Origin of the sequence: Mesorhizobium helmanticense (genome assembly GCF_003034915.1) — a bacterium.
Taxonomy (GTDB): domain Bacteria; phylum Pseudomonadota; class Alphaproteobacteria; order Rhizobiales; family Rhizobiaceae; genus Mesorhizobium; species Mesorhizobium helmanticense.
The window spans coordinates 1-56511 of sequence record NZ_PZJX01000030.1; the positions used below are offsets into that span (position 1 = coordinate 1).

Below are 56511 nucleotides of genomic sequence, written 5' to 3' on the forward strand. Positions count from 1 at the left end.
AGCCACCCCGCGCTCAAGCGGCATGTGTTCTACAGGCTTTCGCGCGACGACTGGAGCGCAAGAAAAAGGGCAGCTCGCTAGCTGCCCTTTTTCTTGCAAAGTCAATCGCTTGCAGGCTTCGCCGGACTCAATCCATTCGGATCGTTACGAACCGCAGCTCGCCGCTCTTCGACGCCAGCATCAGGAGCGCATTCTTGCGCCCCTGCTCCTTCAGCGCGCCGATCCGGTCCATCACGTCCTTGGGCGTGGCAACCGATTCCTGGGCGATCTCGGTGATCACCTCGCCGGCCTGGATGCCACGTTCGGCCGCGGCCGAATCCTTGGCAACGTCGGTGATGACGACGCCGGAGACATCGGCGGCGATGCCGAACTTCGTGCGCGTCTCGTCGTTGAGCTCGCCGACGGTCATGCCGAGCACGGAAGCCGTCGAAACGGCGGGCGCCTTTTCGCCATTGTCCTGGTCGGCGTTGCCGTCTTCACCGCTGGCCAGCTTTTCGCCGTCCTCGAGCCGGCCGAGCGTCACCTTGACGGTCTGCTCGACACCCTTGCGCACGATGATCACGTCGACCGCCTTGCCGACCGTGCTTTCCGCGACGACGCGCGGCAGGTCGCGCATTTCATGGATGTCCTTGCCGTCGAACTTGATGATGACGTCGCCCGCCAGGACGGTGCCGTTGTCGACCGGCCCGCCCTTGATGACGCCGGCGACCAGCGCGCCCTTGGCGGTCGCCATGCCGAGGCTTTCGGCGATGTCGTCCGTCACCGGCTGGATGCGCACGCCGAGCCAGCCGCGCCGTGTCTCGCCGAACTGGCGGAGCTGGTCGACGACGCCAGAGGCGAGCTGTGCGGGAATGGAGAAGCCGATACCGATCGAACCACCGGACGGCGAGATGATCGCCGTGTTGATGCCGATCACTTCGCCGACGCTGTTGAACAGCGGGCCGCCGGAATTGCCGCGATTGATCGCGGCATCGGTCTGGATGAAATCGTCATAGGGACCGGAATTGATATCGCGGTTGCGGGCCGAGACGATGCCGACCGTCACCGTGCCGCCGAGGCCGAACGGATTGCCGATCGCCATCACCCAGTCGCCGACCCGCATCTTGCTGGAATCGCCGAACTTGACCGCCGTCAGCTTGTGCCCCTTCGGATCGACCTTGAGCACCGCGACGTCGGTCTTGGTGTCGGTGCCGACCAGCGTCGCCTTCAGCGTCACGCCGTCGGAGAAATTCACCTCGATATCATCGGCATCGGCGATGACGTGGTTGTTGGTGACCACGATGCCCTGCTCCGCATCGACCACAAAACCGGAACCCAGCGACTGCACCTTCTGCGCATTGTTGTCCTTGTCGCCGCCACGGTTCTTGAAGAAATCGTCGAAGAAATCCTGGAACGGCGAGCCTTCGGGAAGCTGCGGCATCGGAACCGCGCCCGGACCTTCCGTGCCCTTGACCGTCTGCGAGGTCGAGATATTGACCACGGCGCCCAGCAGGCCCTGCGCGAGATCGGCGACCGAGGGCGGCCCATCCGCGGCTACCGAAGGCGTCACGAAAGACGGAACGGCCAAGGCTCCGACAATAAGTGCCGTCGTGCCGGCGATGAACGTCCGCCTCGCTGCGCGCAGAAGGGTGTTGGATGTCATCGAGAAGTCTCCCGGTGTTTTCTGAAAAGATAAGCGCTTCGGCAAAAAGCTGCGTCACGCCATGTTGGCAAAAAATACGGCACGTTTGCGGCCTTGACTATCGGCAGAGGATAAATCCTCCGTTACGCCGGCACCATGAAAGCGTTTGCCGTCATCAGCCTCGCACCAGCCAGACGATGCCGACGCCGATGACGATCGCCGCCAGCCCCGCGATCCGCAGCGCGTTCTCCGGCATCGCCAAAACCTCGCCGGCGAGTTTCCTGGCGAGGCCGGGAAAGCCGCCATAGACCAGGCCCTCGATCACGAGGACCAGGCCTATTGCCGCCAGGAAATCCTGCACCGGCCGTTACTGGCCGGCGCCTGGCTGCGTTGCCGGCGCGGCAGGTGCGGGCGGCGGTGTTGGCGTGTCCTTGCCGTCCGGATTGCGGAAGAAGCGGAAGAACTCCGAATTCGGCGACAGCACCATCGTCGTCCCGGTATTGTCCAGCGCCGTGCCATAGGCATTCATCGACCGGTAGAAATCGAAGAAGGCCGGATCGCGCTGGTAGGCCGCCGCGAAGGTGGCGCTGCGTTGGGCTTCGCCCTCGCCGCGCAGGATTTCCGATTCCTTCCGCGCTTCGGCGACGATTTCCACCACCTCGCGATCGGCGCGGGCGGTGATGCGCTGCGCGGCCTCTTTGCCGCGCGCCCTCAGCCGCTCGGCCTCGGCCAGGCGTTCGGCCTTCATGCGGTCGAAGGTCTGCTGTGAAACCTCGGCCGTCAGGTCCGTCCGGCGGATGCGCACATCCTCGATCTGCAGGCCGAGCGACGTGGCGTCGGGCCTGAGCTGATCGCGCACCTCGCGCATCATCACGGCCCGCTCTTCCGAGAGCGCCGCCTCGAAGTCGCGCAGGCCGTAGACACGGCGGAGCGCCGCATCGAGGCGCGTCCTCAGCCGAGCCTCGGCCAGTGCGATCTGGCCCGACACCGCGGAGCGGAACACGCGCGGATCCGAGATGCGGTAAGCGATGAAGGCGTCGACCTCGTAGAACTTGCCGCCCGAAACCTGGACGCGGATGTTGTCGAGATCGAAGCGCAGCACCCGGTTCTCGATCAACTGCACGCTGTCGGCATCGAAGAAGGCGAATGGCGCCTTGAAGTAGATGCCCGGCTGATTCTTGACGTCGACGATCTCGCCGAACCTGATCACCAGCGCCTGCTGGCGCGCATTGACCACGAAGACCGAGGAATAGATCAGGAACAGGATGACCGCGGCGACGACGGCGATGATGGGGAGACGGTTGGCCATTACTGGTTTCCTCCCGTCGTGCCGCCCAGGGGGGCCGGCGCCGGCGCTTTCTGCTGCAATGCCGGCAGCGGCAGATAGGGAACGACCCCTTGCCCACTGCCTTGCTCGACGATGACCTTGCCAGAATCCTTCAGGACCTTCTCCATCGTTTCCAGATAAAGCCGCTTGCGCGTCACGTCGGGCGCCTTGGCGTATTCGTCATAGACCGAGATGAAGCGCTGCGCCTCACCCTCTGCCTCCTGCACGACCCGGTTCTTGTAGGCTGCCGCGTCCTCGCGGACCTGTGCGGCCTCGCCGCGCGCCTGGCCGAGCTTCTGGTTGGAATACTGGTTGGCCTGCTCGACGAACTTGTCCTCGTCCTGTTCGGCGCGCTGCACCTCGTCGAAGGCGTCGGCCACTTCACGCGGCGGCGCGGCATCCTCGATCGAAACAGCGTTGACGTTCAGGCCGGCCTTGTAGCCGTCCAGTGTCGTCTGGATGATTTCACGCACCGACGCCGCGATACCCTGGCGGTCGTCGCGGAAGATGTCCTGCGCCGGCCTGCGGCCGACCGCTTCGCGCATGGCGCTTTCGGCAACCTGCTGCAGCATGCCTTCGGGATCGGACACGTCGAACAGATAGGCTTTCGGATCAGAGACTTGATAGGCCACCGAGAACTGGACATTGACGATATTCTGGTCGCCGGTAAGCATCAGCCCGGAAGTGTTGCCACTAGTCGCGCCGCCGCCGCCGATGTCGACGAGCTGCTCGGCGATGTTGGCCGTCTCGACCGTTTCGATGGGCCACCAATGGAAGTGCAGGCCGGGCTGCGAGAGCTCGGCCTTCGGCTTGCCGAACCTCAGTTCGACCGCAACCTCGTCGGGCTGCACCGTGTAGATCGCCTTGAACGCCCACAGCACGACAAGCGCTGCCACGATCAGCGCGAACACGGCGGGACTGGCGCCGCCGCCGCCCGGCAGCGCGCGCCGCAACCTGTCCTGGCCGCGCCGGATGATGTCTTCGAGATCGGGAGGCGAGCCCTGCGGGCCGCTTGGCCCCTTCGGTCCCTGCCCCCAGGGACCTTGATTGCCGCCGCCGCCCCACGGGCCGCCGCCACCGCCACTCTTGTCATTCCAGGGCATGAATGTCCTTTCGCTTGGAATTCCCTCAAGCGCCTGTTCTACGGCGCAAAATCCAATGTCGTTCTTCTATAGGGATGCGACGGCACGCTTTCAACGCGATCGGTTGCCGGCATCGTCCGATTTTGCAGCGGTCGCGGCCCTTATCGCCTCTCAATGCACGTCATGGCGTCGCTCGTAAACCGAATAGCGCGTCGCATGGCTATCCTTTTCGCCGGCCGGAACGTCCTCTGAGCGGACAATGTGCCAAAAATCCGGATCGATCGCCGGGAAATGCGCGTCGCCGTCGACCGCGGCCAGGACATGCGTGACATGCAGGCGGTCGGCCAGCGGCAGCGCCTGGGCATAGATCTCGCCGCCGCCGATGACACAGATTTCGTCGACGCCGGCCATGCAGCGCCCGCGAACATTCGCCAGCCTGATCGCGTCGTCGAGCGAATGCGCGATTTCGACGCCCTCGGCGCGCCATCCCGTGTCGCGGGTGACGACGATGTTGAGCCTGCCCGGCAGCGGCCGGCCGATGCCTTCATAGGTCTTGCGGCCCATGATGATGGGTTTGCCCATCGTGTCGGCCTTGAACCGCTTGAGATCGCTGGAAAGCCGCCACGGCAAGCCGCCATCGCGTCCGATCACGCCGTTCTCGGCGATGGCGACATAGATCGCAACGTCCATCAGCCGCCATTCCCGCTGTCCGACGGCTCGAGCAGCAATATGTCGATGTCGCGCTCGGGGTTGAAGTCATCGGCCGTCATCTCGAAGGTGGTCGGCCCGACCTTCCTGACATTGTCGCCGCAGAACGAGACCAGGTTCTTCGGATCGCCCTTGTCGATGGTCAGCTTGAACTTGCCGATTGTGCCCGATGCCCAGTTGCCGCCGGTGGTCAGGATATAGGCGATGCGGTTTTCGAAATATTTCGGGTTGCCGTCGGGATCGGCCTTTGCCGCCTTGCGGACCGCATTCTCGAACGTATCGTCCATGCAATAGCGGGTCTTGTAGGCGCCATATTGGCCCTGGAACTGGCCGTCATGGAAAAAGCTGAGTGAGGACGTGCCGCCGACGCTCGGCTTGTAGTGGTGGGCGACGTGGACCGCCTTGTTGGCGGGAAAGGTCGAGCGCCACCAATAGGTCGAGCGCAACTGCCAGAACGGCGCATGGACGGTCTTCATGCCCGAACCGTCGTCGGAAGTATCCTCGATGATGATGCCGCGGTTGACCCAGTCCGCGGCGACCGCCGGCGGCAGCTTTGCCAGCGCCGCCTCGGCGGCATCGCCGAACGGGTAGAACGGCACGTTTTGCGCCTTCAGGTCAGCACTGATGTCGATGCCGAGCGCGAACACCTTCTGCTCGAGCTGCGGCTTTGCCGCGACGCCGTCGATCGTCACCCCGAAGCCAAGGAAATTGTCGCTCTGGTCGTCGGGGATCGCCAGCATCTCGTAGGGATCACCTTCGATGTCAGGCATCGGAAAGGCAACGACAGCATCGACGTCCTTGTCGGTATTGTTGCGGAAGACATAGTCGACCGTCACCTTGTCCGCCGAGATGAAGAGGTCCTCGCTCTCCATCGCCACCGCGTCGCTGCGCGACAGGATCAGGCCACCGGTGCCGAGTTCAGCGATCGAATCATTGGCGAGCGCCGGCGCGGCGCAAATCGCCAGTGCTGCGGTCACAACATATCGAAACATGGAAGCTTCCCTTGCTGCGAGAATGTCGCCGACCCTAGCCGTTCGGTCTGGCGTTTCAAAGCCCTTCCGCTCGTCAGAGACGCCTGCGCTCATGCCATGGTTATCTGGACACAAACGCTCCGATCGGGCAGGAGTTCGCCCATGCGCAAGCTTCTCGTCATCGGCATCGGCGCCGGCAATCCCGACCATTTGACCGTGCAGGCCATCGACGGCTTGAATCGGGCCGACGTGCTGTTCATTCCCGACAAGGGCGCGGCAAAGAACGATCTCGCCGAATTGCGCCGCCAGATCTGCGACCGCTTCGTCACCAATCCGAAGTCACGCCGCGTAGAATTCTACGTGCCGGTGCGCGCCGAGCCGACGTCCTCCTACCGCTCGACCGTCGATGACTGGCATGAGGCGATCGCCGCGATCTATGAAGGCCTGATCCGTGACGAGCTTTCGCAAGACGGCTGCGGCGCCTTCCTGATCTGGGGCGATCCCTCGCTCTATGACAGCGCGCTGCGCATCCTGGAGCGCGTGCGTCTCAGGGGCAATGTCGAATTCGCTTTGGAGGTCATTCCCGGCATCACCGCTGTCCAGGCGCTCGCCGCCAGCCACAAAATGGCGCTGAACCGCATCGGCGATGCGGTTCAGCTCACCACTGGCCGCCGGCTCACCGAGGAAGGTTTGCCCGAGAATGCCGGCAGCACCGTCGTCATGCTGGACGGCAAATGCGCCTTCAACACGCTTGAAGACAAGAACACCCTGATCCATTGGGGCGCTTATCTCGGCACGCCGGATGAGATCATTATCTCCGGCCGTCTCGGCGATGTCGGCGACGAGATCGAGCGCGTCCGCGAAGAAGCCCGCCGGAAAAAAGGGTGGATCATGGACACCTATCTGCTGCGCAAGCCGGATGTAGGGCAGTAGGGCAGTAGGGCAGTAGGAAATAATATTTTCAGAGGTGATAGGGCAAGATCTCACACGAAAACTCTGATTAGTCGCGAATTCTCATATCCCTACTGCCTTACTCCCCTACTCCTTCCTCTCACCCCGCATCTATCTCCGCCTGCAGTGCTTCCATATGCGCCGCCGCCGCCGAACTGGCCGCCCGTTCGATGGCGCGAAAACGGCTGACCACGGCAAGCCCGACCGCCGTCAGCTGCGCGCCACCGCCCTTCCTGCCGCCCGTCTGCGCCGCGACCAGCGGCTTGCCGAACACCCGGTTCATGTCCTCGACCAGGTCCCAGGCATGCTTGTAGGACATTTCCATGCCGCGCGCCGCGGCCGAGATCGAGCCGAAGGCGGCGATCTGCTCCAGAAGCTCGATCTTGCCCGGCCCGATGCGCCCATCGGGATCGAGATTTATCCGCAAGCTCAGCGACGGCATTTTTCCTCCTCCCCAGTCACGCCCGCACCGGACTCACGCCCGCACCCAGACTGATGTCTCCTCGGCGACATCGCTATTCCAAAGCAATATAGCGAAAATCATGAACCGGTCACCCATCCGCCTCCGACGGCAGGCCGGCGCCGGTATTCGCCCGGTCGAAACTCACCGTCTTGATCACCGCGAACACCTTTCGGCCGAGCCGCAGCTTCAGCGCCTGCCGCGACTGCTCGGTGATACGGGCAAGTATGGTTGCGCCATTGCAGTCGATGCCGACCTCGACCGCAGGCCCCTCGCCCGGCGCAATCGCGACGATCGTGCCCGGCAGGATGTTGAGCGCGCTGAGGCCTGTCGGCTGTTCGGTCGCGATCATGACGTCACGGGCGCGGATGCGGATGCGAACCGGCGCCCCGACCGTCATCGCCAGAAGCGGCACACGGATCTCTCCTGCCGCCGAGCCGAGCACGCTCATGCCGAAGGTTTTATCATGGCGCAGCACCGCCGTATCCAGCACGGCGCCGCCCTCGCCGCGCTCTTCCGCCGGCAACAGATCGAGCCGCTGCATGATCGCCGCGGTCGGTCCGGCAGCCGCGACCTTGCCTTGCGCCAGCACCACCACGTCGCTCGCCAGCCGCGCCACTTCGGCGATGGAATGGCTGACATAGACGATCGGGAGTTTCGTCTCGTCGCGCAGCCGCTCGATATAGGGCAGGATCTCGGCCTTGCGGGCGTCGTCAAGCGAGGCCAGCGGTTCGTCCATCAGCAGCAGTTTCGGGCTGGCAAGCAGTGCCCGGCCGATCGCCACGCGCTGCTTCTCGCCGCCGGAAAGCTTTGCCGGCCGCCGCTCCAGCAGCGGACCGATGCCGAGCAGGTCGACCACGGCATTGAAATCCGCATAGCGTTCCGCCGTGGGCGTGAACCAGCGGCCATAACGAAGATTGCTCGCCACGCTCATATGCGGGAACAGCCGCGCATCCTGAAACACCATGCCGATCCGGCGTCTGTGCTTCGGCACGAAGATGCCCGACGCCGTATCGACCAGCACGCGGCCGTCGATCGCGATCCGCCCCTTGTCGGGGCGGATCAGTCCGGCAATCAGGTTGATCAATGTCGTCTTGCCGGAGCCCGAGGGACCGAACAGTGCGGTCAAATGCCCTGCGCTCTCGAAACGGGCATCGATCCCGAAATCGCCAAGCCGATGGCTGATGTCGACAACAACGCTCATTCGATGTCAATCCGTCGGCCGACGCGCCGCGCCAGCACTTCCGAGGCGACAAGGGCCGCCATCGAAATGACGATCGAGATCAGCGTCAGCCTGAGCGCGCCTTCATCGCCGCCAGGCACCTGGGTAAAAGTGTAGATCGCCGAGGGCAGCGTCTGCGTTTCGTTTGGGATGTTGGAAACGAAGGTGATCGTCGCGCCGAACTCGCCCATCGCCTTGGCGAAGGACAGGATTGCACCGGCAATCAGGCCGGGCAGGATCAGCGGCAGCGTGATGGTGGCGAACACGAGCAGCGGATTGGCGCCAAGCGTCCCGGCCGCCGCTTCGATTCTGCGGTCGACCGCCTCGATCGACAGCCGGATCGCTCGCACCATCAGGGGAAAGCCCATGATACCGCAAGCCAGAGCCGCGCCCGTCCAGCGAAACGAAAAGACGATGCCGAAATGCTCGGCGAGGAACGCGCCGGCCGGCCCGCGCCTGCCGAACGTCAGAAGCAGCAAATAGCCGGTCACCACCGGCGGCAGGATCAGCGGCAGATGCACCAGCCCGTTGAGCAGCGTCTTGCCCCAGAATTTTCCACGGGCAAGAACGAGCGCGATCAATATGCCCGGTGGCAGGCTGAAAAGCATCGCCACGGTCGCCACCTTGATCGACAGCCGGACCGCATTCCATTCGTCGGCAGTGAGATCCAGCAGCCAGTTCATGCTTCGGTTTCGTGCCTCAGTTGCTCGGCGTCAGGACGGTGAAACCCTGCTCTTTGAAGAGCGCGCCGGCCGTGGCGGACTGCAGGCATTTCAGGAAGGCCGGTGTATCCTTGTCCTTCGAGTCGGCTGTCTGGGCAACGGGGTAGATGATGGGCGGGTGCGAATCCTCCGGGAAGGTGCCGATCACCTTGACGCCCTTTTCGGCATGGGCGTCGGTGGCATAGACGATGCCGAGGGGCGCTTCGCCGGTCGAGACCAGCTTTAGCGCCGCGCGCACATTCTCGGCCTGCGCCACCTTGCTCTCGACCGAAGACCAGATCCCAAGCGATTCAAGTGCGGCCTTGCCGTATTTTCCGGCCGGCACCGCCTTGAAATCGCCCATGGCGAGCTTGCCGTCGCCGATGAGCTTGGCCAGATCAAAACCCTTCTCGATCTTGGTTTCGACAGTGGAATCCTTCGGCGCCACCAGCACGATCTCATTGCCGAGCAGCTTCACCTCGGTGTCCGGCTTGGTCAGCTTCTGGTCGGAGAGATATTTCATCCAGTCGAGATCGGCCGAGATGAAGATATCGGCCGGCGCGCCGCCCTCGATCTGCCTGGCCAGCGCCGAACTCGCCGCATAGGAAATGGTCGCCGCTTCGCCGACATCGGCCTCGCAGGCCTTGTTGACGGCATCGAGCCCATCCTTGAGGCTGGCCGCGGCGAACACCACCACCTTGTCCTCGGCATGCGCCGCCGGCATTACAGCCGTCAGCGCCGCTGCAAAACCAGCGATCGCAATCGCCCTCAATCCAAGACCTTTGCGCGCTACCATGAAAAACTCTCCCAGGTTTTGAAATCCGCTCGGCTCGAAGCCTGCCACCGATATATCTGGATGAACATAACAAGGGAAGGCTTTTGGCTCAGCGCAGCCATTGTATCTTGGTGCCGTCGCGGCCTGCGATGAATTGGATTGGATACAGCGAGACCAGGTCGAAGGAGACGTCGCATGAAATTTGCAGCGTCCTTTGCGCGTCCGAAAGGACGCGCGGCGCTGTAACGAGACGGCCGCCGATCTCAAGCCCGAAAAAGGGCAAGCAGGCCTATGCCGTAGTCGAGGCATCGGACGTGATGGTCGGCACCGCTTAGGACGAGCAGACCTCAGGTAATGCCGTACTTCCTTAAAAGCGCTTGCTCATCGCCTGATACCCAGCCGAAAACCTTCGGCTCCCCGTCCAACTCCTGGACGAAGTAGTGAACATCGAAATCTATTACGACATCCGATCGATCCTTGCGGACATAGGTTGCCGTCCAGGCAACATGGGCGACGCAATGATGTTCATCTACGGGGGAGATACGGACATTGCGTATCCGCATCTCCTTCGTCCCTATCGCCCGATAGTGCGCATAACCTTGCGCCATGACTTGCTTGAGTTGATCGTCGTTCTTTCCAGTCATCACCCCCGCAGGCGAGGCCGCTATGAAGTCCGAAGCATATAGCGACGCGACCTCATCCATGTCCATGTCGCCGCCGAGGGACTTTTTGAAAGACCTTTCGTATCGCTCGAAGAGCTTCCTTACGCTGGCCTCCATGATTTCCTCCCCGGGTGCAGCTATGCTGCGTTACCGAAAAGATAATCTCTGAAACAGGGGGCGGCGTCACGCAATTTGGCGTTGGCAATGGCTTGGAGTGTAGCCCTCTCCAGCGTCACACGGCGATCGGCGCCTTGATCGTCGCGTCGGCGAAATAGTTCTCGAGCCGGAAATCCTCGAAACGGAAGGCAAAGAGATCCTTCACGTCCGGGTTGATCCACATGGTCGGCAGCGCCCTGGGCGTGCGCCGCAACTGTTCGCGCGCCTGCTCGAAATGGTTCGAGTAAAGATGCGCGTCGCCCAGCGTGTGAACGAAATCGCCGGGCTTCAGCCCGGTCACCTGCGCCACCATCAGCGTCAGCAACGCATAGGAGGCGATGTTGAAGGGAATACCGAGAAAGATGTCGGCGGAACGCTGGTAGAGCTGGCAGGAGAGCCTGCCTTCCGAGACATAGAACTGGAACAGGCAGTGGCAGGGCGGCAGCGCCATGGCCTCGACTTCGGCCGGGTTCCATGCAGAAACGATCAGCCGGCGGGAATTAGGATTCTTGCGTATCTCTTTCAAAAGATTCGCAATCTGGTCGATGGCGCCGCCATGGCCGTCCGGCCAGGAGCGCCATTGCTTGCCATAGACCGGGCCGAGATCGCCATTCTCGTCGGCCCATTCGTCCCAGATGGAGACGCCGTGGTCTTTGAGATACTTAATGTTGGTGTCGCCGGCCAGGAACCACAAGAGTTCGTAAATGATCGACTTCAGATGCAGCTTCTTGGTGGTGGTGACCGGAAAGCCGCGCGCCAGGTCGAAGCGCATCTGATAGCCGAACACCGAGCGTGTCCCGGTGCCGGTGCGGTCGCCGCGGTCGGCACCGTTTTCCAGCACATGATTCAAGAGGTCGAGATATTGGCGCATTGGCTTCGGCTCGATTCGGGTTGTCACCCATAATAGCCGACTGGCTGTCGGCCGAACATATCAAAGCGCAGGGTTTCGGCAGTACATTCGCCAATAGCATTACGAGCTGGCGCGGCAAATCGCGCCAGCTTCCGCTTCGATGCAGGTCAGAGAGAGCCGAGCTTGCCCAGATCCTTGGCGACGAGGTAGTAGAAGGTCACGCGGCTCTTGGTGTTGTCGGCCGCCATTGCCTTGCAGGTCTTTTCGATGGCGGCATCCGCCTTGCCAGCGTCGGTGACGCCAAGCTTCTTGGCAGCCCAGTTGTTCCGGACGCGCTCGAGTTCCTTGGGATCCGTGCAGGACACCAGCGAGGAATCGCGGTTCCTGAGCGCAATGCCCAGATGCTTCACGATCTTTTCGACCGCATCGGCACTTGCCGCGGCGTCGTATTTCTTCACGTCTGCAAGATAATCGGACATCAAAATTCCCCTCGTCGGCGCTACGGGATCCAGTCGATGAGGGCTGTAGCGCGCTGCCGCGAACTCTGCGCTAGGTCGATTACTCCTCACCGCGGCAAAGCTTCGGTTGAGTGCGCGCGCAAGTCAACCCTCCGCAATCCACTTTGAGACGGATATGAAACGGCTTTCCGGCCTTTCATTTCTTGCGATGGCCCCCTATATTCGTTTTGTCGGCTTGACCGACTATGGCGATAAATGGGCGATGAAATAAGCCGTTCGGACCCGGGGGCGGTACCCGGCGCCTCCACCAAAAACCGCTCTTCATGAGGAGCGGCTTTTGCTGGGGGCGAAATAGGATCGACGAAGGTGTAAAGATCGTACTTTTGCCCGGCATTGTACCACCGTCATCGGGCTAAACTTATAGTTGCCAACGACAACTATGCGGAAGCTCGTCTCGCTGCTTAATGCAGTGCGAACGCTTCAAATCAAGCCCTAGGGGTTCGCACTTCTAGGCGGGGTTCGGAGGTACCTGGCAACAGAAACCTCCACTTCTCTCCCCTTCAATCTTATCGCGGCGGCAGGCTTGCCGGTCGATTCCTTGCGTTGCGCACCAAGTGCCCATCGCAAAGCCGTCTGCCAGCAGCACGGCTGCCACATCCCAATAGATGGCCAAAAGAATGCAAAACGATTCCGATCGATTCTTCGTGCTGACCGGCGGGCCGGGCTCCGGCAAGACCACATTGATCGAAGCCTTGCGAAAAGCGGACTTTGCCACCTTGCCCGAGGCCGGGCGCGGCATCATTCGCGACCAGATGGCCATCGGCGGGCCCGCCCTGCCCTGGAACGATCCGGCGCTGTTCGCCGAACTGATGCTGTCATGGGAGTTGCGCTCCTACCAAGCTGCCCTGGAGCAGAAGGGGCCGGTCTTCTTCGACCGCGGCGTGCCGGACACGCTTGGCTATCTCAGGCTGACCGGTCTGCCGGCGCCAGACCATGTCAGGAATGCCGCCGAGCGCTTCCGCTATGCCGGCCGCGTCTTCATCGCCCCGCCCTGGCCGGAGATCTTCGGACAGGACAGCGAACGCAAGCAGACCCTCGACGAGGCTGAACGCACCTATCATGCCCTGGCCGGTGTCTATACCGAATTGGGCTATGAGCTGGTGCCGCTACCCCGGGCGCCGGTCGAAAAGCGGCTGCGCTTCGTGCTGGCCGAGACGGGATTGCAATCCGGTTGAGAAGGCCGGGCGGGCCAGGCGTTCTTGTTCGCAAGGACAAGTCTCAAGTTGCAGCCGGCACATTGGCGCCGGCACGTGCCAGGCCGTGCGCCACGAGCCGGTCGATGACCTCGCCGTAGCTGACCCCGCTCGCCGCCATGGCCTTGGCATACATGCTGATATCGGTGAAGCCGGGAATGGTGTTGAGCTCGTTCACGAGGGTGCGCATGTCCGCCGTCAGGAAGAAATCGACACGGGCCATGCCGTCGCAGCCGACGGCGCGAAAGGCCTTGGCGGCAATCTCGCGGATCTTGCCTTCGATCTCCGGCTGCAGCTCAGCCGGAACCTTCAGTGCGGCGCCGTTTTCATCGATGTACTTGGCATCGTAGCTGTAGAAGCCGTGGCTTTCGGCTGGAATGATCTCACCAGGACGGGACACGAACAACCCGCCATTGGTGTCCTCGAGCACGCTGCATTCAATCTCGCGGCCGCTGATGAATTCCTCGGCCAACAGCTTGCTGTCGTGTTTGAGGCCCACGGCGAGCGCTGCTTCATAATCCCGCTCGGTCGCGACCTTGCTGACGCCGACGGACGAGCCCTGCCGGGCGGGCTTGATGAAGAGCGGCAGCCCCAGGTCGCGCTGCAGGGCGGCAAAGGTCGGTATATTGCCCGGCGAAATGGTAACGGACCGGGCCGTCGGCAATCCCGCCTCTTTCAGCAGGCGCTTGGCTATCTCCTTGTCGAGGGCCGTGGCCGAACCGAGGATTCCGCAACCCGCAAACGGCACCCGCGCCACTTCCGCCAGCCCTTGCACCGCACCGTCCTCGCCATGCAGGCCGTGCAGTACGGGAAAGACGATATCGATCTTCGCCAGTTCGTGCGGCGCGCCACTGGCCGGGATCGCCAGGATGCGGCCACGCCCGCCCGGTACGAGGCAGACCTCCGTTCCCGCCGCCGGCTTTGCCAGCACCCCACCCTCGAAGCTGCTCAGCAGCCATTGCCCCTCGCGGGTAACGAAGACCGGCACCGCATCATATCTGGCGGGCTCCAGCGTCCGCATCACATTGGTTGCCGAAAGCACGGAAACCTGATGCTCGGCGGAGCGCCCGCCAAAGAGCACGGCAATGCGCAGTCTGTCCGCCATGATATCTCCCAATGGGCTAGCACTAAAGAAAGGGGAGCCGACAGGATGCCGGCAGCTGGATTTTCGTATACTCGTATACGAGATTCGCCTGTGCGTTCAAGCGGGCCGGTCCGAGCAGTAGCGCAAAAGCCCTCAGCCAGCCGCGCCGCAAACCTCCCTTACGCAGCCGCGCAGCCAGCGATGCACTGGATCGGCGTCGAGCCGCGGGTGCCAGAGCAATGAAATCGTGACCTCCAGCATAGCGACCGGAATGGCAAAACTATGCATTCCGGCGCGCAGATTGCCGGTATATCGCTCGGGAACAGTGGCAATCAGATCCGACGCCCGGGCCAGGGCCAGCGCGGTCGAGAAGCCGCCGACGACCATGACGGTGTCCCGCTTCAATCCGAACGGTTCCAGGGCATCATCGACCGGTCCCCTGTCGAGCCCTCGCCGCGAGACGCCGATATGCTCGCCGTCCGCATAACGAGCCGGTGTGATTTCGCCTTGGCTCAACGCATGCCCCATTCGCACGACACTGACGAAACGATCCCTGAACAATGCCTGCGTGCGCACCTCCGGACCCGTGGCGCCTCCCACGACGCCCGTCTCCAGATCGACGCTCCCCTCACGCAGCGGCGCGCTGTCCTTGTCCGACTTCAGCACAAAGCGCAGCCGCACGCCGGGCGCTTCCTCCCTGAGGCGAGCCATCAGGTCCAGCCCGAAGTTTTCCGCAAAGCCTTCGCGGGTCCGCAGCGTGAACGTTCGGGTCAATTGCTTGAGATCGGGCTTCTCCGCCGGACGCAGGGCCGCTTTCGCATCCTCGACGAGCTGACCGACCCGTTCGCGAAGTTCGAGCGCCCGAGGGGTGGGAACGAGACCGCGCCCGGCCCGGACCAGCAGCGGATCGCCCGTCGTCTCGCGCAATCGCGCCAGCGCCCGGCTCATTGCCGAGGGGCTAAGCCGCAACCGTCGCGCGGCACGCGCGACGCTGCCTTCCACAAGCAGCACATCAAGGGTGACGAGCAGGTTGAGATCGGGTGTCGACATGCACATACCATAGTACGGTTCGGCCGTGATGTGGCGTCAAATGCACGAATAGAATGCAAATAGTGCGTGTTCCGCCATATCGCGCAAAAGACTACGTCTCTGACAGCTCCGTTCGAGAGCCATCAGAAGACGGAGTTCACGTTGAAGCCAATCGTTGCAGGACAGCCAATCATCGCGGGACGGAATGCGGCGGCAGCCGCCAATGCGGTTCGAGCACCCTCGATCCGATGGGTGCTCGCCGGCCTGTCGCTGTCGATGCTGCTGTCCTCGCTCGGCACCAGCATCGCCAATGTCGGATTGCCGAATTTGGCGCTAGTGTTCAACGCCTCCTTCCAGGACGTCCAGTGGATCGTGCTGGCCTATCTCCTGGCGATCACCACGATGATCGTCAGCGTCGGACGGCTCGGCGACATCGCCGGCCGCCGCCGGCTGCTGCTGGCCGGTATCGTCCTGTTCACCGCGGCCTCCGGCCTGTGCGGCGTGGCACCCACGCTCTGGTGGCTGGTCGCGGCCCGGGCCGTGCAGGGCCTGGGGGCGGCCATCATGATGGCCCTGACCATCGCCTTTGTCGGCGACACCGTTCCGAAAGCAAGGACCGGCAGCGCCATGGGTCTGCTTGGAACGATGTCGGCGGTCGGCACCGCGCTCGGCCCATCGCTGGGCGGCGTACTGATCGCCGGCTTCGGCTGGCGGGCAATCTTTCTCGTCGCGGTGCCGCTGGGCATGCTGACTTTTTACCTCGCGCATCGCCATTTGCCGGTCGATCGCGTCGAGCCGAAGGCCGACCGGGCCGGCTTCGACGCCATCGGCACATTGCTGCTTGCCCTGACGCTCGCCGCCTACGCGCTCGCCATGACGGTCGGGCGCGGCAGTTTCGGTCCGCTCAACCTGGCGCTGTCGCTGGCTGCCCTGTTCGGGGCCGGCCTCTTCGTGTTCGCCGAGGCAAAGATACCATCACCGCTCGTCCGACTGGCGATGTTCCGCGATCCGGTGCTGAGTGCGAGCCTCGCCATGAACGCGCTGGTTTCGACGGTGATGATGGCAACGCTGGTGGTCGTGCCATTCTACCTCTCCCGCGCGCTCGGGCTCAGCGAGGCTCTCGTTGGGCTGACCATGTCGATTGGCCCGGTCATCTCCGCTCTGAGCGGTGTCGCGGCGGGCCGCATCGTCGACCGTCTGGGCGCACCGGCGATGGTCGGAGCCGGGCTTATGCTGATGGCGGCTGGTTCGTTCGCCCTGTCCGTCATTCCGGCATCGTTCGGGATTGCAGGCTACATTGCCGCTATCATCGTCCTGACCCCCGGCTATCAGATGTTCCAGGCGGCCAATAACACTGCCGTCATGATGGATGTCAGGCCGGACCGGCGCGGCGTCGTTTCCGGCATGCTCAGCCTGTCGCGCAATCTCGGCCTCATCACCGGCGCATCCGTCATGGGCGCGGTGTTCGCGCTCGCATCGGCGACCACCGACATCGCAACCGCGCCTCCCGAAGCCGTTGCATCGGGCATGCGGGTCACCTTCGCCGTGGCGGCAAGCCTGATTGTCACGGCACTCGCCATCGCGGCCGCAAGCCATGTCCTCGCCACGCCGCGGACCGGTTCGCAGACATGAAAAAGGCCGGGACTGGCCCGGCCTATTCCTGAGATCTGGCGATGGTTACTCGGCCGGCGCTTCGACTGTTTCGCGTCCACGGCCGAGCGACACCTTGGCCAGGGTGAACGAGATCACCGCGCAAAGCGTGATGCCGGCGACCATCGGCAGCGGTGTTCCGTCGAAGAACACGCCGGCGACACCCATGGCGACCGCGCCGATGGCGAAATGCAGCGTGCCCATCAGGGCCGAGGCGGTGCCGGCGATTTCGCCATGCTCCTCCATGGCCAGCACCGACGTCGTCGGGATGACCAGGCCGAGAAAACCGTAGCCGATGAACAGCAGCGCCGCCATCACGTCGAGCCGGTCGACGCCGGACGCCATGATCGCGAACAGCACCACCATCGTCGTCGCATAGCCGACCACCGCGATGCGCACCACGCGCCGCAGCCCGAAGCGCTCCGACAGCAGGCCGGTCAACTGCGACATACCGATGAAGGCCACCGCGTTGATCGAGAAGAACACGCTGTAGACCGAAGGCGACAACCCATAGTGGTCGATCAGGATGAAGGAGGAACTCGACAGATAGACGAAGAAGCTCGCAATGCCGAAGCCGGCGATGGCCGTCAGGCCAAGGAAGTTGCGATCGCCCATCAGGAAGCGGTAGCCTGAAAGCGCCGTGCCGAAGGAGGAGCCGGCGCGCTCTTCAACCGGCCGCGTTTCCTTCAGCGAGGTGGCGAGCAGGATGGTGGCGAGCACCGCCGCGCCCGTCACCGTCCAGAACACGGCGCGCCAGCCGAAATTCTCGATGATGACGCTGCCGGTCAGCGGCGCCAGGATCGGCGACACGGAAAACACCAGCATCAGGAGCGACATCAGCTTGGCCGCCTCGGTGCCGGTGTGCAGGTCACGCACGATGGCGCGCGGCACCGCCATGCCGGCGCTGGCGCCGAGCCCTTGCAGGAAACGGAAGGCGATCAGCCATTCGATGGTCGGCGCCATCGCCGAGCCGACGCCGCCGACCATGAACAGCGCCAGACCGCCATAGAGCGGCAGCTTGCGGCCAACCATGTCGGAGATCGGTCCGACGAGGATCTGGCCGAAACCCATGGACAGGAAGAAGATCAGCAGGCTCATCTGCACGGCGGCCGTGCTGGCGTTGAGGTCTTCGCCGATCGAAGGCAATGCCGGGAGATACATGTCGATGGCGAAGGGGCCGATGGCGGACAACAGGCCGAGCACGACCGCAATGCGGAGGAATTTAGGACTCATGGTGTAGGCATCTTTCGAATCTGGTTGCCGCCGCGGACCGGCGTCTAACCCCAGGACGTTCCATCCCGTCAAATTCCTACCCTGCAGGACCGAATTCTTCGTCCCTGCCGAGCGAAATCTCTCTATGTAAGGTCCACAAATTTAGACACTCTTGTCCAATTCGTCAATCACCTCTATATAGATTTCCATGAAGCTCGGCGTTTCTCCTGACATTGTCCCGTCACGCGGCCATGAGGCCAAGCGTGTCTCCATCATGGATGCTGCCAGTGAGGTGTTCTGCCGCGAGAGCTTCGCCGGCGCCAATATCGACATGATCGCCGCCGAAGCCGGCGTGTCGCGCCAGACGATCTATAATCACCATGGCGACAAGGAGAAACTCTTCGTCGCCATCGTCCGCGATCTCACAGAGCGCTGCAATGCGGGCATCTTCGCCACCATTTCGACCTTTCCCGACCAGCCGAAGGATCTCGAGGCCGACCTGATCGCCTTCGCCGTGCGCATGAACCGCAACTGCATCTGCAACCGCGACGGAAAATTCCTGCGCAAGCTGATCCAGACCGAGGGCGAGCGCTATCCCGAACTCTTCGCTGAATGGCGCGAACAGGGACCGGGCAGGACGTGGCCGGCGATCGCAGCCCGCTTTGCCCGCCTCGCCCATGCCGGTTTTCTCGACATTGACGATCCCGATGTCGCGGCGCGCCAGTTCATGGCGCTTGCCAATGCCGAACTGCAGACCACCTTCATGCTCGGCGGCACGCCCGACGAAGACGAGGTGCTGCAATCCGCGACGCATGGCGTGCGCACCTTCCTGCGCGCCTTCGGCAAGCGGCAGCCTGCAGCCAACGCGAGCAAACAGGGCGCGCTTGCCAACGCCTGATGCAGGTCGCCCAAAGCGCGTAGCGGTTTTGAAACCACGACATGCATGAAATAAAGCGATCAAATCTCAGGCATCGTTGCCTCGCATCTGCACGCTCGGCCTCTATATCCGGTTTACGCCGCCCTCAAGCTTGATTACAGCTATGCGGACGATTCAACGGAACCTGACTGGCATATGGCCGACGACCACATCCGCTACGACATTCTGGCCCAGGAGGCCTTGCGCGGCGTCATGCGCAAAGTCCTGGCCGAGGTCGCGCGCACCGGCCTCCCCGGCAACCATCATTTCTTCATCACCTTCCTGACCGGCGCGCCGGGCGTGCGCGTGTCTTCGCGGCTGCGCGAGCGCTATCCCGAACAGATGACCATCGTCATCCAGTTCCAGTATTGGGACCTGAAGGTCACCGACACCGGCTTCGAGGTCGGGCTGTCCTTCTCCGACGTGCCGGAAAAGCTGGAAATCCCGTTCTCGGCCGTACGCGGCTTTTATGACCCGTCCGTCAATTTCGAGCTTGAATTCGACGTGAAGACGGAAACTTCGGAGGACGAAGCCACCCAGCCTTCCGAGCCTCTGGCCATCGTCGCCGAGAAGAAGCCGGAAACCAAGAAGAAGGCCGCCGAGGCCGAAAAGAAGCCTGCCGCGGCCGACGCCGCGGCCAAGGGCGCCGACGTGGTGTCCCTCGACGCCTTCCGCAAGAAATAACCCAACGGGCCGCGCGAGATGGCCGACATCGTCAATCTCCGCCATGCCCGCAAACAGAAGGCGCGCGCCGAAAAGGAGCGCCTGGCCGAACAGAACCGGGCGCTGCATGGCCGCTCCAGGACCGAGCGGGAGCGTGACCGGCTAGCCGCCGACAAGGGCGAGAAGTTCGTTTCAGGCCATCGCCGCGAAAAGCCAGGCGAACCGGGCGACCAGAACATCGGACCGAAAAATGCGCGGCGATTTTCGGATGAATCCGATGCCTGAAATGAAGTGAAATGAGCCCGGTCGAAAAACGCTCGGTGACCATTCGCGGCCATCGCACCAGCTATTCCCTCGAAAAGCCCTTCTATGACGATCTCGTCGCCATTGCGGCTGAACGAAAACTGACGCTTGCCGCACTGGTCGCCGAAATCGATGAAACCCGCCCCCGCGACGCCAACCTGTCGTCGGCGCTCAGGCTCTACGTCCTGGACTGGGCCAAGCGCGCCAACAATGCTTGAGGTCTGGATCGTTTAGGCGACGCCACCCCTGGGCGCTGGACATCTAGAGGAAGGCCAGAGATGAAACGTCATCTGATACGCTACAAGACCAAACCAGAAAGAGCCGATGAGAACGAGCGGTTGATCAAGGCCGTTTTCCAGGAGTTGCAGGACAAATCGCCAGATGGCGTTCGCTATATGACCTTGCGGTCCGGTGACGGGACATTCGTCCATTTGGTCGAGACGGAAACCGATGCGCATGCCGATATCATCACCGGGCTGGCCGCATTCGAGGCATTTCAAAACGGCATCAGGGATCGCTGCAGCGAACGCCCGCAACGTGAGGAGATGATCGTGGTGGGCAGCTACAGGATGCTGGATAAGTAGTCGAGGCTTACGGTGAACTACGGGAAGGCCTCGCCCTACCGCCCTATTGCAACGACTTCAGCAAATTTTCGATCGAAGACGGCTTAAGCTGCGGTTTCGGCGTGGCTTCGGCCGGCGGCGGGTTGTCGTTGGCTGGCGGTTGCGGTGCGCGCTCCACCTTCGGCGCCTCTGCCGCGGCTTTGCGCTCGGCGTCGAGCTTGGCTTTTTCCTCGGAGGCGATCCGCATCGCCTCCTCCGCTTTCTGGCGCTCTTCCTCTTCGACTTGTGCCTTCTTGGCTGCCTCGGCGGCCCTTCGCTCGGCCTCGGCCTTGGCTTCGGCCTCTGCCTTGGCCTTCGCCTGCGCTTCCTCTTCTGGCTTTGCCTTGGCTTCGGCGTCTGTCTTGGCTTTGGCTTCGGCGTCCGCCTTGGCCTTCGCTTCCGCCTCCTCGGCGGCCTGTTGCTTGGCCTTGGCGTTCGCCTCAGCGTCCGCCCTGGCCTTGGCTTCCGCTTCGGCCTGGGCTTGCGCCTCGGCTTCGGCCTTCGCCCTGGCGTCAGCCTCGGCTTGCAGCCGCGCCGCTTCTTCCTGCTTGCGCAATTCCTCGGCTGCCCTCTCGCGCTCGCTCTGCAGGGCCGCGTAATAACGCACCTCGCGCCGCAGCCGCTGTTTCTCAAGCAGAGCCGCCTGCATGGCCTCGACCCGCTGCTGCTCTTTTTCCAGCGCACGCTGGGTCAGGAACTGCGCCAGCGGCTCGCTGTCGAATTGCCGTTTTGGGGCGCTGAACGGTCCGTCGACGCTGAAATTCAGGGTCGGTTCAGAACCGACCAGCGCCTCGTCGCCCGGCCGATAGGTGATCGAGCCGGTGGCGGCGACCGTGCTGGTGTTCAGGTCCGCGGTGATGTCGGCGGACAAGGTCGCCGCCGGATTGTCGAAATTGACCGGCGGCGCCCTCAGCGTGCCGCCGGCCACGGTGAAGGCGATGTCCGTATCCCCAGCCGGAAAACTGCCGTCCACGGCAATCTGGGGCGCGAAGCCGGCGGTCTTGGCCGCATCGATGTCGCGCCCGATCGCATCGGCCTTGGCGATGAAGGCGCCAAAAGCACCGGGATTGACGCCGGCAATGGTCAAGCCCTTCAGCGCCGCGGTCCCCGAGCCGGACAATGCCGCAATCATCGCATCGACCGATTTGCCGCTGGTCGAAAGCGCCGTCGAGAAATCGCCGTTGCCGCTGATGCCGGCCTCCGGCATTACGGTGGACAGGTCGGTGCCGGCAAGTTTCATCTGGCCGGAAAACAGCCCGGTGCCCTCATTGTTCTTCAGCTCGAACAGCCCGGTAAGCTTGCCGCCGAAGAGCTTTGCCTTGAGGTCCGACACACGGATGCCTTCCTGGTCAAGCTTCAGCGACAGCGTCCCATCATAGGCCGTGGCCAGCGGACCGGCGGCCAGCGCCGCCGTGGTCAGGTCGAGGTCCGCGGTGAACGGCAGGCTGGATTTCTGGCTGAACGGGGCGGTCGGCCAGGTTCCGTTCGTGTCGAGGAAAGACTGGTCACCGAACAGCATCACCGCCATCGGATCGAGATCGAGTTCATCGAGCGCCAGCGCGCCGGCGAGATGCGGCAATCCATCCTTGGTATCGACATTGACGTCGCCGGAAACTGCCGCCTCGTTGATGGCGCCGCTGAGGCCGCTCAGCACCAGGAGGCCGTTGCCATAATCGGCATCGGCTGCAAGCGAGGTCGACATGCCTGCCCCCATGCCCGGCATGCCGACGCCGGTCGTCATCAGCCATGGCTCGATGTCGGTGGCCTCGAGGCTGACTTTGCCCTTGGCAGTGCGGCCTTGCGGCGTCTCGGCCACCGTCCCGTCGAAACCGGCCTTGAAGTCGTTGCCGGCGAGGCTGAAACTCGTCGCCATGCCGCCGCCAAACGTGCCCTTCGCCGAGACATCGGTTGTCGCCTCGCCGAGCATGCCGAGCGGCAGCGCAGGCAGGCCGTAAAGTGCCAGAAGCGCCGTCGCGTCGGGATTCCTGGCATTGAAGGTCAGCGTCAGCGGCGCCTCGAGCAGCCGGTCGGCCGCGCCCTTGCCCGACAGCGATGCCGAGAAGGCCGAGCCGCCGGCCTTTCCTTGCGCGCTCACCGCCAGCCCCGTGGTGCCGTCGCCATTGTCGGCGGCACTCGATACCAGATCGATGCGCGCATCCTGGAACAGTTCGGGATAGGCCGCCACGCGGGTCTTCAGCCCTGCCAGTATGGCATTGTCCGGATAGTGCTGCGCCGCCACGTCGATCAGCGGCTTGAGGTCGACGGCAACCACCGACGCGTCAAGCTTGCCGGTCGGGCTCTGCGGGAAATCCTTGACCCGGCCGGTGGCGCTGATCGATGCGCCGGCAAGTCCACCGACTGAAAGCCGGTCGATTTCGAGCAGCCCGTCGCGCAGCCTCAGGGCGGTATCGACCGTATCGGCGGTCAGCCCGCCGGCGCTGACCGGCCCCGCCTTGATCTGGAAATCGAGATCGCGGTCGGAAAACCGGTTGGCGCCCTTGTCGCTGATGAAGATCGAGGCGAAGGCGGCAAGGCCGTCGACATCGAGTTCGCCGCCTTCGAGCCGCATCAGCACCGATGGCTTGGCGTCGTCGGGCTGGCTGGAATCGATACGGCCGGAAAATTTCGCCTTGCCGAGCACAAGTTCAAGGTCGCTGAAAGCCTGGCGCTTTTCGGTCAGGTCGACATTCGCCTTGAAACCGGCGGCCGGCAGCCGACGGATCGCCTCGTCGACATCCTTCGACAGCCAGGCGGCAAAGCCTGACGGTTGCGCCACCGCCAGAAGCAGCGAACCGGTGAAGCCGAAATGGTTCTCCACGCTGAGCATGCCATTGGCTTCCAGCCTGGCGCGGCCGGGCAGCGTCGCGGCCAGCGACTTCACCGACCAGCCGCCATCGGTCGGCTCGGCGGAAAGGTGAACGTCGCGAACCGTCGTGTCGCCGGCGACCACCGCCGGCAACTTGACCTCGACGGTGCCCGGTATGGTCGGTTTCGGCAGGCCGAGCAGCGCCTGCTCCAGCCCGGCAATGCGCTGATCCAGCGTCAGGCCGGCGCCACCCCCAGCGCCCACGGCTTCATCGAACTGCACCTGCGCGCCGTTGGCCTCGATCGCAAAACTCGGCTTCAGGCCGAGATCGACCGAAGCCTTGCCGTCGGCGGTATAGGGATTGTCGAGCGGCCCGGTCTCGAAGCGGAATTCGTCGATGCCGAGCTTCTGGTGGTCGAGCGAGAACTTGCCATTCAGCCTGAATCCCGGATCGGGTTTCCCCGCGCTAACCTTTACCGTTTCACCATCGGTTCCGCGCAACTCAGCTGAATTCTGGCCGACTCCATTCTTGTCCGCGCCATTCTTGTCGGCGCCTGAGATCTTGAACTGGCCCGAATAGACTGCGGCGCCCTCGACGATGCCCGCATTGCCGTCGGTTTCGATGACCAGCGGATAGGCATCCGGATTGGCCCTGAGCCGGAGCCGCATCTCTCCATTCGCACCGGCCTTGCCGGTGGAGGCGGCGACATTGGTGCGCAAACCGTCAAGCCGCATTGACCCGTCCAATCGCCATGGCCCGGCCAGCGACTTGGCCGAGATCGTCGAGTTGATCTCGGAAATGAGATGGCTGCGCCCGCCGGCGGCATGGCGGAGCGCGATCTGCCCCTCGGTAATCGTCAGCTTCTCGATCGAGATCTGGCTGGGATCGAAGGGCGAGGATGGCCGCATCGCCCAGTCGACGGTTCCGTCCTGGGCAATGTCGATCGTCGCCTTCGGCCTGACCAGCCGCATGTCGAAGATCAGCACTTCGCCGCGCAGGAAGGGCGCAAGTTCGGCGTCCATCGAAAAGGTCTCGACGGTCATCGCCGGCTGGCCGCCGGCGCCGCCGGCGACGGTGACGTTCGAAAAGGTCACCGAGGGAAACGGCAACAGTCTTGCCGTGGCATCGCCCTGGACGGTTACCCTGCGGCCCAGGATGGCACTCGCCTCACGCTCGAAGTCGGCGCGGTAGCCCGCCCAGTCGATGAAATACGGCACCACCAGCGCCGCGCACAGCACCAGCACGAAAAGGCCACCGAAGATCACGAACAGGCGTGCGAGCATCAATCCCCAAGCATCGATTGAAAGTCAGCCGCACTCTACCCGCATCAGCGTGTCGATAAAGAGGCAATTCGATCGTGTCGTCGGCAAGGCGATGACGCCATACGCTGTTGCCTGATCCCTGGCGATCGCGGTATCCTGTCTTGAGCGGACTCGTTCTCTTCTCGCGATGTCTCCGGTTCGTGACCGTCTGAAACAAATCCTGGAAAAAACGGAGACTTTCGCATGTCGGGGAAGAATTGGGAGCGTGTGCCGATCGATGCGCAGAGCGTCGACGCTCCGCTGTCGCTTTCGGCGGTGTTTCTTGTCGTCACCGTCGCCAATGAGCCGGCCGCTCTCGCCAAGGTCGCCTCGGTGCTCGGCGGGCTCGACGATCTCGTCAAGACCGTCGGCTTCCGCGACCTTTCCGGCCGGCTGTCATGCATTGCCGGGATCGGCCGCGACCTCTGGGATCGTCTCTGTCCAGACCGGCGGCCGCTTGAGTTGAGACCGTTCGCGGCGATCAAGGGCGCGGTTCATTCGGCGCCGTCGACACCCGGCGACCTTCTCTTCCACATCCGGTCCGAACGCCCCGACATGTGCTTTGAGTTCGAGCGGATTCTGCTCGGCAGTCTTGGCGAGAGCGTGACTGTCGTCGACGAGGTCTCCGGCTTTCGCTATTTCGATGCGCGTGACCTGCTCGGCTTCGTCGATGGCACGGCCAACCCGACCGGCCTCGATCTGCCCGCCTCAGCACTTGTCGGTGATGAGGATGCCGACTTCGCCGGCGGCAGCTATGTCGTCGTGCAGAAATATTTGCACGATCTTGCTGCCTGGGCGCGAATTCCAACGCCGCTCCAGGAGGAGATCATCGGCCGCACCAAGATCGACAATATCGAGATCGACGATGACGACGCTCCGCGCAAATCGCACAAGTCGCTGGCCACCATCGAGGATGCCGACGGCAATGAATACGACATCCTGCGCGACAACATGCCCTTCGGTCGGCCCGGGCAAAACGAGTTCGGAACCTACTTTATCGGTTATTCCCGCTATCTCTGGGTGATCGAGAAGATGCTGCAGCGAATGTATGTCGGCGAGCCGTCGGGCGCCTACGACCGGCTGCTCGATGTCTCCACGCCGCATACCGGCACCACATTCTTCGCCCCAACCCGCCCCATGCTGCAAACACTTGTCGAGGAAGCGCAGGGGAAGCCTTAGAGTATTTGCAGCCACGCCGCTCCAAGGTGTATCGAGATTCAGGTCAGGCCGAGCCGGAGTCGAAGACGGGCGCGAAGCGACCAAACAGGTGGTTTTCGAGAACCGGAGCGGACATTTGGGTCCGTGAGCACCGGCCTATGTCGGCCGTAGCCTTGACGACCACGACGCTCACGAGTGCTTCGGCCGGCGAAGGCCGGAAGCGCAGAAAACGCCATCAGATGGCCGCCAGAGTAGAGTTTCCAAACGGTCTCTTAGCGTGCGTCGCGCTTTGCCTGCGCCACCTTGGCCGCCTTGCGCTGGCGGCCAAGTTCCATCGGCCGCACCAGGTTCGGCGCCCTCTGGTTCACCACTGCCCGCATGCCCTTGTGCGCGGTCCGTGTATTGAACTCGGGGCCGTCCGCGCCAGCACCTTGCTTCATGGCGAGCGCCTTGCGCGCATTATCGACCAGCGAGATCCGCGTCGCCAGTTGGCGGCGGCGTTCGGCCTCGCCATTCAGCCGCCGCATGGCCATCGCCAGAACTTCGAGCTTCAACTGCGAACCACCATCGGCCTTTGAAGCGGCGGCACCTTTCGGCGCACCTTTGCCGCGGATCTCGCGGCGACGGCGATGCGCCTCGCTCTGCGCCTTGTCGCGCCGCTCCCGCAACAGTTTGACCAGGCCGGCAAGCTCGGCGTCGGCAAGATCCTGAACCGCCGGATGGTGCGATTTCTCGACCAGACCGTGTTCGTCGGCGCTCAGCGCCCGCGCCTCTTCCTTGCGTGACATCGCCATGCTGCTCGCTCCTCTGACTTGGCAGCTGCCTGTTTTCAGGCCCTCGCCTGAAGTCTCCGGCCAAATGGCGGCACGGTCAAGGCGAGCATCGTCATGGCCTACTTTGCAGCCGGCAGGATCTTGCCCGGATTCATGATGTTGAGCGGATCAAGCGCCTGTTTGATCGTGCGCATGATGTCGACGCCGTGGCCAAGTTCGTGGCGCAGGAAACCGACCTTGCCCTGGCCGATGCCGTGCTCGCCGGTGCAGGTCCCGTCCATGCCGATCGCCCGCATGTTCAGCCGCGCCACGAATTCTTCCGTCTGCGCGATTTCCTTCGGGTCATCCACGTCCATCAACACCAGCACATGGAAATTGCCGTCGCCGGCATGGCCGACGATCGGCGCGACCAGCCCCATCTCGGCAATGTCGGCTTCGGTTTCGGTGACGCATTCGGCAAAGCGCGAGATCGGCACGCAGACGTCGGTCGACAGGCCCTTGGCGCCGGGCCTGAGCGTCAGCGACGACCAATAGGCGTCGTGCCTGGCCTTCCAAAGCTTCGTCCGCTCCTCGGCGACGCTGGTCCACAGGAACGGACCGCCGCCATACTCCTCCGCGATCGCGCCGAAGGTCTCGGCCTGTTCGGCAACGCCGGCGTCACTGCCATGGAATTCGACGAACAGGCATGGGCTTTCCGGATAGTCGAGCTTCGAATAGCTTTTCATCGCCCGCATCTGCAGCGCATTGACCAGTTCGATGCGCGCCACCGGAATGCCCATCTGGATCGTCGCGATCACCGCGTTGCAGGCCGCCTCGACGCTGGGAAATGGACAGACGCCGCCGGAGATCGCCTGCGGAATGCCCTGCAGCTTCAGGGTCAGCGAGGTGATGATGCCGAGCGTGCCTTCCGATCCGATCAGGAGCCGCGTCAAATCATAGCCGGCCGAGCTCTTCTTCGCGCGTTTTCCCGTCGTCACCGTCTGTCCGTCCGCCATCACCGCCGTCAGCGACAACACATTCTCGCGCATCGTGCCGTAGCGCACGGCATTGGTGCCCGACGCCCGCGTCGCCGCCATGCCGCCGAGCGAGGCGTTGGCGCCCGGATCGATCGGGAAGAACAGGCCGGTGTCGCGCAGATGGCGGTTGAGATCCTCGCGCGTCACGCCGGCCTCGACGGTGCAATCGAGATCCTGCGGATTGACCGCCAGGATGCGGTTCATCCGCGACGTATCGACCGAGATGCCGCCGCCCGGCGCATTGGTATGGCCCTCCAGCGAGGAACCAACGCCGAAGGCGATCACCGGCACGCGGTGCGCCGCGCAGGCCGACACGATTTCCTGCACCTCGGCCGTCGTCTCGACAAAGGCCACGCCGTCCGGTGCCTGGGTCGGAATGTAGGTGGTGGTATGCGCATGCTGGGAGCGGATGGCTTGTCCGGTCTGAAACCGCTCACCCAGCCGCTGCTTGAGGATGCCGAGCACGGCGGCAATCCCTTCCTCGTTGCGCTCGACTTGATTGAGGTCGCTCAGAGCCATCGATTCCTCCGCGAATGGACCAGCGTCCATACTTGTTATGGATTTATGGATGCGTAGTCTCACCAACCATGCTCTGTCCAGCGACCCCTAAAAGGAAATCCAAGATGCCGATCCCAGCCCCTTTCGTTTCTCGAGCCATGGACATCGAGAAGGACTGGATCGACTACAACGGCCATCTCAACATGGCCTATTACAACGTGCTGTTCGACCGTTGCTCGGACGACGCCTTCGAGATGATGGGGATGGGACCGAACTACGCCAAGGACCGCCGCCTCACCATCTACACGGCGGAAGTGCATGTCTGCTACGTGCAGGAGCTGCATTTGGAACACAAGGTTACCGTTTCCTTCCAGCTCCTCGACCATGACGACAAGCGGCTGAGGGTCTACCAGGAGATCCGCCATGTCGACGGCTGGCTCGCCGCCACTTCCGAATCACTATCGCTGCATGTCGACATGTCCGGGCCGAAAGTGGCGCCCTTCCCGGCCGATGTCCTGGCCAGGGTCGAGGCCATGCGCGCCGCCCATGCCGTGCTGCCGATGCCGGAGCGCGCCGGCCGTTCGATCGGCATCAAGCCGCGTCGTGCCTGAAGAGGTTCTTTTTGCAGAATACGGCTTAAGTCCTTGTTTATATTCATACCGTTGCCGCAAAGCCACTATGCCCCGATAAGCAATTGGCACTAGCCCGCAAGATGACTTGACCCGCGGCTGGCCCCCGTTAACCTTACCGAGGTTTTAACGTGAACAAGCCGAATTGAGTCGTTGAACGACTCAGCGCGGCGGTCGAAAACCGTCCGCATCGAGTTGCGATACGGGCGGCTGGACGGAAGCGGTTCGGGGAACGTGCATGAAAACCGACATCAAGGTCGAGGCGGACAGGCTGGCAGCCGATCCACGCATCAGCGACTATGATTTCTGGCGCTCGCTGAAGAATCTCAACAACGAGATCTTCCACATCGCCAACAACAATGAGCCGATCCCCTTCGCCATGATCCGCTGGCGCGCCATCCTGAAACAGGCGCGCTCGAAGCGCGGGCATGCCTGACCGGAAGTCACGCCGAGGCTTCACTGCCCCCTTTCCGAGATCAAACCGAGCGCTTCAGCGCCCCCAGCGGCGAGCGCGCCGTCACCGGTGACGACTGGATGAGTGCGGTGTTGGTCATCGCGTGCGGGATGATGCGGTCGATTACCCGTTCGAGCTCGGCTACCGAGCCGACATGCGCCAGCGCGATGAAGCAATCCTCACCCGTAACCCGGTCGCATTGCGCGATCTCCGGCAGGTCGCGGATGATCTCGGCCACCACGGCCAGTTGCCCCGGCACCGGCCTGATCCGCAGCCATGCCGACAGCTTCATGCCGAGCGCTGCCGGATTGATCCTGACCGTATAGGCTTCTATCACGCCGTTCTCCTGCAGCCGCTTGATGCGCTCAGCCACGCTCGGCGCCGACAGGCCGACCGAACGCGCCAGTTCAGCCGTGCTGGTGCGCGCATCCTTTTCCAGCAGCCGCAGGATTTTCAGGTCGGCGGCATCGAGATCTGGATTTTCGCTTCGAAGGCGTTTCAATGAAAAAATCCTCGGATCGAAAGGCCATTGATTGTTTTGGCCGGTCATCATCCATATAAACCGGAAAAATGCCTTGCGATAATGATCTCATGAAGGATCCAGCGCAAGCACCCGTAGCCAGCCCTGCCCTCGCCGGCCCAGCCCTTGCGAATTTGGCGAGTGCGTTGCCGCCGCATGTCTGGTTCGGCGTCAGCGCCGTGTTCCACTATCTCGGCCCAGCCTTCGCCGTGCTGCTGTTCCCGCATGTCGGGGTGCTCGGCATGGCGTGGCTGCGCATCGCCACTGCCGCCCTTGTCTTCGCGCCGCTGACCCGGCCGTGGACGGTCTTTGCCCGCGCCGACCGCTCGACCAGATTGATGCTTCTGGCCTTCGGCATCTGCCTCGGCGTCATGAACTGTTCCTTCTACCTGGCGCTCGACCGCTTGCCGATCTCGCTGGTCGCGGCGATCGAATTCGTCGGCACCATCGGCGTCGCGCTGGTCGGCCTCAGAAGCCCGCGCAATCTCGCGGCCCTTGCCGTCGCTGTCACCGGCACCTTGCTTTTGATCGATGTGAAATGGTCGAGCGATCCGGTCGGCCTGTTCTGGGCCTTCCTCAACGGCGCGCTGTTCGTCCTCTACATCGTGCTTGGCCATCGCATTGCCCGCGCCGGCGCCGGCGGCGGCATCGCCGGCCTGGGCGCCGCGATGTCGGTCGCTTTCCTCATCGTGCTGCCTATCGGTCTTGCCGATGCGCTGCCGGCCTTCTCGGCGCCAGTGCTGCTCATAGCCGCCATCGGCGTCGGCATCTGCTCGTCGGTCATCCCTTATATCTGCGACCAGCTCGCCATGTCGCGGCTGCCGCGCTCGAGCTTCGCGCTGATGCTGTCGCTGCTGCCGGTCACCGCGACGCTGATCGGCGTCGTTGTACTGCGGCAGATACCGAGCCTCACCGATTGCCTCGGCATCGCGCTGGTCGTGGCCGGCGTCGCCTTCCACAGGTCGGCGGGTCCAGAGCAGATCGATTAGTCAATTTATTTCAATAGCTTGTAAAAATCCCGCTTTGGTTCCCCGATTCGAGCAGCTGCGACCAGAAAGCTTAGGATTGAACCAATCCCGCCTTTGCGCCGTTGTCCCTTCGAAAACGGTTGGAGCAAAAGATGGATTGGAAACGCACCAGTGAGCCGGCCGATGCATGGCACATGACGGACGACTTGCATGCCGAGCACGGCAAGGGCGATCCGTTCGCGGCGGCCATTCGCGCCACAAGGATGTCGATGATCATCACCGATCCCCGGCGGCCGGACAACCCTATCGTATTCGCCAATGACGCCTTCCTGCGCCTCACCGGCTACGAACGACAGGAGGTTCTGGGCAAGAACTGCCGCTTTCTGCAGGGACCAGAGACCGACAGGATGGCAGTGGAACAGGTTCGCGAAGCAATCGCGAGCCGCAGCGATATCAGCATCGATCTCTTGAACTATCGCAAGGACGGCTCGACGTTCTGGAACGCGCTCTACATCAGCCCGGTATCCAATGACAAAGGCGAGCTGCAGTTCTTCTTTGCTTCGCAGCTTGACGTTTCCGACCGCAAGCTGTCCGAACATCGGATGAGCGCTGACAAGGAACGCTTCGAAAAGGCGGTCAGGGAACGCACGAAGGAGTTGGAAGCCGCTCTGGAGGCGCAGACAACACTGCTTCATGAGGTCGATCATCGCGTCAAGAACAATTTGCAGATGATTTCTTCTCTGATCATCATGCAGCGCCGGACCATAAAGGACGAAGGCATAAGGCAATCGCTGACCACGATGCTGGAACGCATCGAGGCCTTGAGCACCGTGCATCGCCGGCTATATCAATCGAAGGACGTCAGCAGGTTCGACGTTTCGGACTTCGCCCGCGACTTGATTTCGGATCTGCTCACGGCATCGGGACGTTCCGAGATAACATCGAAGCTCGACCTTGATCCGATTGTCGTTTCTGCCGAAAAAGCCACCCCCGTGGCCCTCATGGTCAACGAACTCGTCACCAACGCCCTGAAACACGCCTTCAAGGAAAAGCCGGACGGATCGATCGCCGGCAGCATCGGCATCAAGATGAGTCAGCCCGATGGCCACCTCAATATCGAAGTTACCGACGACGGCGTCGGCATGGCCGATTCCAATGGTGATGCCTCTTTCGGCATGCGGCTGATCAAGTCTCTCGGCCGCCAGTTGCATGCCGACATCGAATGGCGAGATGCCGGCCCCGGCACCCGGGTCGTCATCAGGATGCCGAATGTACCGCAGCAAGAAGGGAATGTGTTATGATTGAACCGCTCAAGGTCCTCATCGTCGAGGACGAAGCGCTGCTGGCCATGGAACTGGAAAGTCTGATCGAGGAAGCCGGCCACAGCGTCGTCGGCTGGGCGACCTCCTCTGGCGAAGCGGTCGATATGGTCGATTCGACAGACGCCGACATCGCCTTTGTCGACATTCACCTGGCCGACGGCGCGACCGGCGTCGAAGTGGCCGAACATTTCCGTCGGAGCAAGCGCTCAATGGTGGTGTTCATGACCGCCAATCCAAAACGCATTCCCGATCATTTCGCCGGGGCAATCGGCGTCATCGCCAAACCTTATACGATGAACGGGCTGACGTCGGCATTGCGCTATCTGCAGGAAGGCGTCCGTCGTCCGCCACCCGAGTCGGTGCTGCCGGCGGGCTTCACTCTGTCGCCGGCCTTCCAGACAGTCTGGATACCGACGGCCGCCTGACAACCAGACCCGCTACGCCAGCTTCTCCCTGAGGAAGGTAACCGTCCGGCCCCAGGCAAGATCGGCCGCCTGCTTGTCGTAGCGGGCCGCCGACGTGTCGTTGTTGAAGGCATGGTTGGCGCCTTCATAGACATAGACGGTGTATTCGACATGGGCCGCGCCGAGTTCCTTCTTGAAGGCGTCGATGCCGGCATTGATGCGCGTGTCGAGCCCGGCATAGTGCAGCAGCAGTGCCGCCTTGATCTTGGGCACATCCTCGGCCTTCGGCTGCATGCCGTAATAGGCAACGCCGGCGGCGAGATCGGGCGCATTGACCGCCAGCATATTGACGGTGCCGCCGCCCCAGCAGAAGCCGACCGCGCCGACCTTGCCATTGCCGTCCTGGTACCCCTTGAGGAAGGCGACCGCCGCCACGGCATTGGCCGCGGTCTGCGCCGGATCGAGCTTGGGAAACAGGTCACGCGCCTTGTCTTCGTCGACCGGCGTGCCGCCGAGCGGCGACAGGAAGTCCGGCGCCAACGCCACGAACCCTTCCAGCGCGATGCGCCGTGCCACATCACGTATATGCGGGTTGAGCCCCCTGTTCTCATGCACGACGATGACGGTGCCAAGCTTGCCAGACTGGCCGGCCGGCTTGACCAGATAGCCCTTCATCTCGCCACTACTGCCCGGGAAAGTGATGTCCTCGCCCGTCACCCGCGGATCGTCCTCGGCAATGATCGCCGCCTGGGCCGCATTCGCCGCCAGCAGCGGGGCGATCGTGGCCGCCGCCGCGCCCGATCCGGCAAGCCTGGTCAGTTGCTCCATGAAGCGGCGGCGGTCGAGCGTCAGATGCGTGTATTCGTCATAGGCGTCGATCATCGCCTGGGTAATGGCGGGCTTCGTGATGACCGGTTTGGCAGGCTTGGCGCTTTCGGGACTGGCGGCGGACTTCGTCATGGCGTGCTCCTCGCTTCGGGATGATCTCGCTGCGAGAAGATAGGGTCGGAACATGCATGGTCCAGTCACGGATGAGTGACGCGGCAAAAGCCCTCAGGCGAAGGATCGGCTCCCATCACATTTTGGTCATTTCCGATAATCTTGATGGTCCTGCCACAATATGAAGGGAAGCTGCTGGCGGTGGCTCACCTGCCCCCGCCCGGCTGGCTCCGACAAGGGCCAACTCCGACAAGAAGGAACAATGCCCATGACCTTCCCCATCCTGGCAAGCGCATTCGTGCTTGCTGCCGCCGCCCTGCTGGCGCTGCGTTCCGCCGCTTTCGCCAGCCGATCGGTGGTCAAGGTCCGCAGCAACCGACGCCGGCCTGCAAACACGAAAACCCGGGGCTGAGGCAGGTTATGGACGCCCAGGACATCGTCAATACCGTCTCCCAAAAAGCCGGCCTTGACCAGGCCGTGACGGAAAAAATCGTCGGCACGATTTTCTCGGTGCTCGAGCATGAAGCGGAAGGCACAAGCGTCTCCAGCTTCTTCGCCAAGATCCCCGGCGCCGATGGGCTGGCCCGGAAATACGACGTCATGGCCGCCGCTCCGGCCGGCGGCGGTCTCCTGTCGTCGCTGCAGGGCGCGCTTTGGTGGCGTGCTCGGCGAAAAGACCGGTGCGCTGATCAACGGTGTCGCGGCGCTCAAGGCGTCGGGCCTCGACATGGCGCAGATCCGCCAGGCCGGCGCGACGCTGATCCAGCAGGCTGAGACGGCAGCCGGCCCCGAACTGACCAACGAGGTGCTTGGCTCCGTGCCCAGCCTCAAGGGTCATCTGGGGCTCGGCTAGACTCGCCTTGCGCTGCCTCTACTTCGGCAGCGTGTAAGCCATCACATAGTCACCCGGCTTGGTGCCGACCGAGCCATGGCCGCCGGCGACGATGACCACGAACTGGCGCCCGTCGGCGACGGTATAGGTCATTGGCGTCGACTGACCACCGGCCGGCAGCCTGGCCTGCCAGAGCTGCTTGCCTGAAGTCAGGTCATAGGCGCGCAGATAATCGTCGACCGCCGCCCCCAGGAAGGCGACGCCGCCGGCGGTGATCATCGGCCCGCCAATGCCCGGCACGCCGACCTTGAATGGCAGCGGCAGCGGCGTCATGTCGTAGACGGTGCCGTTGCGATGCTTGTAGGCGATCTTGCCGGTCCTGAGGTCGGCGCCCGCGACATAGCCCCAGGGCGGCGCCTGGCAAGGCACCCCGAGCGGCGACAGGAACGGGCCCATCACCACTGCGTAGGGCGCGCCCTCGTTGCGGTTGAGGCCCTGCTCGCTGCCGCGCCCTTCGTCCGGCGGCGGCACCTGGTCGCGCGGAATGAGCTGCGACTTGAACGCCAGATAAGTCGGCATGCCGAACATCACCTGGCGGACCGGATCGACCGCCACGCCACCCCAGTTGAAGGTGCCGAAATTGCCGGGATAGATCAGCGAACCCTGCACGGAGGGCGGCGTGTAGCGGCCCTCATAGCGCAGGCCCTGGAATTCGATCCGGCACGCCAGCTGGTCGAACATGGTGATGCCCCACATGTCGGCGCCGGTCAGTGGCTTCGGATTGAAGGTCAGATCCGAGACCGGCTGCGTCGGCGCGGTGTGATCGCCTTCGATCGCACCGCCCGGCGCCGGCATTTCGTTGACCGGGATGATCGGCTCGCCGCTGCGCCGGTCGAGCACATAGAGGTCGCCCTGTTTTGTCGGCCCGACCAGCGCCGGCACCGCGCCGCTGGCCGTGGTGATGTCGATCAGCGTCGGCTGCGCCGGAACGTCCATGTCCCAGAGGTCGTGGTGTACGGTCTGCCGCACCCAGCGCACTTGTCCGGTGTTGAGATCGAGCGCGGTGATCGAGGAGGAGAATTTCTCGACATTGGCGCTGCGCCCGGCGCCGAGCTGGTCCGGCGTCTGGTTGCCAAGCGGCACATAGAGCAGGCCGAGCTTCTCGTCGGCGCTCGCCGTCGACCACATGTTGGGCGAGTTGTGGGTATAGGTTTCACCCGGCGCCAGCGGTGTCGTCTGCTCCGGATTGCCGGAATCCCAGTTCCAGACCAGGGCGCCGGTATCGACATCGAAGGCACGGATGACGCCGGACGGTTCCTCGGTCGAATAATTGTCGTTGACTGCGCCGCCGACGATGATCTTGCCGCCCGATATCAATGGCGCCGAGGTCGAATAGTAATAGCCCGACTTCGGATAGGGCATGTTTGCCATCAGGTTCAGCGTGCCACCCTCGGCGAAGGCTGGGCAGACCTGCCCGTTCGCCGCGTCGAGCGCGATCAGCCGCGCATCGGAGGTCGGCAGGTAGACACGCGCGGCACAGGGCTGGCCGGCGGCGATCCTGGCGTCGGCATGATACGACACGCCGCGGCAGGTCTGGTGCTGGCGGTCCTTGTCCAGCTTGACCTGCGGATCGTAGCGCCACTTCTCCGTCCCGGTCGCGGCGTCGATGGCGATGGCGAAATTGTGCGGCGTGCAGATGTAGAGCGTATCGCCAACCTTCAGCGGCGTCACCTGATAGGTCGTCTCGCTGACGTCGTCCGGCCCCTTCACATCGCCTGTGCGGTAGGTCCAGGCAGGCTGCAGCTTCGCCACATTGTCCGGAGTGATCTGGTCGAGTGGTGAATAGCGCTGGCCGTATTGTGTGCGGCCGTAATAGTGCCATTCGCCGGCAGGCACGTCGCCGCCGAGATCGGCGGTCGGCGTCACCTTGTCGGCGCTGAGCTGGCCGGCGATATCCTTCGGATCCGCCGTCATCGAATAACCGGCGACAGCAAGCGAGGCGAGCACTGCCAGGATAAGCGGCGCCCGGCCGTCCGGGCCGGTGAGGCCCCGCCGTGCCCAAGGCGTCAGCAGCCACAGCGCCACAAGCACGATGATGCCGCCGCGCGGGCCAAGCTCCCACCAGTCGAAGCCGATTTCCCAGACCGCCCAGCAAAGCGTGCCGATCACGATCGCCGCATAGAGCCATAGCGCCAAGGACTTGCGCCTGTAGAGCAGCCAGGCGGCGATCAGGAAAGCGAGACCTGTTATGACATAGTACCAACTGCCGCCCAGCGAAGCCAACCAGATGCCGCCGCCGCCAAGCGCCAGGCCGATGAGGAAAAGGACCACGGCGGTAAGGACGGTTGCCATAACGACACTCCTTCAAGCCCAGCAGGCGAGCGACCGAAACCGCCATTACGAAATGGAAACGTAGCCCGCTATTGATTCTGTTTCATCTCGCTGCCGCAGTTTTCCGCTGGCCTGCACGCGGTGTCAAATCAGCAGGACAATATCCTCCGATACCGCAGGCATTGCTCCGCCCTATCCTTTGGTCCTGCTGTCGCTCACGTTGAAATGACAGGGCGTGGCATACGCCATTCTTCTGCCTGCTATCAGGCAATGCTATGCTCTGCCTATGACAGCCGACGCCGCCTCGTTGCTCGAACGGGCCCGCCACGCCTACGCGCAACGGGCATGGGCGGATGCATTCGCGCTTCTTCAGGCAACGGACGAGATCGCGTCTCTTGGCGTGGAAGACCTGGAACGGCTGCTCTGGTCGGCGGGGATGCTGGACCGCGATCAGGACATATTCGCTGCCGGCGAGCGTCTCTTCAACATCCATATCGAAGCGGGCCGTGATGACCAGGCGGCGTATTGGGCATTCTTCCGTGGCTTCAGGCTTATGGCGTTGGGCGAGGAAGGCCACGCAACTGCCTGTATCCAGCAGGCGCAGCGCCTGGCTGATGGCTTCGGCCGCGAGTGTGCGGCGCATGGCTATCTGCTGTTGGTGGCGGCTCAAAAGGAAATCATGACCGGCAACGATCCGGCATCGGAGGCGCTGGCAAGGCAGGCGCTGGCGATCGGCGAACGCTGTTGCGACATCGATCTGATCGCCTTCGCCAGATGCTATCTCGGGCGCGCGCTGGTCCGGCAGGGCCGGGTCGAGGAAGGCATCGCCCTGCTCGACGAAGCCATGCTGCCGGCCGCCGACGGCAAGCTCTCGCCCATTGTCACCGGCCTCATCTACTGCAACCTCATCGCCGCGTGCCGACAGGTCTACGCATTCGATCGTTCGCGCGAATGGACGCAAGCGCTGTCGGACTGGTGCGGAGCGCAGCCGCAGCTCGTTCAATTCAACGGCGTCTGCCTGTTGCATCGCGCCGAGATCATGGAATTGAACGGCGCCTGGCAGGACTCCATCGCCGAGGCCAGGCGCGCGACGCTGTCGCTGACCCATGCGATCGGCAATGAAGCGGCGGCGGGGGCGGCCTACCAGGAGGCCGAAATCCATCGGCTGCGCGGAGAATTCGCCGCCGCCGAAGACCTCTACCGTGCCGCCAGCCGGCTCGGACTGGAGCCGCAGCCCGGCATGGCGCTGCTGCGTCTCACGCAGGGCCGGGCTGACCAGGCGGCGGCAACCATTCGCCGTGTGCTGGCCACGACCAAGGCGCCGCTGGGCCGTGCCCGCCTGCTGCCGGCGTTGGTCGAGATCATGATGGCAGCGGCCGCCGTCGACGAAGCGCGCGAAGCCTGCGCGGAACTGGAGGCGATCGCCGGCCGCTTCGCCACCGAGATCCTGGCCGCGATGGCCTCGCAGGCGAGAGGTGAAATCGAGATGGCTGGCGGTAATGCCGCGACAGCGCTCGGCCATTTCCGTGCAGCGCTGACAATCTGGCAGCGCGCCGGCGCGCCCTATCTGGAGGCGCGTCTGCGCGTGCTGGCCGGTCAGGCCTGCCGCATGCTTGGCGACGAAGATGGAGCCGAACTGGAATTCGAGGTCGCCGGATCGGTTTTCGCCGCGCTTGGCGCCGCGCCCGACCTCGCCCGCGTCAATCTGTTGATGCGGCCGGCCGCATCACCTTCGCATGGTCTGACGCGGCGCGAGATCGAGGTCCTCGGCCTCGTCGCCACCGGCAAGACGAACAGGCTGATCGCGACCGAGCTCGGTCTCAGCGAAAAGACCGTCGACCGGCATATCAGCAATATCTTCGACAAGCTGGCGGTCAACTCGCGCACTGCGGCCACAGCCTACGCCTTCCAGAACGGCCTGCTCTGACAGGAGGCTATGGGGGAAAATCCCCATGGGATTTTCTTTGTCTGTGGGGTGTCTCCCCGAAGCGGGCACCCTGCCGGTTCGCTATTTCTTTCTCCATGGCTGACGAAAACCGCATGGAGCGATCATGAACCCGACTTCAACACACGCCCCCTCTTCAACACATGCAATGAAACCGCATGGCCGTGGCGTCGGCATCACCGAAACCAGGGCGCGCGCCGGTGCGTTGCTGGAACAGGGTGCGGCGTTCATGCACCTGGAGGCCGGCGCACTGTTGGCAACGGGCAGCCAGGCGCCAACAGGCGACGAAAAGCGGCCCGCGCTCAGGGAAGAACATGTCGATGTCGTCGTCATCGGCGCCGGACAGAATGGCCTGTCCGTCGGCTATCACCTTGCCCGCAAGGGCGTGAACTTCGTCATCCTGGAGGCACGCGAACGCGTCGGCGACATCTGGCGCTCGCGCTGGGATTCGCTGCGCCTGTTCACGCCGGCACGCTTTGACGGGCTGATTGGCATGCCCTTCCCCGCCGCCCGCTATTCCTTCCCGACCAAGGACGAGATGGCCGATTATCTCGAGGCCTATGCGAAGAAATTCTCCCTGCCGGTGCGTACCGGCGTCAAGGTCGACGAGGTGACCCGTTCCGGCGACCGCTATATCGTCACATCAGGCCGAACCCGCTACGTCGCCAATCACGTCGTGGCCGCGGCCTCGAGCTACCAGAAGCCGAAAATCCCGGATTTCGCGGCATCGCTCGATCCGTCGATCCGGCAATTCCACTCGGGCGCTTACAAGAACCCATCGCCGCTCAATGCGGGCAGCGTGCTGCTGGTCGGCGCCAGCAATTCCGGCGCGGAAATCGCCATGGATCTCGCGCGCACGCACCAGGTTTGGCTGGCCGGACGGCATCCCGGCAATATCCCGGTCGCCTACAATGGCTATTTCGCCATGCGTCTGGTCCTCCCGATCGTCTTCCGCATCGTTTTCCACCGATTGCTCACGGTCGACACCCCAATGGGCCGCAAGGCCAAGCCTGGGCAACTGGCCCATGGCCTGCCGCTGATCCGGGTCAAGCCCAGCGATTTGGACGCCGCCGGTGTCCGCAGGGTCTCCCGCGTCGCCGGCGTTAGCGATGGCAAGCCGCTGCTCGACGACGGCCAGGTTCTCGATGTCTCGAACGTCATCTGGTGCACCGGTTTCCGGGCCGGGCTGGATTGGATCAAGCTGCCGATCTTCGACGAAAACGGCCGGGTGAAGCAGTATCGCGGCACCGTGGAGGGCGAACCGGGCCTCTATGTCTGCGGCCTGCATTTCCAGCACTCGACCTCTTCCACGATGATCCATGGCGCCGCGCGCGATGCCGGCTATGTCGCGGACAAGATCGCCGAGCGCATGCGGGCAGCCACCAGCTACTCGCAGGAGCGCATTCGAGCCGGATTGTCGGGCGCCGGGCGATAATATTCGCACGGCGATCGGCAATTCGGCTTCCAAACCGGAACAAAACGTAGACACTTCTGGCCTTTCGCTACCGAATCACTACATTCGGGGGCGATGTCCGGCTTTTCGGAAGACATGCCCTTTTTTGACGAACCGAATGCGCGGCCCGCGGCCCCGTCCGGCATCGCCGCGCGCGCCATGGCTGCCCGTAGCGGCCAAAGCAATGCGCCCGACTATCTCAAGGGATTGAACCCCGAACAGCGGCTGGCGGTGGAGACCACCGAAGGCCCGGTTCTGGTGCTGGCCGGCGCCGGCACCGGCAAGACGCGGGTGCTCACCACCCGCATCGCCCACATCCTCGCCACCGGCAAGGCTTATCCCTCGCAGATCCTCGCCGTCACCTTCACCAACAAGGCTGCGCGCGAGATGAAGCAGCGCATCGGCATCCTGATCGGCGAAGGCAATGTCGAGGGCATGCCCTGGCTCGGCACGTTTCACTCGATCGGCGTCAAGCTGCTGCGCCGGCACGCCGAGCTGGCCGGGATCAAATCCGATTTCACCATTCTCGACACCGACGATGTCGTGCGCCTGATCAAGCAGCTGATCCAGGCCGAGGGGCTGGACGACAAGCGCTGGCCGGCCAAGCAGTTCGCGCAGATGATCGACGGCTGGAAGAACAAGGGGCTAGGCCCCGCCGACATTCCCGAGGGCGACGCCCGCTCCTTCGCCAACGGCAAGGGCCGCGAGCTCTACAAGGCCTATCAGGAGCGGCTGCAGACGCTGAATGCCTGCGATTTCGGCGATCTCTTATGCCATCCGATCCGCATCTTCCGCGCCTATCCCGACGTGCTGAAGGAATACCACAAGCGCTTCCGCTACATCCTCGTCGACGAGTACCAGGACACCAACACCGCCCAATACATGTGGCTGCGGCTCTTGGCGCAGCGGCCGGAAGGTGTGGGAAAAAGCGCAAACGTCGGCGGCAAGCCGATCTCCCCCCTTGAGGGGGAGATGTCCGGCAGGACAGAGGGGGGTGCCTCGCACCGACAGGCCGGCGGGACAGCGCCCCCCTCTGTCGCCTCCGGCGACATCTCCCCCTCCAGGGGGGAGATCGGGCGCTCTTCGGCCGAGACCCGCGCCACCGTAAACATCTGCTGCGTCGGCGACGACGACCAGTCCATCTATGGCTGGCGCGGCGCCGAGGTCGACAACATCCTGCGCTTCGACAAGGATTTTCCCGGCGCCACGATCATCCGACTGGAGCGCAACTACCGCTCCACCGCGCACATCCTTGGCACGGCTTCCCACCTCATTGCCCACAATGAGGGCCGCTTCGGCAAGACGCTGTTCACCGAAAAGGTCGCTGAGGACGACGAGAAGGTGCATGTCCACGCCGCCTGGGACTCGGAGGAAGAGGCGCGCGCCGTCGGCGAGACCATCGAGGCCTACCAGCGGCAGAAGCATAATCTCAACGACATGGCCATTCTCGTGCGCGCGTCCTTCCAGATGCGCGAGTTCGAGGACCGTTTTGTCACGCTCGGCCTCAACTACCGCGTCATCGGCGGACCGCGCTTCTACGAGCGCATGGAAATACGCGACGCGCTGGCTTTCTTCCGCGTCGTCGCGCAAGGCGCCGACGACCTCGCCTTCGAGCGCATCGTCAACGTGCCGAAGCGCGGGCTCGGCGAAGCCACCATCCGCCAGATCCACGACACCGCGCGCGCCCTTCGCATTCCGATGCTGGAGGCCGCCGCCAAGCTCGCCGAAAGCGACGAGCTGAAGCCGAAGCCGCGCGCCGCACTTCGCGAGGTCGCAGCCAATTTCGAACGCTGGCAGAAGGCGCTGGAAACCACGCCGCACACCGAACTCGCCGAGACCATTCTCGAAGAGAGCGGCTACACCGACATGTGGAAGAACGACCGCTCGGTGGAAGCGCCGGGACGGTTGGAAAACCTGAAAGAACTGATCCGCTCCATGGAGGAGTATGAATCGCTACGCTCCTTCCTCGAACATGTGGCGCTGGTCATGGACGCCGAGCAGAATGAGTCCCTCGACGCCGTCAACATCATGACACTGCATTCGGCCAAGGGCCTTGAATTCGAGACCGTGTTTCTTCCGGGCTGGGAGGAAGGCCTGTTCCCGCACCAGCGGTCACTGGACGAAGGCGGCCGCTCCGGGCTCGAGGAAGAGCGCCGCCTTGCCTATGTCGGGCTGACCCGGGCCAAGAAGAACCTGCACCTGTGGTTCGTCTCCAACCGCCGCATCCACGGTCTGTGGCAATCGACCATCCCGTCGCGCTTCCTCGATGAACTGCCGGAAGCCCATGTCGAGGTCGCCGAAAGCGGTAATTCCTATGGCGGCTACGGCAATTCCTATGGTGGCGGCTCATTCGCCTCGGGGCGCGGCGGCCGCCAGAACCCTTATGGTGCCTCGCGCTTCGACAATGTCGGCGCGGAAAAATCTGGCGCCTTCTCCAACACCTATGCGACGCCGGGCTGGCAGCGCGCGCAAGCCAACCGCACCGAGGCGACCGACCGCAACTGGGGTTCGCGCTCCGGCCATCAGGTCGAGCGCATCGGCTATGGCGAGACCGACTCCGGCTACGGCGCCGGCCGCACCTCGGTCAAAGGCCGCACCATCGACGGCGAGCTGGTCGCCAAATCCGTCGCCGACAAGCCCTCCGCCTTCAATGTCGGCGACCGCGTCTTCCACCAGAAATTCGGCAACGGCAACATTTCCGCCATCGAAGGCAACAAGCTGACCATCGACTTCGACAAGGCCGGCCAGAAACGCGTGCTGGACGGGTTTGTCACCGGGGTGTGAGCAGCCTGTTCACCGATACCGCGCCTGGTTCCACTTATGCCCGAGCAGCGACAGGATGATGATCAGCCCGTTGAAGAACTGGACGTAGAAGCCGCTGAGGCCCGCCGCCACCACGCCGGTCTGGATGAACGCGACGGTGACCGCGCCGATGGCGCCGCCGATCACGGTGCCGATGCCGCCCCAGGTTGGCGTGCCGCCGACGAAGACCGAGGCCAGAACCGGCAGCAGATAGCCGTCGCCGGCCGTCGGCCACCAGGTGAAGTTGATCATCACCGAAAACGTGCCGGCGATCGCCGCCCCAATGCCGACGAACACGAACACTTTCACCCGCACCCGCTTGACGTCGATGCCCATCTGCTGGGCGCTGTCGGGGTTGTCACCGACCACCCTCACCTGCGCGCCGAAGCGATGCCTGTTGTAGAGCAGCGCCGACAGTACGACGAAGGCGATGGCCCAGAAGATCTGCACCGGGATGCCCCAGATCTGGCTGGAGAAGATCTTGTAGGCCCAGCTGTCGGCGAGGCTGGTGAGCGCCGTCGACTTGCCCTCGTTGATGATCTGGATCAGGCCGCGCAGCAGGAAGTTCATGCCGAGCGTGGCGATCAGCGACGACAGCCCGCCATAGACCACCAGCGACCCGACGAGGAAGCCGAGCAGCGTGCCCGTCGCGATGGCGGCGGCGATGCCGAGGAACGGGTCGTAGCCGGCCTGCACGACCAGCGCGAACACCCATGAGGCAAAACCCATCGTCGCCGGAAACGACAGGTCGATCTCGCCGCAGGTGACGACGAAGACCAGCGGCACCACCACGAACAGCGCCACCGGCAGCGTGGTCAGCACGGAGCTGTAGAGATACCAGGTGGTGAAGACGACCGGGTTGGCGATCATGAACACCGCCATCATGACGATGAACACGCCAAGCGTGCCGAGTGAAGCGCGGTTGTCGAGGATGAAGCCGCGCAGCCAATTGTCGGACGGGTGTCTCCACTCTTTCCCCGCGGCCTCGTCATGCGTGACGCCGAGAGGGCTCTGCAGATCGGGTTCCATGATCTTGCTCATCGCGCTGCCCTCCCCGCGTCGCCGGCGTCGTGCAGGCCGGGCAAGCCGCCGGGATGCGCCACGTCTTCCATGAAGTTTATCAGGTCCTCGGCCGACTTGACCTCGCTGCGGTCGGCGGTGAGCGCGACCTTGCCGCGGTCGAGCACGACAAAGCGGTCGGCAATGTCGAAGACGTGATGGATGTTGTGGCCGATGAACAGGATCGATCGCCCGCTCGCCCGCACCTGGCGCACGAAGTGGAACACCTTGGCGGTTTCGGTCAGCGACAGCGCCGTCGTCGGTTCGTCCAGCACGATCAGCTCGGCCTTCTTGTAGATGGCGCGCGCGATCGCTACGCCCTGGCGCTCGCCGCCCGAAAGCTGGCCGACGATCGAGTGCGGCGTGAACACTTTTGAGGTGAAGCCGATCTCACGCATCAGCCGGCTCGCTTCTTCTATTTCCTTGTTGACCTTCAGCCAGCCCATAAAGCCTGTGAGCTCGCGGCCCATGAAGATGTTGCGCACGATCGTCTGCTGCACGGCCAGCGCCCGGTCCTGGAACACCGTCTCGATGCCGGCGTCGCGCGAGCGCGCGGGGCTCCATCCGGACACCGGCTCGCCGCGCACCAGGATCTCGCCGCTGGTCGGCTGGACCACGCCGGATAGGATCTTGATCAGCGTCGACTTGCCGGCGCCATTGTCGCCGATCAGGCCGACCACCTCGCCGCGGTCGACGCTGAGATTGACCCCGCCCAGCGCATAGACCTGGCCGTAGGACTTCTTGATATCGCGCAGTTCGATGATGCGTTCGGCCATCGGATCCTCGCTTGATTTCGTGCCGGCGTCCTCGCCAGCGGCCCGCCGGCCGGGCCAGATCCCGGCCGACGGCTTGGGAGGTCAGCGCAGCGCCTGCTTGGCCAGCTCGGCGACGATCTCATAATTCTGCGGCGTGACGAAGCCGGCGCCGGTATCGACATTCATCGGCGCCAGGCCAAGCACCACCTGCTGGCAAAGGCTGAGGATCGGCAGATAGCCCTGCAGGAACGGCTGCTGGTCGGCCGTCAGCTGTACCCAGCCGCCCTTGAAGCCCTCGACGATCTGCGGGCTGGTGTCGAAGCCGAAATTGAAGATGTCGCCCGGCTTCCTGCCCGCCGCCTGCATGTAGGTCGGGACGTTGCCAAGCATCTGTCCGCCGGGATAGCCGACCGCCTTGACATCAGGGTTGTTGAGCAGTGCCGCGGTGATCACCGGGATGGCCAGATTGGGGTCGGACGCCCATTCGCCGCTTGGCGGCGAGGAAAGCTGGATGACCTCGACGCCGGCTTCCTTCAGCGCGGCGACGGTGCCGCGCTCGCGCGCCCCGCGGGCCTCGTTCTCGAACGGACCGATCATGATCGCCTTGTCGCCGGCCTTGAGCCCGGCCAGCTTGAACGCCTCGGCGCCGAGCGCACGGCCCTGCTGTTCCTGCTGGGCGCCGACATAGCCGCCGCCGAACGCTTCCACCACTTTCGGCACCGGCACGTTCTGATACATCATCTTGATGCCGTCCTTGTGCGCCTGTTCGGCCAGCGGCATGATCGAGGCGTCGCCGGGATGACCCATCATGGCGATGCCGTTGGGCTTGACCGCGACCGCCTCGCGCAATTGCTGCACCATCTTCTCGACGTCCCACTGGGAAAAGATGTAGTCGACCTTGGGTCCGAGATCGGCCGCCGCCTGCTTGGCGCCGTTGTAGACGATGGTGCCGAAGGCATCGCCCTCGGCGCCGCCGACGAAGAAGCGGATGTGGACATCCTTGCACCATTGGGCGTCGAGTGCCTGCGCAGGCAAGGTGGAGATTGCGGCAGCGAGCGCCGTGGCGGCGGCCACGACGGTCGAGCGCAGAACTGTCGTTCTCATCGCGATGCTCATGCACTTATCCTCCCATTGTTCCCTCGCAAGCCGAGGGGTTTCGACGAATGCTTCGGCTTGTCGCCGCAATGCTTCGCTGGCCGGCTCCTCCCGCCAGCTTAAAGCGCGTCGCGTTTGAACGAACCCGTGCGACGCGCTTTAAGTTCTTGTTTTGAGGCATGTCGTTAGCGCAAAACCGCGGCGCACTTTTGCGCGACATGCATCGGCCTCAAGCCGGGTTCGGCAGATACGTCGCACCTCCCCGGCATTGCTTGAGATAGTCCAGCGCCCGAACCTGCCCGGTGATCTCGAGGTCGCCGCGATAGACCGGGTCGTGCCAGCCCTCGATGTCGATGGCGCCCTTGTAACCGGCGAGCCGCAATTCGCTGATCACCCGTGTCCAGTCGCTGTCGCCGAAGCCCGGCGTGCGCATCTGCACGAACGGCAGCCGGCCGAACACGCCATGCTCGCGGATCACGTCCCAGCGCACCGTCGCGTCCTTGCCGTGGACATGGAAGATGCGCGGCGCCCATTTGCGGATCTGCGGCATCGGGTCGATGAGATAGACGAGCTGGTGGCAGGGCTCCCATTCGAGGCCGAGATTTTCATCCGGCAATTCGTTGAACATCAGCTCCCATGCGTCCGGATTGTGGGCGATGTTCCAGTCGCCGCTGGCCCAGTTGCCGTCCATGGCGCAATTCTCGAAGGCGATGCGCACACCCTTGTCGGCGGCGCGCTTGGCCAGTTCCCCCCAGACCTCGCGGAAGCGCGGCAGGCTGTCGGTCAGCTTCTTGCCGCGGATGCGGCCGGTGAAGCCGCTGACAACGCTGGTTCCAAACAGATGCGCATTGTCGATGACCGTCTCCCAGGCCTTCAGCACGCCCTGATCGATATCGCCGCTTTCCAGCGGGTTGCCGAATACGCCCAGCGACGAGACGATGACGTCGGCATCGCCGATAGCGTCGCGGATCTGGCCGGCCAGCCTCGGCAGGTCCTTGCCGCCCAGCGTCTGCCAGAAGAAGGGCTGGATGCTCTCGAAGCCGAGCGGCAGGATCTGCTTGATATAGGCGGCCGGGTCGTCGAGATTGGCCCGCACCATGGTGCCGATCCTGATATCGAGAAGCGGGTTTGGCATCATTGTGCGTCCTTGAGTTCTGCGATCGCCACCCGGCGCCCGGTCTCGGCGCTCTCGATGGCGCCAAAGACCATGGCCAGGCTCTTGATATTGTCGGTGCCGCGCGTTTCCGGCTCGGTGCCGGTTTCGATGGCGTGCATGAAATCCCTGATGATGCCGAGATGGCCGTCGACGCGGTCCGCCGGATCAAGCGGCGGCACGTCCACCGGCTCGGTTTTGTCGAAAAGCCCGTCCCGGACGGACAGCGCGACCTCAGCCTTCAGATCGTCATGGCCGTCCCAGAGCAGGCTGCCGCGCTCGGCGACGATGCGCCAGCTGCCTTCCCAGCTGGTGCGGAAGCCATTTGCGCACCAGGAGCCGGCATAGGTGAAGACCTTCCCGCCGCCGAGATCGAAGGCAGCACTGGCCGACGATCCCTGCCGGTACCAGGAATTCGTCGGTTCCCATTCCTGGCAATAGACGCTCACCGGCTCGCCGCCGACCATGTAACGGGCGGCATCGAATGTGTGGATCGCCATGTCGAGCAGCAGGACATGGGCCATTTCCTCGCGAAAGCCGCCGAAATGCGGGGCGATGAAGAAGTCGGCATGGATGCTGGTCGGCTTCCCGATGGCGCCGGAAGAGAGAAAGCGCCTGATACGCCTGACATTGGCGACGTAGCGGCGGTTCTGGACGACGGCATGGACGCGACCCGCCTGGCGCGCCGCCTCGACGATGGCGCGCGCATTCTCCGGACTGTCGGCCAGTGGCTTTTCGGTCAACAGATGACAGTGATGCGCAAAGGCGGAAAGTGCGACATCGCGCCGGGCGGCGGGGACCACGACATCGAACACGGCCTGGGGTTTGGTCTGGTCGAGCACCGCGTCGAGGCTGGTTCCGATGACGGCGCCGGAGAGTTCGTATTCGCGCGCCCTCGCCTTCGCCCTTTCCGCGTCGAGATCGACAAGGCCGGCAATACTGAGCCCGTCGATCTGCCTCGCGGCATCGAGCCAGCGCTTGCTCATGGCGCCGCAGCCGACCAGGACGACATCCATCATCCAACTCCTCCCGTTCGGCCCCTCCAGACCGAAGTCACGGCATTTTCGGCATCGCCGTAAACGTTTTTCCGTAAACGTTTACGACAACATACCTGATGAGATAGAATGTCAATTGGCCGCTCCCGAAAAATCGTCTTTATCCTTGGCCTGCGCGGCTGCCGGTGCTAGCCAAGCAAGGGGGAGAACTGTCCTTGGCGTCCAGCATCTACGACCTCGCGCGTCACCTGAACATTTCGATCGGCACCGTGTCGCGCGCGCTCAACGGGCGCGCCGACGTCAATGCCGATACGCGCCAGCGCGTGCTCGATGCGGCGGCAAAGCTGAACTATTCGCCCAACCAGTCCGGACGCAGCCTGAGGCGCGGCTCGACCCACTCGATCGCCTTCATGCTGCAGCCGCATCCCGGCGACCAGCAATATGGCGAGCCGTTCTTCATTCCGTTCCTGACCGGGCTGCAGGCGAAACTCGCCGAACGCGGGCTCGACTTGATCGTGGTGATGGGCGCGCCGGGCGACTATCAGCAGGAGCGCCTGCGCCGGGTCGTCGAGACACGCCGGGCCGACGCCGTGGTGCTGGCCTGGACGCGGCGCGAGGACGAGCGCATCGATTATCTGACCAGGGTCGGCTTCCCCTTCGCGACGCTCGGCCGCAGCCGATCCGGTGGCAAGCCCTACCCCTCGCTCGACCTCGATTTCGAAAAGGCCGGAGCCGACGCCGTCGATCGCCTCGTTGCGCGCGGCCACCGCCGCATCGCCGCCATCCGTCCATCGCTCAACCTCAATTTCGGCTATCTCTTCCTAGCCGGCTATCGCAAGGCCTTGCGGCGGCATGGCATCGAGGTCGATCCCGAACTGATCGCGTCCGGCTTCATCAACGAGGCCGGCGGCTACGAAGTGACGCCGAGGGTTATGAATTCCCGGAACCCGCCGACCGCCATTATCTTCAACAATGACGCCATGGCGCTCGGCGGCTGCAAGGCACTGGCCGAGATGGGCATCAGGCCCGGCCACGACATGGCGGTGATCGTCATCGTCGACACGCCGCTCTGCCGCTATTTCTCGCCGGCGCTGACCGCCTTCCGCCCTCCCCTGGAGCCGATGGGACGGCGGCTCGCCGAAATGCTGCTGGCCTCAATCCCGGCCTACGCCGGCGAGGAAGGTCCGAGGACGATTCGCGAAGTCTGGCCGCTCGAGTTGATCGCACGCGACAGCGACTGATCACGGCGCGGTCGGTTGACGCCTTGATCCACGGCGCAGGTCGATCGAACGGTTGAGGATCAGCGCCCCGGCCCGGCTTTCGCACGCCGCTGGCCGCTCCTGTCGCCGCACATCAGGGCAGATCCGCGCCAGCCCCTCCATCGTCAGCACATCCGGTATTCTCGTGTGGCTGACGCAAAGCGCGCCGCCGGCATCCCATGCCGCTTCGAACGACATGTCCGGCACCGCCTCGTCCTGCTGGATGCCCTTGCGGTCGTAGACGACGATCGGCGTCCCGTTACGGGTGTGGCCGACGCCATCGCCGCAATAATCGGCGCGGATCATGCGGGTGCACGCCTGATGATGGTCCCACAGCGACGTGCCGTCCGCCGATCTTTGCCAGGGCCGATAGCCGAAGCGCACGCATTTCGCCTGAGCTCCGCCGGTGCAGGTGATGCTGAAGGCTGTACCGGACGGCAAATGGCGGCCGTCCTGCGTCCAGGTCCCGGCGAGCGGAAAGCCCATGCGCCGGCCTTCAATGTCGGCTTCGCAGATGTTGCGCCATTCGCCGGTCGCCGCGTCACGGCTTGACATGGAGTATAGCATGATCGCGCCGTCCGGATTGCGGGGATCGGTCTCCACCGCATCGATGCGCAATGGCACCTGGTCTCGTCCGTCGCCAATGGTCAGAACGGCACCGACGAGATCGTTCTGAGGGACAATGCGACCGTCTTCCGTCGCCACCTCGAACCGTGTGCCGATCACGGAAATCGAGCCGATCATCTCTCCGCTCCCGGCCTCGGCCGGGAACGCCGCGGCGATGCCGAAAATGGCGGTGGCGATGGCAACCAATGTGTAGTTCCCGCGACGTGGCATTTGGGCTCCTGACGGTGCGTTTTGCGAGCCGTGATTGGTGAAGCGCGGCAGTTGTTTCATTTGACGGAGAACGGACGGCACAAGGCCGTCCGCCTGTAGTTGATGCCTAACGCCTCGGCGAGGGGGTTGGCCGGTCAGGGTTGGTTCCGTTGTCGCCGCCAACGCCGTGGCCAGACGGAAGGCCATTGCTTTTCTTGCCGGCGTTCGCGGGTTGGCTATTGCCCTTCTGAACAGCCGGCAAATTGCGATCGTTCGGGTCGATGACAGAGCCGGCGCCATGCTGAACGGCCGGCAAGTTGCGATCGTTCGGATCGACGACGGACTTGCCGGCCGGAGCGAGGCTTTTCGCCAAAACGATGCCGTCGGCATGCACGCCGTTGAGTGCATAGACGCCGAGGCCATTACTGGTCAGCGAATTGCTGGTCAGCGAGTTGCTGGTCAGCGAATTCTGCTGCAGGCCGTTCAGCGACTTGCCGTTCATGCCCTCCGGACCTCCGGCGCTGGCCGGGGCCACGAGGCAGGCCATCGCCACGGCGGCGGCCATGTAAATCTTGAAGCGATACATCTTAGTTTCCTTTTCGTTTTTCGCGGAGCCGTCCCGTCGGGTTCGCTCCATGGCGCGGCTTCTCCCTCCCGACTGTTTCGGACGAATGCCGAATTCCTCCGAATTGTTTCGATTGTTGCGATCCGTCCAGGCGCCGCGCCCGCTGCGCACCGGCGCGACGACACAAAGGAAACCTTTGAGCAGCAAGTCGGCAAATCCACGCAACATCCCTGCCGCATCGATGACGCCAGAACGAGGAGATTTCTGGCGATGCAAGCTCTGCGAAAAACCAATGACGGATCGGATGGCGCGGCTGCCCGGACGGCTCGTCTGGCGGTGCTGGCGGGCACTCCCGGCCTGCTTCTGACGGCCTATGCGGCGGCAACGTCCACCTCCTTGACCATCCGCGCCGATCTCGCGCTGACGCTGATGGACATGCTGGTTCTGGTCTCCGTCCTGCTTGTGACTGGCGGCGGCAGGAAACCGGGCATGAACAAGCGCCGGGCAGCCTTGGCCGAAACGTTCGTCAACGCGCTCGCCGCCGTCGGCATGTGCCTTTCCATGGCTGTCGTCGCGGGCGTCGCCATCCAGCGCATCGCCGTCGGCGGTGTCGAGCCCCACGGTCCCGGCGTCGTTCTCGCCCTGGGCCTGAACGTGGCCTACGCGCTGGTCAATTTCTGGATCCTGCGTCGCTGGAAGGCCCGCAACATCGCTGCCCCCTCCGCGCTGGCGCGCGCGCAGATCTGCCTGTTCTCGGACAAGTTCTCGTCGAACCTGCTGATCGCCGCCTCGCTTGCAACAGCCATGGTCTGGCATGGCGCCGTCATTGCCCGCTTCATCGATCCGGTCGCCGGACTGCTGATCGCGACGATGACAGCGCGCTGGACCATCCCCGTGGTGCGCGATGCCGTTCGAAGCCTGCGACGGCAGTTCCGCAGGGCGCGCAAACCGGTTGTGTGAGAACAAGGGACCGCCTTGATCCATCCCGGCCGTAGGCCAGTCGTCAAGCCGCTTCTCCCAGCGACCTCTTCTTCCGGCAGCCCCGTTTCTAGCGATGCCCGGCGGCGTCGTGAGCCGGCTCGTAAAAATAACCTTCGCCGCGCACCGTCACCAGCACCGCCGGAGCATCGGGTTCGGTTTCGAACTTCTTGCGCAGACGGGTGATGCGGATATCGATGCTTCGGTCGCCCGGCTCGAGATCCCTGTTGTGCGCGAGTCTGCAAAGCTGGTCGCGCGACAATATCTGCCGGGGATGGCGCGCGAACACGCATAGCAGGTCGAATTCCATGGATGTCAGTTGCACATCGGCGCCATCCGGATCGACCATCGTGCGGCCGGCCATATCGAGCACGCAGCGGCCGAAACGGACGCGGCTTGCCGGCGTCCGCTCTTCCTCGCCCAGACGCCGGATGACGCTCCTGACCCGCGCCAGCAATTCGCGCGGTTCGAACGGCTTTGCCATGTAGTCGTCCGCCCCGGCGGCGAGACCTTCAAGGCGATGCGGCAGGTCGCCGACAGCGGTCAGCATCAGGATGCCGGCGGCGCGGCTCCGCCTAGCGATTTCGCGGGCGAGATCGTAGCCGCTTTCGCCGATGAGATTGACGTCGAGAATGACGAGGTCGGGGCCGAAGCGGTCAAGCTCGATATTCATGCTCGCGCCATCCGCAACGGCCCGAACGTCGAAGCCATGCATCGGCAGGTAGTCGCACAGCATCTCGCGCAAGGACGCTTCGTCGTCGACGATGAGCAGTTTCTGTCTTGTCACGCTTCGGCCTCTTCCATTGCGCTGGTCTCCATCGCCCTCAGCCGCTCCGTCACCAGCCTACGAAAGGTTTGCGGATCGAGCGGCTTTTCGATCACCGGCGCCCCCGTCTCGCCGATGAAGCGGTCGATCTCGGGCGCCAGCGTGTCGCCGGTCACGAACAGCAATCGGCGGGTGAGCCCGGGGCGCAGTTCTTCCAGCGCGCGATAGAGCCCGGGGCCGTCGAGGCCGGGCATGCGTATGTCGCTGATCAGGAGGTCGATCCCATCCTCGCGCACGGCTTTGAGCGCGGCATTCGCGTCGTCGGCGATGGTGACGTCGTGACCGTCGCGGCGCAGCATCTCGGCGATCATCGAGGCAATGTCGGCATCGTCGTCGACCACCAGGATGCGCGCGGCCGCCGGCGCCTGCGGCATCCTTCCGGCGGTCTCGGGCACTGGAACCGTCTCGGCCTTGCCGCTCGGAAGCCGGACCGTGAACCGCGCGCCGCCGCCCTCCGCCGTATCCAGTTCTATGCTGCCGTCATGGGCGCTCACGATGCCCTGGCAGACCGACAATCCGACCCCGGTGCCTTCGCCGGCCAGCTTCGTGGTGTAGAACGGCTCGAAGGCGCGCGCGCGGACCGCTTCCGTCATGCCTGGACCATTGTCGGCGACAAGGATCTCGACGACATCGTCTTCCCCGGTGGTGACGATGGTCAGCCGCCGCGGGTGCGGAACCTGCAGCAAGGCCTGCTGGGCATTCACCACCAGATTGGTGATCACCTGATGCAGCTGGTCCCTGTCGCCCCAGATGTTGGCAAGCGGCTCCTCCAGTTCGGTGCGGATTTCGACCCCTGCCGACCGCAAGCCGTAGGCGGCAAGCTCCAGCGAAGCGGTGACGACTTCATTGATGTCGACGGCGCCCCTGGTCGGCGGCTTCTTGCGCGCCATCGCCAGAAACGTCCGCACGATCCGCGAGCATCGCTCGGCCGCCGCGTGGATCTTGTCGGCGCGCCCCACGGTCGCGCTGTCCGTCGAGAATTCCTTCAGCATCGAACTGTAGCCGATGACGACGGAAAGCGGATTGTTGAGCTCATGCGCCACGCCGGCCAGCAGCGAGCCCAGCGCGGAGAGCTTTTCCGACTGGTATAATGTCTCGCGCTGGCGCGCGATCTCGGCCTCGGCCTCGCGCTGGCGGGTAATGTCGGTGACGGCAGCAAGCATGGCCGAACGGCCGCCTCGCGTGATGAGGCGCGCCGAAACCAGCGTATCGATTCTTGATCCCTGCATGGTGGTCATGCCGGCCTCGAATGCGTCGACGATGCCGTCCTTCAGCAAAAGCCGCAGGAGATCGTCTCGCCTGGCGCGATCTTCCCAGGTCGATATTGCTTCCGCGCCGATCTGGCCGACCTCGACTCCCAGCGTTTTGCGCGCCGGTTCGTTGACGAACAGGATTTCGGGCCCTTCGATGGCCGAGATGATGATTGGCAGCGGGACGCCTTCGGCGATGGCGCGAAATTGCGCCTCCCTCTCTCCCGAAAGTTTCTCGGCCTCGAACCGCGCCTGCTCGGCCAGGACGCGGTCGGAAATGTCGCGGCCGACCGACTGCACTTCGACAAGGCGCCCTTCACCGTCGAATATGCCATGGTCGTTCCAGGCGAGCCATCGGCGCGTGCCGTCGGGCATCGCATTGAGAAGTTCCATGCCGGCATCAGGCGCTTCGGGAGTCAGGCGGCCAAGATGCTCGATAAACCGGCGCCGTTCGTCGGGCGGCAGCACGTCGAGTTCGCACCATGATGGGTCCAGCAGCTCTTCGCGGGTCATCTTGCATGCCCGGCAATAGGCATCGTTGACGAAGCTCAAATAGCCGTCCGGCGACATGCGGACCACGAATTCGGTCTGCAGTTCGACCACGCTGCGGTAACGCTGCTCGCTTTCCTCCAGCGCTTGTCGGGCACGACCTTGTTCGGCGGCATCGCTGCCGAGCGCGTGGAGGGTCGCCGTACGCCCGAATTCGCGCTGCAATATCCTGTGCACGGCGAAGAGGAAGACCAGCAGGCCGGCCAGGATGATCGCGTAGGGAAGAGGTGAAGCTTGCCCACTATGGAACTGATACAGGCCAAGGCCGGCGACAAGCAATATGAGAGGCAGGGCGGCCATCGCCAGCGCGTAACGCCGGGACAAGGACTGATTCCAGGAGGTCGGCAAGGCGAGATCTCCCAACAGACGGATGCTCCGTCGCCACGGTTCTGTTCCCGTGCGGGTCAGTGGACTGGTCGGCCCTCGGCCTGTCAAGTCGGCCATTGCCAAGCGCTCTCGGCAATGCGTTGCCCGGCCGTTTGTTGGATACACAACGGCACGGACGTTTCACAACGATGTCGCCATGACGGCCCCAGACCGCTTTCCTCGACCTCCATTGTTTCAATTGTGTCGAACCGACCCGAAATCGCAGGCACGAGGGCCGGCCCTGCGGTTGACCCGCGGCGAATGCCCTGTACTTTGGCGCCGTCGCTCGCCGCGGGGGAAACGCATGGCCGACATCATTGTCGTGGACGACGAGACCGACGTGGCGTTCATGATCGCCGACTATCTGCAGGCGAAAGGCTATCAGATACGTACAGCATCCGGCGGCGCCGAACTGCGCGAAGCCATCGCGGCGGCGAAAGCCGATCTTGTCGTTCTCGATCTCAACATGCCGGGCGAGAACGGCTTCAGCCTGGCTCGCTGGCTGCGCGAGCATCACGACACCGGCATTCTGATGCTGACGGGTGCCGATTCGGTCTTCGACAAGGTGGCCGGCCTCGAAGTCGGCGCCGACGACTATCTCGCAAAACCCTTTGCTCCGGTCGAGTTGGAAGCGCGGATCGCCGCGGTGCTGCGCAGACGCAGGCCAAAGGCGGCTAACAATGGCAGCCTGCTGCCCACCGGGCATTTCGCCTTCGGAACTTATGTGTTCGATGCGGACGGGCGAGACCTCACCGATGCCGATGGGATGACAATATCGCTGACGCCGATGGAACTTGATCTGGTGGCGGCTTTCGCCACCCGGCCCGGTCAGGTCATCGGCCGCGACGAACTGCTCGACCTTGCGCCGCCAAGGGGCGACGAACCCTTTGACCGCAGCATCGACAGCCGCATCACCCGGCTGCGCCGCCGGCTCGAGAAAGATCCGGCCAAGCCGGAGCTGATCAAGACGATCCGCGGGGCGGGATATCTGCACCCGAGAGGGTGACGGCATCCGCCGGCCGAGACCGGAAGGACGCCGAGGCCTCGTCCCATCAGCCGCATAGAAACAAGCGCCTCCTGTCACGCAAGTATCATGTTTGCGTCCTAGACCGCTCAATGGAAAGGCGCGGGCGGCATCATCGATGCGACGCCCTCCAGGGTTGCGCCCGCTCCGGCACGCGTCGTCACAAAAGGGATACCCATGAAAAATCTGTACCGAACCGCTTCGCTCGGCGTCGCGCTGGCTTTGTTCTCCGCCCTCGCCCCAGCGCTCTTGACGCCGGCGCTCGCCGACGGCACCGCGTATGTCAACAAGGGGCTGGTCGGCGTCGGCCGCATTCCGGCCAGCCAGAAGGACAAGTTCGGCGAAACCTTCGGCTCCGGTTCCGGCATGTCGATCGACGTCAAGGGCTGGACGCATGACGCGACCGGCTACAAGGGTTCGCTCTGGCTGCTGCCGGATCGCGGCTATAACGTCGTCGGCACCACCGACTATCGGCCGCGCCTCAACACCATCACCATCGAGCTTGCGCCGGTAGCACCGGGCGCAGCGCCCGCCGCCGGACAGGAACAGTCGGGCGTCAAGGCGACGCTCGCCGACACCATGCTTTTGACCGACGACAAGAATGCCGACACGACCGGCCTCGACCCGCTCAACGGTTCGCGCGCAGCAAGCGACGACATGCCGATGCTGCCGCAGGCCGGCAATGGCAAGCTGGCGCTCGACAACGAAGCGATCGCGCGGCTGCCCGACGGCACCATGTTCATCTCCGACGAATACGGCCCAAACATCTACCGTTTCTCGGCCGACGGCCATCTGATGTCGGCCACGCAGCCGCCGGCGGCGCTGGTGCCGATGCGCCATGGCAAGCCGAACTTCGCCTCGGACAATCCGGGCCCCGGTGCCGCCGAACCCGATCCGAAGAATCCCGAGACCGGCCGCCAGAACAATCAGGGCCTCGAAGGCATGGGGCTGACGCCGGACGGCAAGTTCCTGATCGCAGTGCTGCAGTCGGCGCCAAGGCAGGATGGTGGCGA

At 63.8% G+C, this 56511-nt stretch carries 54 protein-coding genes and 1 other RNA gene (1 of these 55 only partly in view); 24 read left to right on the top strand and 31 right to left on the bottom strand.

Annotated features, from left to right (window positions below; translation table 11 throughout):
• Window positions 1-127: 127 nt before the first annotated feature.
• The 6 genes from C9427_RS17680 to C9427_RS17705 form a co-directional block, all read right to left on the bottom strand.
• Window positions 128-1642 (bottom strand): DegQ family serine endoprotease, encoded by a 1515-nt coding sequence (locus tag C9427_RS17680; RefSeq protein ID WP_107650426.1) that lies wholly within the window; start codon window positions 1640-1642, stop codon window positions 128-130.
• 154 nt (window positions 1643-1796) lie between these two features.
• Complete coding sequence (locus C9427_RS17685; RefSeq protein WP_097575598.1) at window positions 1797-1982, bottom strand: DUF2065 domain-containing protein; 186 nt, start codon at window positions 1980-1982, stop codon at window positions 1797-1799.
• Between the two features lie 6 nt (window positions 1983-1988).
• Window positions 1989-2930, bottom strand: coding sequence for a protease modulator HflC (gene hflC / locus C9427_RS17690; RefSeq protein WP_107650427.1), 942 nt, complete (start codon window positions 2928-2930; stop codon window positions 1989-1991).
• On the bottom strand, window positions 2930-4051 hold the full coding sequence (hflK, locus tag C9427_RS17695; RefSeq protein ID WP_107650428.1) for an FtsH protease activity modulator HflK: 1122 nt from the start codon (window positions 4049-4051) through the stop codon (window positions 2930-2932). Before hflK ends, hflC begins: the two co-directional genes overlap by 1 nt.
• A 150-nt stretch (window positions 4052-4201) precedes the next feature.
• The gene (locus tag C9427_RS17700) at window positions 4202-4720 is read right to left on the bottom strand and encodes a dihydrofolate reductase (RefSeq protein ID WP_107650429.1); all 519 of its coding nucleotides are present in this window, start codon (window positions 4718-4720) and stop codon (window positions 4202-4204) included.
• Window positions 4720-5730: a DUF4424 domain-containing protein gene (locus C9427_RS17705; RefSeq protein WP_107650430.1), complete on the bottom strand. Its 1011-nt coding sequence runs from the start codon at window positions 5728-5730 to the stop codon at window positions 4720-4722. Before C9427_RS17705 ends, C9427_RS17700 begins: the two co-directional genes overlap by 1 nt.
• Before the next feature lie 141 nt (window positions 5731-5871).
• On the opposite strand from C9427_RS17705, the gene cobF reads away from it, so the two are divergent.
• Window positions 5872-6642 (top strand): precorrin-6A synthase (deacetylating), encoded by a 771-nt coding sequence (gene cobF / locus C9427_RS17710; RefSeq protein ID WP_107650431.1) that lies wholly within the window; start codon window positions 5872-5874, stop codon window positions 6640-6642.
• 118 nt (window positions 6643-6760) lie between these two features.
• Here cobF and C9427_RS17715 read toward each other — a convergent pair whose 3' ends face one another.
• The 7 genes from C9427_RS17715 to C9427_RS17745 form a co-directional block, all read right to left on the bottom strand.
• Window positions 6761-7102 carry a winged helix-turn-helix domain-containing protein gene (locus C9427_RS17715; protein ID WP_107650432.1) on the bottom strand — a complete coding sequence of 114 codons (342 nt, stop codon included), beginning with the start codon at window positions 7100-7102 and terminating at the stop codon, window positions 6761-6763.
• A 109-nt stretch (window positions 7103-7211) separates the two neighbouring features.
• A complete protein-coding gene (modC, locus tag C9427_RS17720) occupies window positions 7212-8324 on the bottom strand; it encodes a molybdenum ABC transporter ATP-binding protein (RefSeq protein ID WP_107650433.1) in 1113 nt (370 codons plus the stop codon).
• Entirely contained in the window at window positions 8321-9025 is a 705-nt protein-coding gene (gene modB / locus C9427_RS17725) for a molybdate ABC transporter permease subunit (RefSeq protein WP_107650434.1), read from the bottom strand. The genes modC and modB overlap by 4 nt, the downstream gene beginning before the upstream one ends.
• A 16-nt stretch (window positions 9026-9041) precedes the next feature.
• Window positions 9042-9839: a molybdate ABC transporter substrate-binding protein gene (gene modA / locus C9427_RS17730; RefSeq protein WP_107650435.1), complete on the bottom strand. Its 798-nt coding sequence runs from the start codon at window positions 9837-9839 to the stop codon at window positions 9042-9044.
• A 326-nt stretch (window positions 9840-10165) separates the two neighbouring features.
• Window positions 10166-10597, bottom strand: coding sequence for a Cif family virulence factor (locus C9427_RS17735; protein WP_107650436.1), 432 nt, complete (start codon window positions 10595-10597; stop codon window positions 10166-10168).
• Window positions 10598-10712: 115 nt separating this feature from the next.
• Window positions 10713-11507: a thymidylate synthase gene (locus tag C9427_RS17740; RefSeq protein WP_107650437.1), complete on the bottom strand. Its 795-nt coding sequence runs from the start codon at window positions 11505-11507 to the stop codon at window positions 10713-10715.
• Window positions 11508-11653: 146 nt separating this feature from the next.
• Window positions 11654-11965: a DUF2853 family protein gene (locus C9427_RS17745; RefSeq protein WP_107650438.1), complete on the bottom strand. Its 312-nt coding sequence runs from the start codon at window positions 11963-11965 to the stop codon at window positions 11654-11656.
• Window positions 11966-12134: 169 nt separating this feature from the next.
• On the opposite strand from C9427_RS17745, the gene ssrA reads away from it, so the two are divergent.
• Both ssrA and C9427_RS17755 read left to right on the top strand, forming a co-directional pair.
• Window positions 12135-12494, top strand: a transfer-messenger RNA (tmRNA) gene (gene ssrA / locus C9427_RS17750).
• Between the two features lie 127 nt (window positions 12495-12621).
• On the top strand, window positions 12622-13179 hold the full coding sequence (locus tag C9427_RS17755; protein ID WP_107650439.1) for an AAA family ATPase: 558 nt from the start codon (window positions 12622-12624) through the stop codon (window positions 13177-13179).
• Window positions 13180-13222: 43 nt separating this feature from the next.
• Here the strand turns inward: C9427_RS17755 and C9427_RS17760 are convergent, their stop codons facing one another.
• Window positions 13223-14302, bottom strand: coding sequence for a D-alanine--D-alanine ligase family protein (locus C9427_RS17760; protein WP_107650440.1), 1080 nt, complete (start codon window positions 14300-14302; stop codon window positions 13223-13225).
• Window positions 14303-14434: 132 nt separating this feature from the next.
• Window positions 14435-15331 carry a LysR family transcriptional regulator gene (locus C9427_RS17765; protein ID WP_107650511.1) on the bottom strand — a complete coding sequence of 299 codons (897 nt, stop codon included), beginning with the start codon at window positions 15329-15331 and terminating at the stop codon, window positions 14435-14437.
• Between the two features lie 168 nt (window positions 15332-15499).
• Between C9427_RS17765 and C9427_RS17770 the strand changes: the two genes are divergently transcribed.
• The gene (locus C9427_RS17770; RefSeq protein ID WP_425351659.1) at window positions 15500-16942 is read left to right on the top strand and encodes an MFS transporter; all 1443 of its coding nucleotides are present in this window, start codon (window positions 15500-15502) and stop codon (window positions 16940-16942) included.
• Window positions 16943-16987: 45 nt separating this feature from the next.
• On the opposite strand, the gene C9427_RS17775 is transcribed toward C9427_RS17770, so the two are convergent.
• Window positions 16988-18193, bottom strand: coding sequence for a multidrug effflux MFS transporter (locus C9427_RS17775; protein WP_107650441.1), 1206 nt, complete (start codon window positions 18191-18193; stop codon window positions 16988-16990).
• A 187-nt stretch (window positions 18194-18380) separates the two neighbouring features.
• On the opposite strand from C9427_RS17775, the gene C9427_RS17780 reads away from it, so the two are divergent.
• The 5 genes from C9427_RS17780 to C9427_RS17800 all read left to right on the top strand — a co-directional run bounded on the left by C9427_RS17780 (window position 18381) and on the right by C9427_RS17800 (window position 20638).
• Window positions 18381-19070 carry a TetR/AcrR family transcriptional regulator gene (locus C9427_RS17780; RefSeq protein ID WP_107650442.1) on the top strand — a complete coding sequence of 230 codons (690 nt, stop codon included), beginning with the start codon at window positions 18381-18383 and terminating at the stop codon, window positions 19068-19070.
• A gap of 174 nt (window positions 19071-19244) precedes the next feature.
• Window positions 19245-19772 carry an SspB family protein gene (locus C9427_RS17785; protein ID WP_107650443.1) on the top strand — a complete coding sequence of 176 codons (528 nt, stop codon included), beginning with the start codon at window positions 19245-19247 and terminating at the stop codon, window positions 19770-19772.
• Between the two features lie 18 nt (window positions 19773-19790).
• On the top strand, window positions 19791-20036 hold the full coding sequence (locus tag C9427_RS17790) for a DUF4169 family protein (protein ID WP_107650444.1): 246 nt from the start codon (window positions 19791-19793) through the stop codon (window positions 20034-20036).
• 11 nt (window positions 20037-20047) lie between these two features.
• Window positions 20048-20272, top strand: a complete 225-nt coding sequence (locus tag C9427_RS17795; protein ID WP_107650445.1) for a ribbon-helix-helix domain-containing protein — start codon at window positions 20048-20050, stop codon at window positions 20270-20272.
• Window positions 20273-20332: 60 nt separating this feature from the next.
• Window positions 20333-20638, top strand: a complete 306-nt coding sequence (locus tag C9427_RS17800; RefSeq protein ID WP_107650446.1) for a hypothetical protein — start codon at window positions 20333-20335, stop codon at window positions 20636-20638.
• Between the two features lie 43 nt (window positions 20639-20681).
• On the opposite strand, the gene C9427_RS17805 is transcribed toward C9427_RS17800, so the two are convergent.
• Window positions 20682-24746, bottom strand: a complete 4065-nt coding sequence (locus C9427_RS17805; RefSeq protein WP_107650447.1) for an AsmA family protein — start codon at window positions 24744-24746, stop codon at window positions 20682-20684.
• Between the two features lie 222 nt (window positions 24747-24968).
• Here C9427_RS17805 and C9427_RS17810 point away from each other — a divergent pair, with 222 nt between their 5' ends.
• Window positions 24969-25943 carry a Dyp-type peroxidase gene (locus C9427_RS17810; RefSeq protein ID WP_107650448.1) on the top strand — a complete coding sequence of 325 codons (975 nt, stop codon included), beginning with the start codon at window positions 24969-24971 and terminating at the stop codon, window positions 25941-25943.
• A gap of 251 nt (window positions 25944-26194) precedes the next feature.
• On the opposite strand, the gene C9427_RS17815 is transcribed toward C9427_RS17810, so the two are convergent.
• Both C9427_RS17815 and C9427_RS17820 read right to left on the bottom strand, forming a co-directional pair.
• Window positions 26195-26716 (bottom strand): hypothetical protein, encoded by a 522-nt coding sequence (locus tag C9427_RS17815; RefSeq protein ID WP_107650449.1) that lies wholly within the window; start codon window positions 26714-26716, stop codon window positions 26195-26197.
• Between the two features lie 98 nt (window positions 26717-26814).
• Window positions 26815-28230 carry an FAD-binding oxidoreductase gene (locus C9427_RS17820; protein ID WP_107650513.1) on the bottom strand — a complete coding sequence of 472 codons (1416 nt, stop codon included), beginning with the start codon at window positions 28228-28230 and terminating at the stop codon, window positions 26815-26817.
• 104 nt (window positions 28231-28334) lie between these two features.
• On the opposite strand from C9427_RS17820, the gene C9427_RS17825 reads away from it, so the two are divergent.
• Both C9427_RS17825 and C9427_RS17830 read left to right on the top strand, forming a co-directional pair.
• Window positions 28335-28820: a thioesterase family protein gene (locus C9427_RS17825; protein WP_107650450.1), complete on the top strand. Its 486-nt coding sequence runs from the start codon at window positions 28335-28337 to the stop codon at window positions 28818-28820.
• Between the two features lie 256 nt (window positions 28821-29076).
• Entirely contained in the window at window positions 29077-29274 is a 198-nt protein-coding gene (locus C9427_RS17830; protein WP_008876617.1) for a hypothetical protein, read from the top strand.
• A gap of 40 nt (window positions 29275-29314) precedes the next feature.
• Here the strand turns inward: C9427_RS17830 and C9427_RS17835 are convergent, their stop codons facing one another.
• Window positions 29315-29794, bottom strand: coding sequence for an Lrp/AsnC family transcriptional regulator (locus C9427_RS17835; RefSeq protein ID WP_107650514.1), 480 nt, complete (start codon window positions 29792-29794; stop codon window positions 29315-29317).
• 89 nt (window positions 29795-29883) lie between these two features.
• Here C9427_RS17835 and C9427_RS17840 point away from each other — a divergent pair, with 89 nt between their 5' ends.
• The 3 genes from C9427_RS17840 (at window position 29884) to C9427_RS17850 (ending at window position 32527) form a co-directional block, all read left to right on the top strand.
• The gene (locus C9427_RS17840; RefSeq protein WP_107650451.1) at window positions 29884-30801 is read left to right on the top strand and encodes an EamA family transporter; all 918 of its coding nucleotides are present in this window, start codon (window positions 29884-29886) and stop codon (window positions 30799-30801) included.
• Between the two features lie 131 nt (window positions 30802-30932).
• On the top strand, window positions 30933-32081 hold the full coding sequence (locus C9427_RS17845) for a histidine kinase dimerization/phosphoacceptor domain -containing protein (RefSeq protein WP_107650452.1): 1149 nt from the start codon (window positions 30933-30935) through the stop codon (window positions 32079-32081).
• Window positions 32078-32527 (top strand): response regulator, encoded by a 450-nt coding sequence (locus C9427_RS17850; protein ID WP_107650453.1) that lies wholly within the window; start codon window positions 32078-32080, stop codon window positions 32525-32527. The genes C9427_RS17845 and C9427_RS17850 overlap by 4 nt, the downstream gene beginning before the upstream one ends.
• Before the next feature lie 12 nt (window positions 32528-32539).
• On the opposite strand, the gene C9427_RS17855 is transcribed toward C9427_RS17850, so the two are convergent.
• Window positions 32540-33466 carry a dienelactone hydrolase family protein gene (locus C9427_RS17855; protein WP_107650454.1) on the bottom strand — a complete coding sequence of 309 codons (927 nt, stop codon included), beginning with the start codon at window positions 33464-33466 and terminating at the stop codon, window positions 32540-32542.
• A 247-nt stretch (window positions 33467-33713) separates the two neighbouring features.
• Between C9427_RS17855 and C9427_RS34110 the strand changes: the two genes are divergently transcribed.
• Together C9427_RS34110 and C9427_RS34805 are read left to right on the top strand one after the other, a co-directional pair.
• Complete coding sequence (locus C9427_RS34110) at window positions 33714-33857, top strand: hypothetical protein (protein WP_167434389.1); 144 nt, start codon at window positions 33714-33716, stop codon at window positions 33855-33857.
• A gap of 249 nt (window positions 33858-34106) precedes the next feature.
• Window positions 34107-34298 carry a hypothetical protein gene (locus tag C9427_RS34805; RefSeq protein ID WP_245437095.1) on the top strand — a complete coding sequence of 64 codons (192 nt, stop codon included), beginning with the start codon at window positions 34107-34109 and terminating at the stop codon, window positions 34296-34298.
• An 18-nt stretch (window positions 34299-34316) separates the two neighbouring features.
• On the opposite strand, the gene C9427_RS17865 is transcribed toward C9427_RS34805, so the two are convergent.
• Window positions 34317-36629, bottom strand: coding sequence for a glucose/quinate/shikimate family membrane-bound PQQ-dependent dehydrogenase (locus tag C9427_RS17865; RefSeq protein WP_107650455.1), 2313 nt, complete (start codon window positions 36627-36629; stop codon window positions 34317-34319).
• Window positions 36630-36894: 265 nt separating this feature from the next.
• Between C9427_RS17865 and C9427_RS17870 the strand changes: the two genes are divergently transcribed.
• From C9427_RS17870 to C9427_RS17880, 3 genes are all read left to right on the top strand, one after another.
• The gene (locus tag C9427_RS17870; protein WP_107650456.1) at window positions 36895-38535 is read left to right on the top strand and encodes a helix-turn-helix transcriptional regulator; all 1641 of its coding nucleotides are present in this window, start codon (window positions 36895-36897) and stop codon (window positions 38533-38535) included.
• Between the two features lie 166 nt (window positions 38536-38701).
• Complete coding sequence (locus C9427_RS17875; RefSeq protein ID WP_107650457.1) at window positions 38702-39988, top strand: flavin-containing monooxygenase; 1287 nt, start codon at window positions 38702-38704, stop codon at window positions 39986-39988.
• Window positions 39989-40081: 93 nt separating this feature from the next.
• Window positions 40082-42790 (top strand): ATP-dependent helicase, encoded by a 2709-nt coding sequence (locus C9427_RS17880; RefSeq protein WP_107650458.1) that lies wholly within the window; start codon window positions 40082-40084, stop codon window positions 42788-42790.
• 9 nt (window positions 42791-42799) lie between these two features.
• Here the strand turns inward: C9427_RS17880 and C9427_RS17885 are convergent, their stop codons facing one another.
• From C9427_RS17885 to C9427_RS17910, 5 genes are all read right to left on the bottom strand, one after another.
• The gene (locus tag C9427_RS17885) at window positions 42800-43849 is read right to left on the bottom strand and encodes an ABC transporter permease (protein WP_107650459.1); all 1050 of its coding nucleotides are present in this window, start codon (window positions 43847-43849) and stop codon (window positions 42800-42802) included.
• Window positions 43846-44643, bottom strand: a complete 798-nt coding sequence (locus C9427_RS17890; protein ID WP_107650460.1) for an ATP-binding cassette domain-containing protein — start codon at window positions 44641-44643, stop codon at window positions 43846-43848. Before C9427_RS17890 ends, C9427_RS17885 begins: the two co-directional genes overlap by 4 nt.
• An 81-nt stretch (window positions 44644-44724) precedes the next feature.
• Window positions 44725-45738, bottom strand: coding sequence for a substrate-binding domain-containing protein (locus tag C9427_RS17895; protein WP_107650461.1), 1014 nt, complete (start codon window positions 45736-45738; stop codon window positions 44725-44727).
• Between the two features lie 208 nt (window positions 45739-45946).
• The gene (locus tag C9427_RS17905) at window positions 45947-46852 is read right to left on the bottom strand and encodes a sugar phosphate isomerase/epimerase family protein (RefSeq protein ID WP_245437096.1); all 906 of its coding nucleotides are present in this window, start codon (window positions 46850-46852) and stop codon (window positions 45947-45949) included.
• Window positions 46852-47889 (bottom strand): Gfo/Idh/MocA family protein, encoded by a 1038-nt coding sequence (locus C9427_RS17910; protein ID WP_107650464.1) that lies wholly within the window; start codon window positions 47887-47889, stop codon window positions 46852-46854. The genes C9427_RS17905 and C9427_RS17910 overlap by 1 nt, the downstream gene beginning before the upstream one ends.
• Window positions 47890-48080: 191 nt before the next feature.
• Here C9427_RS17910 and C9427_RS17915 point away from each other — a divergent pair, with 191 nt between their 5' ends.
• Window positions 48081-49106, top strand: a complete 1026-nt coding sequence (locus tag C9427_RS17915; protein ID WP_107650465.1) for a LacI family DNA-binding transcriptional regulator — start codon at window positions 48081-48083, stop codon at window positions 49104-49106.
• Here the strand turns inward: C9427_RS17915 and C9427_RS17920 are convergent, their stop codons facing one another.
• The gene (locus tag C9427_RS17920; protein WP_146172555.1) at window positions 49107-49961 is read right to left on the bottom strand and encodes an ADYC domain-containing protein; all 855 of its coding nucleotides are present in this window, start codon (window positions 49959-49961) and stop codon (window positions 49107-49109) included.
• Window positions 49962-50067: 106 nt separating this feature from the next.
• Window positions 50068-50505 carry a hypothetical protein gene (locus C9427_RS34420; RefSeq protein WP_208636376.1) on the bottom strand — a complete coding sequence of 146 codons (438 nt, stop codon included), beginning with the start codon at window positions 50503-50505 and terminating at the stop codon, window positions 50068-50070.
• Between the two features lie 270 nt (window positions 50506-50775).
• On the opposite strand from C9427_RS34420, the gene C9427_RS34120 reads away from it, so the two are divergent.
• Window positions 50776-51465 (top strand): cation efflux transmembrane domain-containing protein, encoded by a 690-nt coding sequence (locus tag C9427_RS34120; RefSeq protein ID WP_167434391.1) that lies wholly within the window; start codon window positions 50776-50778, stop codon window positions 51463-51465.
• A gap of 88 nt (window positions 51466-51553) precedes the next feature.
• Here C9427_RS34120 and C9427_RS17930 read toward each other — a convergent pair whose 3' ends face one another.
• Complete coding sequence (locus C9427_RS17930; protein ID WP_107650468.1) at window positions 51554-52270, bottom strand: response regulator; 717 nt, start codon at window positions 52268-52270, stop codon at window positions 51554-51556.
• Window positions 52267-54432 (bottom strand): hybrid sensor histidine kinase/response regulator, encoded by a 2166-nt coding sequence (locus C9427_RS17935; protein ID WP_167434392.1) that lies wholly within the window; start codon window positions 54430-54432, stop codon window positions 52267-52269. Before C9427_RS17935 ends, C9427_RS17930 begins: the two co-directional genes overlap by 4 nt.
• A gap of 346 nt (window positions 54433-54778) precedes the next feature.
• On the opposite strand from C9427_RS17935, the gene C9427_RS17940 reads away from it, so the two are divergent.
• Together C9427_RS17940 and C9427_RS17945 are read left to right on the top strand one after the other, a co-directional pair.
• On the top strand, window positions 54779-55480 hold the full coding sequence (locus C9427_RS17940) for a response regulator transcription factor (RefSeq protein ID WP_107650470.1): 702 nt from the start codon (window positions 54779-54781) through the stop codon (window positions 55478-55480).
• Window positions 55481-55675: 195 nt separating this feature from the next.
• Window positions 55676-56511: the 5' portion of an esterase-like activity of phytase family protein gene (locus C9427_RS17945; protein WP_107650471.1), read on the top strand. It continues 661 nt past the right edge of the window; only the first 836 of its 1497 coding nucleotides appear in the window; its start codon is at window positions 55676-55678; its stop codon lies off the right edge, out of view.

Coding starts and splice junctions, on each gene's coding strand:
- C9427_RS17905 (WP_245437096.1), bottom strand. CDS start 46,852: ATGCCAAACCCGCTTCTCGATATCAGGATCGGCACCATGGTGCGGGCC.
- C9427_RS17705 (WP_107650430.1), bottom strand. CDS start 5,730: ATGTTTCGATATGTTGTGACCGCAGCACTGGCGATTTGCGCCGCGCCG.
- C9427_RS17680 (WP_107650426.1), bottom strand. CDS start 1,642: ATGACATCCAACACCCTTCTGCGCGCAGCGAGGCGGACGTTCATCGCC.
- C9427_RS17850 (WP_107650453.1), top strand. CDS start 32,078: ATGATTGAACCGCTCAAGGTCCTCATCGTCGAGGACGAAGCGCTGCTG.
- C9427_RS17865 (WP_107650455.1), bottom strand. CDS start 36,629: ATGGCAACCGTCCTTACCGCCGTGGTCCTTTTCCTCATCGGCCTGGCG.
- C9427_RS17790 (WP_107650444.1), top strand. CDS start 19,791: ATGGCCGACATCGTCAATCTCCGCCATGCCCGCAAACAGAAGGCGCGC.
- C9427_RS17920 (WP_146172555.1), bottom strand. CDS start 49,961: ATGCCACGTCGCGGGAACTACACATTGGTTGCCATCGCCACCGCCATT.
- C9427_RS34110 (WP_167434389.1), top strand. CDS start 33,714: ATGACCTTCCCCATCCTGGCAAGCGCATTCGTGCTTGCTGCCGCCGCC.
- C9427_RS17845 (WP_107650452.1), top strand. CDS start 30,933: ATGGATTGGAAACGCACCAGTGAGCCGGCCGATGCATGGCACATGACG.
- modC (WP_107650433.1), bottom strand. CDS start 8,324: ATGAGCGTTGTTGTCGACATCAGCCATCGGCTTGGCGATTTCGGGATC.
- hflK (WP_107650428.1), bottom strand. CDS start 4,051: ATGCCCTGGAATGACAAGAGTGGCGGTGGCGGCGGCCCGTGGGGCGGC.
- C9427_RS17755 (WP_107650439.1), top strand. CDS start 12,622: ATGCAAAACGATTCCGATCGATTCTTCGTGCTGACCGGCGGGCCGGGC.
- C9427_RS17825 (WP_107650450.1), top strand. CDS start 28,335: ATGCCGATCCCAGCCCCTTTCGTTTCTCGAGCCATGGACATCGAGAAG.
- cobF (WP_107650431.1), top strand. CDS start 5,872: ATGCGCAAGCTTCTCGTCATCGGCATCGGCGCCGGCAATCCCGACCAT.
- C9427_RS17745 (WP_107650438.1), bottom strand. CDS start 11,965: ATGTCCGATTATCTTGCAGACGTGAAGAAATACGACGCCGCGGCAAGT.
- C9427_RS17895 (WP_107650461.1), bottom strand. CDS start 45,738: ATGAGCATCGCGATGAGAACGACAGTTCTGCGCTCGACCGTCGTGGCC.
- C9427_RS17820 (WP_107650513.1), bottom strand. CDS start 28,230: ATGGCTCTGAGCGACCTCAATCAAGTCGAGCGCAACGAGGAAGGGATT.
- C9427_RS34420 (WP_208636376.1), bottom strand. CDS start 50,505: ATGGCCGCCGCCGTGGCGATGGCCTGCCTCGTGGCCCCGGCCAGCGCC.
- C9427_RS17775 (WP_107650441.1), bottom strand. CDS start 18,193: ATGAGTCCTAAATTCCTCCGCATTGCGGTCGTGCTCGGCCTGTTGTCC.
- C9427_RS17870 (WP_107650456.1), top strand. CDS start 36,895: ATGACAGCCGACGCCGCCTCGTTGCTCGAACGGGCCCGCCACGCCTAC.
- C9427_RS17800 (WP_107650446.1), top strand. CDS start 20,333: ATGAAACGTCATCTGATACGCTACAAGACCAAACCAGAAAGAGCCGAT.
- C9427_RS17840 (WP_107650451.1), top strand. CDS start 29,884: ATGAAGGATCCAGCGCAAGCACCCGTAGCCAGCCCTGCCCTCGCCGGC.
- C9427_RS17910 (WP_107650464.1), bottom strand. CDS start 47,889: ATGATGGATGTCGTCCTGGTCGGCTGCGGCGCCATGAGCAAGCGCTGG.
- C9427_RS17700 (WP_107650429.1), bottom strand. CDS start 4,720: ATGGACGTTGCGATCTATGTCGCCATCGCCGAGAACGGCGTGATCGGA.
- C9427_RS17760 (WP_107650440.1), bottom strand. CDS start 14,302: ATGGCGGACAGACTGCGCATTGCCGTGCTCTTTGGCGGGCGCTCCGCC.
- C9427_RS17890 (WP_107650460.1), bottom strand. CDS start 44,643: ATGGCCGAACGCATCATCGAACTGCGCGATATCAAGAAGTCCTACGGC.
- C9427_RS17880 (WP_107650458.1), top strand. CDS start 40,082: ATGTCCGGCTTTTCGGAAGACATGCCCTTTTTTGACGAACCGAATGCG.
- C9427_RS17810 (WP_107650448.1), top strand. CDS start 24,969: ATGTCGGGGAAGAATTGGGAGCGTGTGCCGATCGATGCGCAGAGCGTC.
- C9427_RS17715 (WP_107650432.1), bottom strand. CDS start 7,102: ATGCCGTCGCTGAGCTTGCGGATAAATCTCGATCCCGATGGGCGCATC.
- C9427_RS17785 (WP_107650443.1), top strand. CDS start 19,245: ATGGCCGACGACCACATCCGCTACGACATTCTGGCCCAGGAGGCCTTG.
- C9427_RS17885 (WP_107650459.1), bottom strand. CDS start 43,849: ATGAGCAAGATCATGGAACCCGATCTGCAGAGCCCTCTCGGCGTCACG.
- C9427_RS17740 (WP_107650437.1), bottom strand. CDS start 11,507: ATGCGCCAATATCTCGACCTCTTGAATCATGTGCTGGAAAACGGTGCC.
- C9427_RS17795 (WP_107650445.1), top strand. CDS start 20,048: ATGAGCCCGGTCGAAAAACGCTCGGTGACCATTCGCGGCCATCGCACC.
- C9427_RS17735 (WP_107650436.1), bottom strand. CDS start 10,597: ATGGAGGCCAGCGTAAGGAAGCTCTTCGAGCGATACGAAAGGTCTTTC.
- modA (WP_107650435.1), bottom strand. CDS start 9,839: ATGGTAGCGCGCAAAGGTCTTGGATTGAGGGCGATTGCGATCGCTGGT.
- hflC (WP_107650427.1), bottom strand. CDS start 2,930: ATGGCCAACCGTCTCCCCATCATCGCCGTCGTCGCCGCGGTCATCCTG.
- modB (WP_107650434.1), bottom strand. CDS start 9,025: ATGAACTGGCTGCTGGATCTCACTGCCGACGAATGGAATGCGGTCCGG.
- C9427_RS17805 (WP_107650447.1), bottom strand. CDS start 24,746: ATGCTCGCACGCCTGTTCGTGATCTTCGGTGGCCTTTTCGTGCTGGTG.
- C9427_RS17815 (WP_107650449.1), bottom strand. CDS start 26,716: ATGGCGATGTCACGCAAGGAAGAGGCGCGGGCGCTGAGCGCCGACGAA.
- C9427_RS17875 (WP_107650457.1), top strand. CDS start 38,702: ATGAAACCGCATGGCCGTGGCGTCGGCATCACCGAAACCAGGGCGCGC.
- C9427_RS17940 (WP_107650470.1), top strand. CDS start 54,779: ATGGCCGACATCATTGTCGTGGACGACGAGACCGACGTGGCGTTCATG.
- C9427_RS17830 (WP_008876617.1), top strand. CDS start 29,077: ATGAAAACCGACATCAAGGTCGAGGCGGACAGGCTGGCAGCCGATCCA.
- C9427_RS17780 (WP_107650442.1), top strand. CDS start 18,381: ATGAAGCTCGGCGTTTCTCCTGACATTGTCCCGTCACGCGGCCATGAG.
- C9427_RS34120 (WP_167434391.1), top strand. CDS start 50,776: ATGCAAGCTCTGCGAAAAACCAATGACGGATCGGATGGCGCGGCTGCC.
- C9427_RS17855 (WP_107650454.1), bottom strand. CDS start 33,466: ATGACGAAGTCCGCCGCCAGTCCCGAAAGCGCCAAGCCTGCCAAACCG.
- C9427_RS17765 (WP_107650511.1), bottom strand. CDS start 15,331: ATGTCGACACCCGATCTCAACCTGCTCGTCACCCTTGATGTGCTGCTT.